Source organism: Streptomyces sp. CA2R106 (assembly GCF_037034245.1).
GTDB lineage: Bacteria > Actinomycetota > Actinomycetes > Streptomycetales > Streptomycetaceae > Actinacidiphila.
This window is the reverse complement of sequence record NZ_JBAGKC010000013.1, coordinates 57554-115224: the sequence shown is the minus strand read 5'-3', so window position 1 is coordinate 115224 and position 57671 is coordinate 57554. Positions and strand designations below refer to the sequence as shown.

General features: G+C 75.7%; 26 protein-coding genes (2 of these 26 running past the window's edge). 10 read left to right on the top strand and 16 right to left on the bottom strand.

Going from position 1 to position 57671, the window contains the following annotated elements; translation table 11 throughout:
* The 5 genes in view from WA788_RS20125 to WA788_RS20105 are tightly spaced (at most 59 nt apart) and all read left to right on the top strand, a layout consistent with a single transcriptional unit that may run on beyond the window.
* Positions 1 to 1174 carry the end of a non-ribosomal peptide synthetase gene (locus WA788_RS20125; RefSeq protein ID WP_335979250.1) on the top strand. It extends 2270 nt beyond the left edge of the window, so 1174 of the gene's 3444 nt are visible here — the last part of the coding sequence; the start codon falls outside the window, past its left edge; its stop codon occupies positions 1172 to 1174.
* Positions 1171 to 4578 carry a non-ribosomal peptide synthetase gene (locus WA788_RS20120; protein WP_335979248.1) on the top strand — a complete coding sequence of 1136 codons (3408 nt, stop codon included), beginning with the start codon at positions 1171 to 1173 and terminating at the stop codon, positions 4576 to 4578. Before WA788_RS20125 ends, WA788_RS20120 begins: the two co-directional genes overlap by 4 nt.
* Positions 4575 to 10673: a condensation domain-containing protein gene (locus tag WA788_RS20115; RefSeq protein WP_335979246.1), complete on the top strand. Its 6099-nt coding sequence runs from the start codon at positions 4575 to 4577 to the stop codon at positions 10671 to 10673. Before WA788_RS20120 ends, WA788_RS20115 begins: the two co-directional genes overlap by 4 nt.
* Before the next feature lie 8 nt (positions 10674 to 10681).
* Positions 10682 to 16312: an SDR family NAD(P)-dependent oxidoreductase gene (locus WA788_RS20110; RefSeq protein ID WP_335979245.1), complete on the top strand. Its 5631-nt coding sequence runs from the start codon at positions 10682 to 10684 to the stop codon at positions 16310 to 16312.
* A gap of 59 nt (positions 16313 to 16371) precedes the next feature.
* A complete protein-coding gene (locus WA788_RS20105; RefSeq protein WP_335979244.1) occupies positions 16372 to 16794 on the top strand; it encodes a hypothetical protein in 423 nt (140 codons plus the stop codon).
* Here WA788_RS20105 and WA788_RS20100 read toward each other — a convergent pair.
* The 7 genes from WA788_RS20100 to WA788_RS20070 form a co-directional block, all read right to left on the bottom strand.
* Complete coding sequence (locus tag WA788_RS20100; protein ID WP_335979242.1) at positions 16791 to 17456, bottom strand: Fic family protein; 666 nt, start codon at positions 17454 to 17456, stop codon at positions 16791 to 16793. The two genes, WA788_RS20105 and WA788_RS20100, sit on opposite strands and share 4 nt — an antisense overlap.
* Positions 17453 to 18124 carry a hypothetical protein gene (locus tag WA788_RS20095; protein ID WP_335979240.1) on the bottom strand — a complete coding sequence of 224 codons (672 nt, stop codon included), beginning with the start codon at positions 18122 to 18124 and terminating at the stop codon, positions 17453 to 17455. Before WA788_RS20095 ends, WA788_RS20100 begins: the two co-directional genes overlap by 4 nt.
* A 106-nt stretch (positions 18125 to 18230) precedes the next feature.
* A complete protein-coding gene (locus WA788_RS20090; protein ID WP_335979238.1) occupies positions 18231 to 18692 on the bottom strand; it encodes a hypothetical protein in 462 nt (153 codons plus the stop codon).
* Between the two features lie 210 nt (positions 18693 to 18902).
* Positions 18903 to 19907, bottom strand: a complete 1005-nt coding sequence (locus WA788_RS20085) for an ABC transporter substrate-binding protein (protein ID WP_335979236.1) — start codon at positions 19905 to 19907, stop codon at positions 18903 to 18905.
* A 17-nt stretch (positions 19908 to 19924) separates the two neighbouring features.
* Positions 19925 to 20773 carry an ABC transporter ATP-binding protein gene (locus WA788_RS20080; RefSeq protein ID WP_335979233.1) on the bottom strand — a complete coding sequence of 283 codons (849 nt, stop codon included), beginning with the start codon at positions 20771 to 20773 and terminating at the stop codon, positions 19925 to 19927.
* On the bottom strand, positions 20770 to 21870 hold the full coding sequence (locus WA788_RS20075; RefSeq protein ID WP_335979230.1) for a FecCD family ABC transporter permease: 1101 nt from the start codon (positions 21868 to 21870) through the stop codon (positions 20770 to 20772). The genes WA788_RS20080 and WA788_RS20075 overlap by 4 nt, the downstream gene beginning before the upstream one ends.
* On the bottom strand, positions 21867 to 22937 hold the full coding sequence (locus WA788_RS20070; protein WP_335979228.1) for a FecCD family ABC transporter permease: 1071 nt from the start codon (positions 22935 to 22937) through the stop codon (positions 21867 to 21869). The genes WA788_RS20075 and WA788_RS20070 overlap by 4 nt, the downstream gene beginning before the upstream one ends.
* A gap of 24 nt (positions 22938 to 22961) precedes the next feature.
* Here WA788_RS20070 and WA788_RS20065 point away from each other — a divergent pair, with 24 nt between their 5' ends.
* The 5 genes from WA788_RS20065 (at position 22962) to WA788_RS20045 (ending at position 33705) form a co-directional block, all read left to right on the top strand.
* Positions 22962 to 23771: a siderophore-interacting protein gene (locus WA788_RS20065; protein ID WP_335979225.1), complete on the top strand. Its 810-nt coding sequence runs from the start codon at positions 22962 to 22964 to the stop codon at positions 23769 to 23771.
* 174 nt (positions 23772 to 23945) lie between these two features.
* Complete coding sequence (proP, locus tag WA788_RS20060) at positions 23946 to 25646, top strand: glycine betaine/L-proline transporter ProP (RefSeq protein ID WP_335979224.1); 1701 nt, start codon at positions 23946 to 23948, stop codon at positions 25644 to 25646.
* Positions 25647 to 25755: 109 nt separating this feature from the next.
* Positions 25756 to 28839 carry a helix-turn-helix transcriptional regulator gene (locus WA788_RS20055; RefSeq protein WP_335979222.1) on the top strand — a complete coding sequence of 1028 codons (3084 nt, stop codon included), beginning with the start codon at positions 25756 to 25758 and terminating at the stop codon, positions 28837 to 28839.
* A 266-nt stretch (positions 28840 to 29105) separates the two neighbouring features.
* The gene (locus WA788_RS20050) at positions 29106 to 33095 is read left to right on the top strand and encodes a Kelch repeat-containing protein (protein WP_335979221.1); all 3990 of its coding nucleotides are present in this window, start codon (positions 29106 to 29108) and stop codon (positions 33093 to 33095) included.
* 157 nt (positions 33096 to 33252) lie between these two features.
* Complete coding sequence (locus WA788_RS20045; protein ID WP_335979219.1) at positions 33253 to 33705, top strand: protein kilB; 453 nt, start codon at positions 33253 to 33255, stop codon at positions 33703 to 33705.
* 99 nt (positions 33706 to 33804) lie between these two features.
* On the opposite strand, the gene WA788_RS20040 is transcribed toward WA788_RS20045, so the two are convergent.
* From WA788_RS20040 to WA788_RS20000, 9 genes are all read right to left on the bottom strand, one after another.
* A complete protein-coding gene (locus WA788_RS20040) occupies positions 33805 to 45405 on the bottom strand; it encodes a WXG100-like domain-containing protein (RefSeq protein WP_335979216.1) in 11601 nt (3866 codons plus the stop codon).
* Positions 45402 to 45791, bottom strand: coding sequence for a WXG100 family type VII secretion target (locus WA788_RS20035; protein WP_335979214.1), 390 nt, complete (start codon positions 45789 to 45791; stop codon positions 45402 to 45404). Before WA788_RS20035 ends, WA788_RS20040 begins: the two co-directional genes overlap by 4 nt.
* Positions 45792 to 45880: 89 nt before the next feature.
* Positions 45881 to 46318, bottom strand: a complete 438-nt coding sequence (locus tag WA788_RS20030; RefSeq protein ID WP_335979212.1) for a YbaB/EbfC family nucleoid-associated protein — start codon at positions 46316 to 46318, stop codon at positions 45881 to 45883.
* A gap of 62 nt (positions 46319 to 46380) precedes the next feature.
* Positions 46381 to 49938 (bottom strand): hypothetical protein, encoded by a 3558-nt coding sequence (locus tag WA788_RS20025; protein ID WP_335979210.1) that lies wholly within the window; start codon positions 49936 to 49938, stop codon positions 46381 to 46383.
* Positions 49939 to 50088: 150 nt separating this feature from the next.
* The gene (locus tag WA788_RS20020; protein WP_335979209.1) at positions 50089 to 50655 is read right to left on the bottom strand and encodes a hypothetical protein; all 567 of its coding nucleotides are present in this window, start codon (positions 50653 to 50655) and stop codon (positions 50089 to 50091) included.
* A gap of 6 nt (positions 50656 to 50661) precedes the next feature.
* Positions 50662 to 50949 carry a WXG100 family type VII secretion target gene (locus WA788_RS20015; RefSeq protein WP_335979207.1) on the bottom strand — a complete coding sequence of 96 codons (288 nt, stop codon included), beginning with the start codon at positions 50947 to 50949 and terminating at the stop codon, positions 50662 to 50664.
* Between the two features lie 72 nt (positions 50950 to 51021).
* Entirely contained in the window at positions 51022 to 51357 is a 336-nt protein-coding gene (locus WA788_RS20010) for a WXG100 family type VII secretion target (protein WP_202238224.1), read from the bottom strand.
* Positions 51358 to 51447: 90 nt separating this feature from the next.
* Entirely contained in the window at positions 51448 to 54744 is a 3297-nt protein-coding gene (locus tag WA788_RS20005) for a right-handed parallel beta-helix repeat-containing protein (protein ID WP_335979205.1), read from the bottom strand.
* Positions 54741 to 57671, bottom strand: the 3' portion of a protein-coding gene (locus tag WA788_RS20000; RefSeq protein ID WP_335979204.1) for a hypothetical protein. The gene runs 558 nt beyond the window's last position; 2931 of the gene's 3489 nt are visible here — the last part of the coding sequence; the start codon falls outside the window, past its right edge; the stop codon is at positions 54741 to 54743. The genes WA788_RS20005 and WA788_RS20000 overlap by 4 nt, the downstream gene beginning before the upstream one ends.

Sequence of the window (57671 nt, the reverse complement as noted above, 5' to 3'; positions counted from 1 at the left end):
GCGTTCGCTGCGGCATCTGTGGTGCGGCGGCGAGGCGTTGACGGCGGATCTGTACGCGCGGTTCCGTGCGGTCTCGCCGGCCCGGATGTACCACGGCTACGGCCCGGCGGAGACGACGATCGGGGTCAGCTGCCGGGTGTTCGAGCCGTCGGAGTCCGCTCGGCGCGTCACCATCGGCCGGCCCAACCCCAACGCCCGGCTGTATGTGCTGGACGCGGCGCTGCGGCCGGTGCCGGTGGGGGTCGGCGGCGAACTGCACGTCGGCGGGCTGCCGTTGGCCCGCGGCTATCTCGGCGACCCGGAGCGGACCGCAGAGTCGTTCATCGCGGACCCGTACGCGGACACGCCCGGTGCCCGGATGTACCGCACCGGGGACCTGGCGAGGTTCACCGCGGACGGCGAGATCGAGTTCCTGGGGCGCGTGGACGACCAGGTGAAGATCCGCGGGTTCCGGGTGGAGCCGGGCGAGGTCGCCGCGGCGCTGGCCCGGCATCCGGCGGTGCGGCAGGCGGCGGTGCTGGCGCGTACGGCGGCGGGCGGCGGGCACGAGCTGGTCGGGTACGCCTCGGTGCGCACCGGTGAGGACGGTGCGCAGGGCGCGCAGGCGCCCGGCGGGGAGGAGTTGCGGGGCTGGCTGGCCGGGCTGCTGCCGACGCACGCGGTGCCGCGCGCGGTCCTGCTGCTGGCCGACCTGCCGCTGACCACCGCGGGCAAGGTCGACCGCAGGGCGCTGGCCGCGCTGCCGCTGCCGGTCTCCGGCACCGAGGGGGGCTGGACCGCGCCGGCGGCCGGCACGCAGGACGAGGTGGCGCGGATCTGGGCCGAGCTGCTGGAGGTGGAGAAGGTCGGCGCGCACGACAACTTCTTCGACCTGGGCGGCCATTCGCTGCTGGTGGTCCGGGCGCAGACGCTCATCGAGCAGCGGATCGGGGTGAAGGTGCCGCTGCTGACGCTCTTCTCGAACGCGACGGTGGCCCGGCTGGCGGCCTTTCTCGACGCGGGCGGCGGGGCGGGGCCGGACGGCGGGTCGGGGCCGGGGGGTGAGGAGGCGCCGGCCGAGGCGGGCGCGCAGGCCCGGGCCCGGGCGTTGCGCGGCCGGGAGGCGCTGTCGGCGCGCCGGTCGCGCCGCCCGCAGGGCCGTCCGCAGGTCCCGGCGGCCGGGGAGGGCGCGTGAGGGCCGCCGGGCAGGGCGCGGGGCAGGGCGCGGGGGCGGAGGGCGCCGGAGCGCGCACCACCGCAACGGGCGGCGCGGCCACGGGCGGCTCGGCCGCGGGCGGCGCGTTCCCGCTGACCGACACCCAGCAGGCGTACCTGGTCGGCCGCGGCGACGCCTACCCGCTGGGCAATGTGAGCACGCACGCCTACCTGGAGCTGGAAGGGCCGCTGGAGGTGGGACGGTTCGTGCGGGCGTGGCGGCTGCTGGTGGACCGGCACGGGATGCTGCGCACCGTGGTGGACCCGACCCGGCAGGAGCAGCGGGAGCTGGCGGAGGTGCCGGACCCGCCGGTCGAGGTGCTGGACCTGCGGGAGCGTACGGAGCAGGAGGTGGCCGCGGCGCTCGCGTCGGTGCGCGAGCGGCTGTCGCACGAGGTGCGCCCGGCCGGGGTGTGGCCGCTGTTCTCCGTCGTGGTGTGCCTGCTGGCGGGCGGCACCTGCCGGGTGCACGTCGGCTTCGACGGGCTGACCGTCGACTGGGCGAGCTGGCACGTGATGTACCGGGACCTGGCCGCCTACTACGACGACCCGGCCGCCGAACTGCCGCCGCTGCCCGTCGACTTCGCGGGCTACCTGCGGCAGCGGGCGGCCCTCGCGGATACGGGGGCGCCGGCGGCGGAGGAGTTCTGGGAGCGGCGGCTGCCGGAGCTGCCCCCGGCGCCCGCGCTGCCGCTGCGGGCCGACCCGGACACCGTGCGCTGCCCGCGCTTCGTGCGCCGTCAGGCCGTGCTCGACCCGGAGACGTGGGCGCGGCTGCGGCGGCGCGGGGCCGCGGCCGGGCTGACCCCGACCGGTGTGGTGCTCGCCGCCTACGCCGAGGTGATCGCCCGCTGGAGCGCCACCGACCGCTTCACGCTCAACGTGCCGAGCATGAACCGCGACCCCTCGGTGCCCGGCGCGGCCGAGCTGGTGGGCGAGTTCGCGTCCTTCACGCTGGTCGAGGCCGACCACGCCGGCGCGGACAGCTTCGCCGTACGCGCCCGGGCACTTCAGCTGCGGCTGCTGGAGGGGCTGGAGCACGGCGCGGCGGGCGGGGTGCGGCTGCTGCGCCGGCTGACACGGCTGCGCCGCGGGGAGCGGGCCCGGATGCCGGTGGTGCTGACCAGCACCCTCGCGCTGGCCGAGCCCGAACCGCACGTCCTGGAGCGGTCGTTGCGGCACGTGTACGGGATCACGCAGACCCCGCAGGTGTATCTGGACGCGCAGGTGGAGGAGCGGCGCGGCAGCCTGGCGTGCAACTGGGACGCGGTGGAGGAGCTGTTCGAACCCGGCGTGCTGGACGCGATGTTCGGGGCGTGGACGTCGCTGCTGCGGCGGCTCGCCGACGACGAGGGGCTGTGGGAGCGGGACGACGTCGGGCTGCTGCCCGCCGGGCAGGCCGCGCGGCGCGAGGCGGCGCAGGGCCCGGTGGTGCCGGTGCCGCGGGAGCTGGTCCAGGACGCGTTCCTGCGGCAGGCCGCGGCCCGCCCGGACGCGCCGGCGGTCGTCAGCGCGTCGGGCACGCTGAGCTACGGCGATCTGCTGGCGCGGGCGGCGCGGCTGGCGCGGCGGCTGCGGGACCTGCCCGGGGTGGCGCCGGGCGCGCTGGTGGCGCTGCTGCTGGAGAAGGGCGAGGAGCAGGTGGTGGCGGCGCTGGGGGTGCTGCTGGCGGGCTGCGCGTATGTGCCGCTGGACCCGGAGTCCCCGCCGGGCCGCCTCGCGCGGCTGCTGGAGGCGGCCGGGGCCGCGGCGGTGGTCACGCACGGGCCGCCGGCCGGTGCGGTGCCCGCCGGGACGCGGCCGGTGCTGCGCACGGACGAACCGGCACGGGCGGACGAGCCGGCGCGGGCGGATACCGGCGCCGGGCTGCCGCCGTCGGACCGTACGCCGGGCGACCTGGCGTACGTGCTGTTCACCTCGGGCACGACCGGGGAGCCCAAGGGGGTGATGATCGAGCACCGGGGGGTCGTCAACTGCCTGCGGGCGACGGCCGAGCGGTTCGCGCTCGGGCCGGACGACCGGTGCCTGGGGCTGACGGCTCTGCACCACGACATGTCGCTGTTCGACGTCTTCGGCGTGCTGGGCGCGGGTGGCACGCTGGTGCTGCCGAGCCCCGAACGGCGCACCGACCCCGCGCACTGGCTGGAGCTGATGGCCCGGCACCGGGTGACGGTGTGGAACTCGGTGCCCGCGATGATGGAGATGCTGCTCGCGCGGCTGGCCGACACCGGCGGGGCCCGCACCGACGACCCGGCGGCGCTGCGGCTGGCCTTCCTCGGCGGGGACTGGGTGCCGCCGGCGGCCGTACGGGAGCTGGGCGAGCGGTTCCCGGCGGCCCGGGCGGTGTCGGTGGGCGGCCCGACCGAGACCACGCTGTGGAACATCTGGTACGACATCGGGCGGCCCGGCCCGCACTGGACCTCCGTGCCGTACGGCACGCCGATCGCCAACACCCGCTACCACGTGCTGGACAGCGCGCTGCGGGACCGCCCGGACGGCGTCACCGGGGAGCTGTACTGCTCGGGTCCCGGTGTGGCGCGCGGCTACCTCGGCGATCCGCCCGCCGACCGCGCGGCCTTCGTCACCCACCCGCGGACCGGGGAGCGCCTGTACCGCAGCGGCGACCTGGGCCGCTACCGGGCGGACGGCGTCATCGAGTTCGCCGGGCGCGCGGACGGCCAGGTGCAGATCGCCGGGCGGCGGGTGGAGCCGGCCGAGGTGGAGGCGGCGCTCGCGGCGCATCCGGAGGTGGCCCGGGCCGCGGTGGTGCCGGTGCGGCGCGAGGCGGCGGCCGGCCACCGGGGGCTGGCCGCGTTCGCGGTGCCGGCCGGCGGGCGGGCGGCGCCCGGCCCGGCGCAGCTGCGGGCCCATCTGGAGGGGCTGCTGCCGGGGTATCTGGTGCCCGGCAGCATCGTGGTCTGCCAGGCGCTGCCGCTGACCGGCAACGGCAAGGTGGACCGGGAGGCGCTGGCGCGTCAGGCGGCGGCCGCTCCCCCGGCCGCCGCACGCGGCGACGACGGCGGCGGCGGCGGGGAGTCCGGCGACCCGCTGGTCGAACTGCTCGCCAGGACCTGGGCCGCAGCGCTCGGGCTGCCCCGCGTCGGGCCGCACGACAACTTCTTCGCGCTCGGCGGGGACTCGCTGGTCGGCGCCCGCATCCTGGCCCGGCTGCGCGACGCCTTCCCCGACGAGCGGCTGTCCCCGCGCGCCCTCATGGCCACCTCGGACGTGGCGGCCATGGCGCGGGTGCTGGCCGAGGAGGAGGCCGAGCCGGGCCGGATGGCGCAGATCGCCGCGGTCCACCTGTATGTGGCCGACCTGTCGCCGGAGGACCTGGACGCGGCGCTGGCGGCCGAGCAGGCGCCGCCGGGGGGTGCGTCGTGACCGGCGCGGCGCCGCCGGACCCGCGCCGGGCCGAGCTGCTGCGCCGTGCCCTGGCCGCCCGCGGCCTTCCCGCCGCGGCGCCGCCGCCCGCCGGTGCCCCGGGCGGGCGGCTGCCGGCGCCGCTGTCCACGGCGCAGCGGCGCATGTGGTTCCTGCACCGGCTGGCACCGGACGACCCGGCCTACCACCTCACGGTCGGGGTGCGGCTGAGCGGCGCGCTGGACGCCGGGCGGCTGCGGGCGGCGTTCGAGGCGGTCACGCACCGGCACGAGGTGCTGCGGACGGTCTACCGGGGCGACGCCGGCCGGGAGCCGGTGCAGATCGCCGCGCCCGAGGGCACCCCGCTCCCGTTCGAGCAGCGTGAACTGCCGCCCGGCCGGCCGCGCCCGGCGGTCGAGGAGGGCGTCCGGGCGTGGGCGGGGCGGCCGTTCGACCTGGGGCGGGACCTGCCGCTGCGGCTGCTGCTCCTGCGCACCGGTGCGCAGAAGCACCTGCTGTTCCTGACGATCCATCACATCGCCTGCGACGACCTGTCCTGGCAGGTGCTGCTCGGCGAGGTGTCGGCCGCCTACCGCGGCGACCCGCAGGACCCGCCCGCATCCCGGCAGTACGCGGACTTCGCCCGCTGGGAGGCCGAGGAGCTGTCCGGACCGGCGTACGAGGCGTCCCGCGCGTACTGGCGGGAGCTGCTGGCCGGCCCGCCCGGGACCGTACGGCTGCCCGCCGACCAGCCGCGCCCGCCGGGCCCGCCGAGCCGGGGCGTCCGGCGGCGGGCGGCGGTCTCCCCCGGCGCGGCCGCGCGGATCAGGGAGCTGGCGCGCCGGGCGCAGGCGTCGCCGTACATGGTGCTGCTGACGGCCGCGGCGCTGCTGCTGCGCCGCTGCGGCTCCACCGGACCGGTGGCGTTCGGCACGCCGGTGGTGCGGCGGCCGCGCCCGGAGTTCGAGCCGCTGGTCGGCAACTTCGGCAACGTGATGGTGCTGCCGGTCGACGTGGGCGGGCCGGGCGGGGAGCCGGAGCCGCGCGCGCTGCTGGAGCAGGTGCGCGAGGTGTGCGCGCAGGCGTACGCGCACCAGCACGTGCCGTTCGAGACGGTGGTCGCCGATGTGCGGCCGGACCGGGGCGGCGGCGTGCCGCGGCTGTTCGACGTGATGTTCTCCTACCGTTCGCACCTGCTCGGCGGGCTGGACCTGCCGGGGGTGGAGTGCGCGGAGTACCCGGTCGACCCGGGCACGTCGCGGTTCGACCTGGTGCTCGACGTGGCGGACACCGGCGGGCGGCATGGCAGCGGCGGCATGTCCGTGACCGTCACCGCCCGCGCCGACATGTTCACCGCCGCCACCACGCAGCGCCTGGCCGACCGGTTCGCCGCCCTCGTCGAGGAGCTGGCCGCAGGCGGCGAGCCGGGCGCGACCCCACCACTGCCGACCGGCGAGGGCGCTGTCGCGCGCCCGCGCCGCGAAGGGACGACACCCGCCATGCCCGACACCTCCGCCGCCGCGGGCGGCCCCGCGTACGCGCCCGGCCCCGGCCCCGGCCCCGGCCCCGACTACGATCCCGACCTCGACATCGCCGTCATCGGCATGGCCGGCCGCTTCCCCGGCGCGGCGAGCCTGGAGGAGTTCTGGGCGGGCCTGGCCGCCGGGCGCGAGGCGGTGTCCTCCTTCACCGCGGAGGAGTTCACCGCCGCCGGCAACGACCCGCGCGAGCTGGACGATCCGGGCCTGGTGCGCAAGGAGGCCGCGGTCGAGGGCATCGAGCTGTTCGACGCGGACTTCTTCGGCTACCGGCCCTCGGAGGCCGAACTCCTCGACCCGCAGCAGCGGTTGTTCCTGGAGGTCGCCTACCACGCGCTCCAGCAGGCCGGCTGCTCCCCGCGCGAGCACCCCGGGCCGATCGGGGTGTACGCGGGCGCGAGCCAGAGCCGCTACTTCCTGGAGCGGGTGCACCCGCACATCGCGGACGCGCCGCGCTCGCTGGCGCTGCTGCCCGCGCAGTCGGCCAACGCGCCGGGCACCTTCGCCACCCGGGTCAGCTACGAACTGGGCCTGACCGGGCCGGGCATCACCGTGGCGACCGCCTGCTCCACCTCGCTGGTCGCGCTGCACCTGGCCTGCCGGGACCTGCTGGACCACGCCTGCGACGTGGCGCTGGCCGGCGGCGCCTGCCTCAACCCCCGCCCGCACACCGGCTACCACCACCTCCCCGACGGCCCGCTGTCGCCGGACGCGCGCTGCCGCGCCTTCGACGCAGGCGCGAACGGCATGTTCCCCGGCGACGGCGTGGGCGTGGTGGTGCTCAAGCGGCTGGCCGACGCCCTCGCCGACGGCGACCCGATCCGAGCGGTCGTCAAGGGCTCGGCGGTCAACAACGACGGCGACCGCAAGGCGGGCTTCTCCGCGCCCAGCGCGGCCGGCCAGCGCGAGGTGATCCTCGCCGCGCACGCCGCCGCGGGCGTCGCGGCGGCCGACATCGGCTACGTGGAGGCCCATGGCACCGGCACCCCGGTCGGCGACCCGATCGAACTGAAGGCGCTGCTGGAGGCGTTCGCGGCCGACCCGGACACCGCGGCGCGGCCCGGCTCCTGCGCGCTGGGCTCGGTGAAGACGAACATCGGGCACCTGGACGCCGCCGCGGGCATCGCCGGGATCATCAAGACCGTCCTCGCGCTGGAGCACGAACTGCTCCCGCCCAGCCTGCACTTCGAGCGGCCCAACCCGCTGATCCCCTTGGAGGGCAGCCCGTTCCGGGTCGTCAGCGAGCCGACCGCATGGCCGCGCACCCCGGGCACACCGCGACTGGCCGGGGTCAGCGCCTTCGGGATCGGCGGCACCAACGCCCATGTCGTCCTCCAGGAGGCGCCGCCGCGGCCCGCCCCGGCCGCCGGCACCCGCCGCCACCACCTGCTGACCGTCTCCGCCAAGTCGCCGCAGGCGCTGGCCGACAGCGCCGCGCAGCTCGCCGACTGGCTGACCGAGCACCCGGACCTGGCACCGGCCGACGTGGCCCAGACGCTGCGGTCGGGCCGCGAGGAGTTCGACCACCGCCTGGCCGTCACCGCCGCCGACCTGCCGGGGGCGGTGCGGGCACTGCGGGAGGGCGCCGGCCGCGCCGACCGGGCGGCCGCGCCCCGCCCGGTGGCGCTGCTCTTCCCGGGCGGGGGCACCCACTTCGCCGGGATGGGCGCCGAACTCGACGGCGTCGAGCCGGTGTTCACCGCGGAACTGGACCGGGCCGCGGCCGTCATGGCCGGCCGCGGCCGCGATCTGCGGGCCGAACTGGCGCAAGGCGGCGCCGGGTTCGTCGGAGTGGTCGCCACCGGCTACGCGATCGCCCGCCAGTTGGAGGCGTACGGCGTCAGGCCGGTGGCGCTGCTCGGGCACAGCCTGGGCGAGTACACCGCGGCCTGCGTGGCCGGGGTGATGTCGCTCCAGGACGCGCTGCCGCTGGTCGCCGCGCGCGAGCGGCTGATGGCCGAGGCGGGCGGCGCCACGCTGAGCGTGCTGCTCGGCGAGGAGCAGGTGCGGGCCCGGCTGACCGGGAGCCTGTCGGTCGCGGCGGTCAACGGGCCGCTGCACTGCTCGGTGTCGGGCCCGGTGGCCGAGGTCGAGGAACTGGAGCGGCGACTGGCCGAGGACGGCGTGGACTGCTCGCGGCTGCGGCTGGCCACCGCCGTGCACTCGGCGCTGCTGGAGCCGGTGCTGCCCCGGTACGCGCAGGCGCTGGCCGCGGTGGCGCTGCACGCGCCGCGCATCCCGATCGTCTCGAACATCAGCGCCGCGCCGCTGACCGACCAGGAGGCGACCGACCCGGCGTACTGGCTGCGCCACACCCGGCACACCGTCCGCTTCGCCGACGGCCTGGCCGCCCTGCACCGCGAACGCGGCGGCCCGGTCCTGGTCGAGGTCGGCCCGGGCCGCGGCCTGACCCGCCTGGCCGCACTCCAGCTCGGCGACGGCGCCACGGCGGTGCCTGCCATGCGCCACCCCCGGGACGGCTACGGCGACGGCGAGGCGCTGACCGCCGCGCTCGGCGCGGTGTGGGCGGCCGGCGGCACCATCGACCGGCACGCCCCCTACGGCGACCGGCCGCCGCGCCGGGTGCCGCTGCCCGGCTACGCCTTCCAGCGGCGCCGCTTCTGGATCGACCCGCCGCCGCGCGACGCGGCGCCGGCCGGCACGTACCTGGTGCCCGACGGGCTGCGCGACCCGGCGTTCGGCCGGGCCCTGGAGCTGGCCGCCGGCGGCAGCCGGCTGCTGGTCGCGGGCGGCGGGCCGGACGAGCCGGCGGCGGCCGTCGCGCACCTCGACCCGGCCGCCGAGTCCGCCGCGCTCGCCGCGGACGACACGCTGCTGCGCAGCCGGATCGCCGTCGCACACCCGCCGGCCGGCCTGACCAGCGTCATGGACGCCCTGTGCGCCCGCCACATCATGCGCTTTCTGCACCGCGCCGGGGTGCGCACCGCGGGCGGGACCGCCACCACCGCCGAGGAGGTCGCCGCGACCGTCCGCGTCACACCCGGCTACCGGCCGTTCCTCGACGCGATGCTCGCGGTGCTGGCCGAGGACGGGTACATCACCCGGGACGGTGAGAGGGTCGTCTTCCGCACCCGGCCCGGGGACGCCGCCGACCTCGGCGCGGAGCCCGGCATCGAGGAGCTGGAGGCCCTGGTCCGCTCCCAGTACCCCGACCGCGCCGACGAGGTGGAGCTGCTGCGGCGCTGCGCCGAGCGCTACCCGGACGTGCTGTCCGGCGCCGTCGAGGGGCACGAGGTGCTGGTGCCCGACGGCGAGGGGGACATCTCGCAGGAGGTGGTGGACCAGCGGATCGGCAGCAGCGACGTCGCCGTCCACACCCGGCTGGTGGCGCAGGCGGTGGCCCGCCTCGCCCGGCAGGCGCGCGGCGGGCGGCTGCGGGTGCTGGAGGTCGGCGCCGGGCGCGGCTACCTGACCTGGGAAGTCGTCGAGGCGCTGAAGGGCGTGCCGGGCGTGGAGTACCACTTCACCGACCTGGGCCGGTCCTTCGTGCTGGCCGGGCAGCGCACGGCGGCCGAACGCGGCGCGGACTTCATGCGGTTCGGGGTGCTGGACGTCTCCCGCGACCCGGCGCCGCAGGGCTTCCCCGCCGGCGGCTTCGACGTGGTGCTCGCCTTCAACGTGCTGCACGCCACGCCCGACCTGCGCGACACGCTCGGCCATGTCCGGTCCCTGCTCGCCGACGGCGGGCGGCTGTTCCTGCTGGAGGCCGCCGGTCAGCGGCGCCCCTCGATGCTGACCGCGGGCCTCTTCGCGGGCTGGTGGTACTTCCGCGACGACCTGCGCGCGCACTCCCCGCTGCTGCCGCCGGAGGGCTGGCGCGACCTGCTCGGCGAGCGCGGCTTCGAGGACGTGCGGATCTTCCCGCACGAGCCGGGCCTGCTGGCGGCCGCCGACCACGCGCTGCTCACCGCGCGCGCCCCGCTGTGCGACGCCGCCGTCGAACGGGCCGCGCGCATACGGCGGTTGGAGGAGGCCGGCGGCAGCGTCGAGGTCATCGCGCCCGAGGCGGCGCGCGGCCTGACAGCGGCGCTCGGCGCGGTGCTGGACACGCCGGAGCCGGTGGTGCTGCGGCTGATGGAGTCCGCGGCCCGCACGCCGGCGGCCGAACGCCCGGGTGAACGCCCGGGTGAACGCCCGGCTTCCGAACACCCGGCTGCCGAAGGTCCGGGCGCCGCGCCGCCCGCGGGCGGCGGGCTGTACGGCGGCGGGACGGCGTTCAACGCCCGCCCGCCGCTGGAGACGCCCTACGTCGAACCGCGTGACGACCTGGAGCGGACGGTCGCCCGCACCTGGGCGGCGGTCCTCGGCGTCGACCGGGTCGGCGTCCACGACGACTTCTTCGACCTGGGCGGCGAGTCCCTGCTCGCCATGCAGCTCGTCACCCGGCTGCGCGAGGAGCTGGACGTGGCGCTGTCCGTACGGTCCTTCTTCGACGCGGGCGAGCCCACCGTCGCGGTGCTGGCCGCGCTGATCGGGCGTTCCCGCGCCGCGGGCCCCGCGCCCGCCGCCATCACCCGGAGCCCGCGCCGGGCCAAGACCCCCACCGCGCAGGAGTGAGAGCCCGTATGTCCACCGAACCCGCACCGTCCGTGCAGGCCGCGCAGCCCGCACACCCCGCGCAGCCCGCGCCCGCCGCGTCCGCCGCCCCGCTGGAGTTCCCCGCCTCCTACGACCAGGAGCGCATGTGGTTCTTCCACCGGCTCGACCCGGGCAACCCCACGTACAACGTGCCGCTGGTGCTGCGGCTGCGCGGCGCCCTCGACGCCGGGCGGCTCGGCCGCGCGCTGCGGCGGGTGGTCGACCGCCACGAGATCCTGCGCACCACCTACGCGGCCGAACCGGACGGCGCCCTGCGCCAGTTCGTGCACGAACGCGTCGAAGTCGCCCTGGAGTCGGTGGCCCTGGACGGCCCCGCGCCCGCCGAGCCGGTGACGGCCGACCCTGCGGTACGGGCGCACCTGCGCGAGACGGTCCGCGCGCCGTTCGACCTCACCGCGCAACCGCCGCTGCGGGCCCGGCTGGTGCGGCTGGCCTGCGACGACCACCTGTTGGTGTGCTGCGTGCACCACATCGCCACCGACGGCTGGTCGCTCGGGCTGCTGGTCACCGAACTCGACGCGTTCTACCGCGCCGACGCGGGCGACGGCTCCGGCTCCGGCTCCGGCTCCGGCGAACTCCCGCCGGGCCTCGCGGAGTTGCCGATCCAGTACGCCGACTACGCCGAGTGGCAGCGCGCGACCCTCACCCCGCAGGCGCTGGCCGACCGCTACGACCACTGGCGCGAGGTCCTCGCGGGCCTGCCGCCGCGGATCGCCCTGCCGACCGACCGGCCGCGCCCCGCGGAGCCGACCTTCCGCGGCGCCCGGGTCGACTTCGACCTGCCCGCCGAGGCTGCGGCCGGCATCCGCGCCCTCGCCCGCCGCCACGGCGCCACGCTGCACATGACGCTGCTCGCGGGCTGGAACGCCCTGCTGCACCGCTACGGCGCCGGTTCGCGGATCGTCGTCGGCACGCTGCTGGCCAACCGGGACAACGCGCAACTCGCGCCGCTCATGGGCCTGTTCGTCAACACCCTCCCGGTGCGGGTGGACGTGGACCCCGCGCAGCCCTTCACCGCGCTGCTGGCGGCCGTACGGGCGGCCGCGCTCGACGTGCAGGCCCACCAGGACACCCCCGTGGACGGGCTGGTGCGCGCGCTCGGCGCCGACCCGGGCGCGGGCGCGGGAGCCGGCGGGAACCCGCTGTTCCAGGTCCTGTTCGCCCTCCAGAACTTCGCCGACCAGCGGCTGCGCCTCGGCGGTCTGGACGTCGAACGCCTCGACGACGAGGAGGAGTCCACCCGGTTCGACCTCGAACTGCACCTGTGGGAGCACCCCGACCGCCTGCACGGCTCCCTCGTCTTCGACACCGACCTGTTCGACCCGGCGACCGCCGAGCGGATCGCCGGCCACTACCGCCACCTGCTGGCCGCCGCCGTCCGCGACCCCGGCACCCCCGTCGGCCGCCTCCCGCTGCGGTCCGCCGCGCGGGAGCGGGAGTTGGCCGGCGCGATGGCGCGCGGCGGGCTCCTGGTGCGCGACCCGGCCGGGCTCCTCCCGCCCGAGGGCGTGCCCGGCGAGGTCCACAACTCCGGCGGCGAGCCCACCGGGCAGCGCGGTGTCCTCGAACCCGGCGGCACCGTACGGCTGTTGGAAGCGGTCGGCTTCGACGGCGTGGTGCCCGCGCGGGTGGACATCGGCGGGCGCCGGGTCGAACCGGCCGCCGTCGAGGAGGAGTTGCTGCGGGCCGCGCCCGCCCTGGCGGACGTGGCGGTCGTGCCGCGGACGAGCGCGGCGGGCCCGCCGGAGCTGCTCGCCTATGTGGTGCCCGCCGGGCCGGTGGACCTCGGCGCGCTGGCCGCGCACCTGCCGGTGCCCGGCTGCGTGCTGCCCGTCGCGCGCCTGCCGCTGACGCCCGACGGCGCCGTGGACGTCCCCGCGCTCCTGCGCCTGCCGGTCGCCGATCCGGCCGAGGCCCACCGCCTCGAAGCCCGCCTCCGCGCCGCCCACCCCGCCGTTCCCCTCGCCGTCCTCCCCACACCCACCGCACCGCCCGCCCTCCCCCGCGTCCCGCGCCCCGAGCCGGTCGCCCCCGTTCCGCAGCCGGCTGCCCCGCCCGCCTCCACTGCCGCGGACGGCTCCCCCGCAGGCCGGCCGCAGGCGCTCGCCGACGGCGGCCCGCCGGTCGCCCCGGTGGACCGTACGCTCGGCGACACGCTGGCGCGGGTGGCCAAAGCGTCGACCGGGGGGATCGTCGTGGTCGGGGAGGACGGGGAGGAGACCGGACTGTCCTACGGCGGCTTGCAAGGGCGGGCGCTGCGGGTGCTGGCCGGGCTGCGGGCGCTCGGGGTGGGCCCGGGCGACCGGGTGCTGCTCCAGTTGGAGGAGCACGCCGCTTTCCTGACGGTGCTGTGGGCGTGCCTGCTGGGCGGCCAGGTGGCGGTGCCGCTGGCGGTGCCCGCCGACTACGCCGCCGGTGACGCGGCGTGCGGGCGGCTCAGGGGCGCGTGGGAGGCGCTGGAGCACCCGTTGGTGGTGGCCGCGGACGCGCGGCTGGCGGAGCTGCGGGCCGCGGGGGCGGACTGGCCGGGGCTGCGGGCCGCGGGGGCGGACGGGCTGTCCGCGCACGAGCCCGCGCGGCCGCGCCCGGCCGACCCGGACGACCCGGTGCTGCTGATGCTGACCTCCGGCAGCACCGGCCGGCCGAAGGCGGTGGTGCTGCGGCACCGCAACGTGCTGGCGCGCAGCGCCGCGACCGCGGCCGCGAACGGGCTCGGCGCGGACGAGGTGTCGGTGAACTGGCTGCCGCTGGACCACGTGGGCGGGGTGGTGATGTTCCACCTGCGGGACACGTATCTCGGTTGCCGCCAGGTGCACGCGCCCGCCCGCTGGGTGCTGCGGGACCCGCTGCGCTGGCTGGAGTTGGCGCACCGGCACCGCGCGAGCGTGACGTGGGCGCCGAACTTCGCGTTCGGGCTGGTCGGCGACCGGGCGGCCGAGCTGCCGGCGCGCGGGGCGGACTGGGACCTGTCGCGGCTGCGGTTCGTGATGAACGCCGGTGAGGCGATCGTGCCGCGGGTGGCGCGGCGCTGGCTGCGGCTGCTCGCGCCGTTCGGGCTGCCGGGCACCGCGATGCGCCCGGCGTGGGGGATGTCCGAGACGTCGTCCGCGGTGGTGTACTCCGACCGGTTCACGCTCGCCGGGACCTCGGACGACGACGCGTTCGCGGAGGTCGGCGCGCCGCTGCCGGGGACCGCGGTGCGGATCGTGGACGGGCCGCAGCAGGCGCCGCGGGTGCTGGCGGAGGGCGCGGTGGGGCGGCTCCAGGTGCGCGGCACCACCGTGACGACCGGTTACCTGGCGGCGCCGGAGCAGAACGCGGCGGCGTTCACCGGTGACGGCTGGTTCGACACCGGGGACCTGGGCCGGATCGTCGGCGGCCGGCTGACGCTGACCGGCCGGGCGAAGGACGTGGTGATCCTCAACGGCGTCAACCACCACAGCCACGAGATCGAGGCGGCGGTGGAGGAACTGGACTGCGTGGAGCCGTCGTTCACCGCGGCGGTGGCGGTGCGGCCGCCCGGGTCCGGCGGTGACGAGCTGGCGGTGTTCTTCCACCCGCGGGGCGCGGCCGGGCCGGAGGAGGTCGCGCGGCGGGTGCGGCACGCGGTGCTGGACCGGATCGGCGTCAATCCGCGCTTCGTGCTGGCGGTCGCGCGTGCGCAGGTGCCGAAGACGGAGATCGGGAAGATCCAGCGGGCGGCGCTGCGGGCCCGTTTCGAGGCGGGCGCGTTCACCGCGGCGCAGCAGGCGGCCACGCTGCCGGACCACTTCCACCGGCCGGTGTGGGTGCCGCGCGCGCTGCCGCCGCGGCCGTCGGCGCCTGCCCTGGACGGCCCCGTCCTGGTGCTGCCGGACTCCGGCGGCGTCGCCGGGCGCCTGGCGGCGCTGCTGAGGGCCGCGGGGCGCGAGGTGGTGATGGCCGAGGGGCCCGGCGGCGACGCCCCCGTAGGCCTGCTGCCGGCGGCCGTGGTGGACCTGCGCTGCTACGGCCGGCCGTCGGGCGCTTCCGCGCGGGGCGAGCTGCACGCGCTGCTGGGGCTGATCCGGCGGTGCGGGCCGGCCGGTGCGGTGTACGCGGTGACCAGCGGTGCGGTCGCGGGGCTGCCGCAGGAGGTGCCGGACGTCGAACGGGCGCCGCTGGCCGGACTGTTGGCGACGCTCGGCCAGGAGCTGCCGGGGGCCCGGGTGGTCCAGCTGGATGTGCTGCCGGGTGACGCGGACGAGGTCGCGGCGCTGCTGGCCGCGGAGGTGGGGCGGCTGCCGCGCGAGCGTGCGGTGGCCTACCGCGGGGGCCGGCGGCTGGCCCGGAGGCTGGAGCCCGCGCGGGCGGGGAGCGGGGCCGGACGTGCGCCGTTCCGCGCGGGCGGGCGCTACCTGCTGACGGGCGGCGCGGGCGGCGTCGGGCGGCTGCTGGCAGCGGAGTTGGCCGCGTCGTACGGTGCGCGGGTGCTGTGCCTGGGGCGCGGGCCCCGGCCGCCGGCGCTCGATCCGGCGGCGGAGTACGTCCGCGCGGATGTCACGGACGCCGGGGCCGTGGGCCGGGTCGTACGGGAGGCGGAGGCGCGGTGGGGGGCGCCGCTGGACGGGGTGCTGCACCTGGCGGGCTCCTACCGGGAGGTGCCGCTCGACGCGTGCGCGCCCGCCGATCTCGACGCGGCGCTGGCCGCGAAGGCCGACGGGGCGCGGGTGCTGGCCGAACTGCTGGGCGGGCGGCAGGGGTTGCTGTTCGTCGCGTTCTCCTCGGTGAACGGCCTGTTCGGTGGCGCGTCGGTGGCGGGCTACTCGGCGGCCTCGGCCTACCTGGACGCGCTCGCAGGCGCGCTGCGGGAGCGCGGCCTTGACGCGTACAGCCTGGGGTGGAGCATGTGGGACGAGACCGGGATGAGCGCGGGCCACCCGATGAAGAGCCTGACGCGGGCACGGGGCTACCGGGTGCTGCCGCCGGACGAGGCGCTGGCCTCGCTCGTGGTGGCGCTCGGCCGCGACGCGCCGCACCAACTGGTGGGGCTGGACCCGGGCCGCCCGTGGGTGGCCTCCCAACTCGTCGGCGGTTCGGCGGTGTTGACGGAGCTGTCGGTGCACGCCGAGGCGGAGCCCGTGCTCGGTGCGGCGGCGCCCGACCGGTTCGGTACGCCGTCCGCGGCGCCGCGGGTCGTGGTAGGTCCGCTGCCGCTGGACCCGGTCACCGGCGAGGTGGACCGGGAGCGGCTGGCGAAGTCCGGTGCCGCGTCGGCCGCGCAGGCGGGCGCGGGGGCAGGTACGGGCACCGGCGCTGCGGACGGCGCTCCGCGCGACGGCCTGGAGTCGGTGATCGCCGCCGTGTGGGCCGAGGTGCTGGGCGTTTCGGGGATCACCCGCGGCGCGAGCTTCTTCGACCTGGGCGGCGGCTCCCTCCAGGCCACCCGCGTCCACGGGCTGCTCCAGGACCGCCTGCACCGCGACATCCCCCTGGTGGAGCTCTTCCGCCGCCCCACCCTCCGCGCCCTCGCCGAAGCCCTCGCCCCCGCTCCCGCCTCCTCCGCTCCCCCGCCCGCCCCCGGCACCCGCGGCCGCTCCCGCGCCGCCCGCCGCCTCCGCGCCACCCCCAAGCCCTGACCCCGAGGGAGGGGCCCGGCCGCCCGGGCCCCTCCCGGTCCTGCGCATAGGGTGGCGTCATGCCTCTGACCCGCATGGTCCTCTCGTCCGGTCGCTCGATCGACCTCACCGAGCTGCGCATGTCCTCGACCTACGCGGGGGTGCTGGAGGGCTACCCGAGCAAACTCTTCAACGACCGCACGGTCAGGCGCCTTCGACGTCGGGCCGAAGCCGCCTTCCCCTCCGCGCCGGTCCACCTCCTGCCGCCCACCCGCAGCTACCCGGACAGTCCCGCCGGCCCCTTCGGCCCGGTCGAGGTCCTGCCCTCCGTCACGTGTATCGGCGTCTTCGACTCGACGGTGGTCTCCCCCATACTCGACCCGGTCCTGCACCGCTCCACCCTCACCGTGGCCTGGTTCCAGCCGACCCCGTCCCCCGAGCACGCCGATCCCGCCCTCCACACCCTTCCCTGGGACACCCTGGCCGGCGACTACGCGCTCTAGCCGCCCGTGTCCGGCGCCCCCTGGGTCCGGTGCCGCTCCGCCGCGGTGGTCAGGATGCCGAGCAGCACCGCGAGGTCGGCCGCTCCCTCGGCGTCGTCGGCCCAGCGCATGACCGCCACCGGACGGGCATCCCGGAGGAAGACGCCTTCCCGTGCCAGGAGGAACGCCAACGCCAGCATGGCGGCACGGGCGTTGCCGTCCTCGAACGGATGGAAGAAGAGGACGTCGAGGTAGGCACGGGCCGCGCGTGCGGGCAGCGGCAGATCCGCTTGCGTGCTCTCGGACAGGCAGCGCTCGAAGCGTGTCCGTGTGTCGGCGGCGAGGCCGTAGCGCTCCTGCCCGCCCTTCGCGAAGGCGGGTGCCGGACGGAACCCGACGCACTGGCGGCCCAGCACGGTCCGCTGCCACCCCGCCAGGAGCGCGAAGCTCAGCGGAACGCCCTGCCGCGCATCGGCGAAGACCACGTCGATGGCGGCCAGGACCCGCGCGGTGCCTTCGCTGTCGCGTCGGCCCCGCGTTGCCGTGAAGAAGTCCCGGAGGCCGTCGCCGCCGGGCGCGCCGGAGCCGGAGCGTGTGCCGCGCCAGGCCGGCCAGGGGATCTCCGGTCGGATGCGCAGCCAGCTGGCGAGGCTGTCCTCGGCCCGGCAGGTTCCAGGGGTCATCGGCTTCCGCCCACGCCTCCGGCGAACCGCGTGCTCACCTCGTCGACCACGGCAGTGTCCGGTGCGATCCAACTGCCGAACCGGCCGCCGACGGCGTTCTCGACGATCTCCCGGGCCCGGTCCTCGTCGATGCCGTGGCAGGCGAGGAACCAGCCGAGGACCTGCGTGCAGTGCCCGTACCAGCCGCTTTCGGCATGGGTACGGTCGGCCACCACGGTGACCAGGCGGGTGCAGGCGCGCTCCCAGTGCCTGCGGTCCACCGCTGCCAGGGTGGTGTCCGGCGGAGCCAGGTCCGTGAACCGTTGCGCAAGGTCCTCGAGCCAGCCGCGCCATTGCCGGAGACCCTCGACAACCAGCGGTGCCGTCTCGTCCGGGGCGGTCATGGAGTCGTGTGCACAGCACCACGCCTCGACGATGCCCCCATCGGTGTCCCCCTCGCCGACCGACCAGTTCCACCCGCAGGCCCACCGGCCGTACCGGCCCACCAGGAACTCGGTGACGGTCGCGAGCCACTCCCAGCGATCCGCCGGGCCGACGTCTGCGCCGGGCAGCAGGGGCTCGACATGGCCGGTCAACTCCCTTGCCGCGTCCGCGTCCATCGCGAAGGGGTGCCGAGCCGGATCGGCTTCGGCCCACGTCAGGGTCCGTGCCCGCAGTTCGCTCACCATCCCACTCTGCCGTGCCGCGCTGCTGTGCCTCCACGCCTTTTACGACGGCCGCCCCGGGGCCGCGCCCGAACGGATGTACGGCAGGCAGGCCCTTGCGCGTGGCGGTCTACCTGGGGACCACTCGCCAGTTGCTTCCCTCGGCCCAGTGGGGCTGGATCATGTCGTCCTGCCGTACCAGGAGTTCACCTGAGTCGATGACGAGTCCCGCGGCCACCAAGGGCCCCTGGGCGCTGACACCGCTTTCGCCGAACCGGTCGCGAAGGGGCAGCAGGCCACGGTCCGTGCGGATCGCCATGGCCTGCCGGACGTAGGCGATCTTCCGGGCGTCGGTGCTGCGGACGGCGATGCAGTACAGGCGCCGCGTCCCGCGGATCGTCGCATCCGTGTCGCCGTCGTGGAACGTGCAGTAGGCTAGTCGGCTCGGCTCCAGGGCCGCGAAGAGGATGCGGTAGGCGGCCTGCCCGTAGAGCCCGCCGCCCAGTTGGTCGATGTCGAACAGGATGCGGACCTCGTGGTCGACGGTCCGGGTGACCGCAGGTCGTGGCGTCTTGCGTCCGAACAGCCCCATTCAGAACCCCCTCGTGACGACGGTCCCGCCGCCGGTCCGCGTTCCGGACGCCCCGTCATGCCGCGCCCGTGTCAGACGGTACCCGAACGCACCCGGCGTCGCGGGGGCCTTGCAAGTCGCGAGAAGGAGCTGGCGGGGAAGAGCGGTTGGGGGCCGTCGCCCGTGGACGTGGCGGCCGTGGGTGCCGACCCGGACCCCCGGGTGGGCCCGTCAGCCGGTGACCGGCTTCGCGGCGTCGATCCACCCGGCGAGCTGGTTCATGTAGCCCGCCTGGGAGACGTAGTCGAGCGTCGCCGACAGCCACGGGTGGACCTGGCCCGCGGCCAGCGCCGGGCTCTGCTTGACGGTCGGCTGCTTGGCCAACTGGGCCCGGTCGTAGCCGTCCTGCTCCAGCAGCCAGAGGTCGCCGCCGACCTGGCCGGCGTTCTCCCAGCTGTAGTCGGCCCAGTAGAAGCCCTCGGGCTCGGGCGCGAAGAACTTCACGCCGAGGTCGGAGTAGAGCCGCAGCGCCGGGTCGTCCTGGTACTTGGCGGCGTTGATGCCGTCGCTGTCGGCGTAGATCGCCGCGACGGTGACCGGGTGCGCCGCGGCGGCCTTCCGCAGCCGGTCCGAGGCGGCGTCATAGGTGGCCTTGGCCTTGGCGACCGTCGCGGCGTCGGCGCCGAGCGCGGTGGCGAGCTTGGTGGTGTGCGCCACGACGTCGGCGCCGTCGCCGCCGATCAGGATGGTGATGACAGGGGCGATCGCCTCGACCTGCTTCTGCTGGGCGAGGTCCTTGAAGCCGTAGTCGGGCTGGGTGGTGTCGATCGTGCCCTTCTCGTCGGTCGGGTATGCCTCGGAGACGATGACGTCAGGGCGGGCCGCCGCGAGCTTCTCGACGTCGATCTCGCCGGCGACCGAGCCGACCTGCTGGACGCCGGAGGTGTCGAGCCCGTCGAAGCGGGCGTCGGCCTTGAACGTGGCGTAGCCCCAGGCGGCGACGGGCTCGATGCCGTAGTGCATGAGGGGGACGATCTCGTCGTTCATGCCCGCCACGCGCTGCGGCGCGTGGTCGAGGGTGACGGTCTTGCCGAGGTCGTCGGTGAAGGTCCAGCGCTGGGAGGATGCCGACGCGGCGCTGTCCGCGCCGGAGTTCGACGAGGAGCAGGCGGCCAGAGCGGCGATCAGAGCCAGGGCGAGGAGCGGGAGCAGGCGGAGGCGTGGAAGGTTCGACATAGTGAGCTTAGGTTAGCCTAACCTTCCTCGTCCTCTTCCGGCAGCACCAGCGGAGTGCCGGTCACCGGGTCGGGCACCACCCGCGCGCGCAGCCCGAACGCCCGCCGCAGCAGCTCCGGTCGCAGCACCTCGGCCGGCTTCCCGTCGGCGAGCACGCCCCCTTCACCGAGGGCCACCAGCCGGTCGGAGTAGCGGGCCGCCAGCCCCAGGTCGTGCAGCACCATCACGACGGTGGTGCCCGACACGCGGTTGGTCCGCCGCACCAGCCGCAGCACCTCCAGCTGGTGCGCGAGGTCGAGGTAGGTCGTCGGCTCGTCCAGCAGCAGGGTCGGCGCCTCCTGCGCGAGCACCAGGGCGATCCAGGCGCGCTGCCGCTGACCGCCCGACAGCTCCGTCACCGCCCGGTCGGCCACCTCGGCGAGCCCGGTGTCGGCCAGCACCCGCGTCACCACCGCGTCGTCCGCGGGCGTCCACGGCCGGGCCCAGCTCTGGTGCGGGTTGCGGCCGCGCATCACCAGGTCCCGTACGCACGTGCCGGCCGGGGCCACCGGGCTCTGCGGCAGGATCGCCAACCGGCGCGCCACCGCGCGCGAGCGGTACGTGCGCAGGGGCTCGCCGTCCAGCAGGATCGTGCCCGCGCGCGGGGCCAGCAGCCGCCCGAACGCCTTGAGCAGGGTGGACTTGCCGCAGCCGTTCGCCCCGACCAGCGTGGTGACGGTGCCGGCCTCGATGTCCAGGTCCACGCCCTGGAGCACGGTGCGCCCGTCGTAGCCCAGGCACACACCGCGGGCCTGGAGCACGGGTACGGCGCCGCCGGCCCCGGATACGGGTACGGACTCGGGTACGGGTGCGGGTGCGGCGGTCATGTCGTCATCTCCTTGCGGTGTCTGACCAGCAGCCAGATCAGGTACGGCGCGCCGACCACGGTCGTGACGATCCCGACCGGCACGTCCCACGGGAAGACCGTGCGCGCGAGCGTGTCGGCCAGCAGCACCAGGCAGGTGCCGGTCAGCCCGGACAGCAGCAGCGGCGGGCGCGCGGTCCCGGCCGCGCGCACCGCGATCTGGGGCGCCACGAACGCGACGAACCCCACCGGGCCGGCCGCCGCGACCGCGGCCGCCGTGAGCAGCACGGTCAGGCCGACCACGAACGCGCGGTGCAGTTGGACCGGCAGTCCGACGCCCCGTGCGATGCCGTCCCCCAGGTGCGAGACGGCCAGCGCGGCCGACCCGGCGAGCGCGAGCGGCACCAGCACGGCCACCGCGGCCAGCAGCGGCCGCACCCCGTCCCACGACGCGCCGGACAGCGAGCCGACCAGCCACTGCGAGGCGGCCGTCGCCTGGGTGACGCGGGCGCGCACCAGCAGGTAGCTGGTGCCGGCGTCGAGCATCGCCGCCACCCCGATGCCCACCAGCACCAGGCGGTAGCCCTCCACACCGCCGCCGCGCCACCCCAGTCCGTACACCACGGCCGCGGCCGCGACCGCGCCCAGCGCCGCGGTGGCCGGCATGCCCGCGCCCAGCAGCGTCCCGCCGACGCTCTCCCCGCCGCCGCCGAGCACCACGGCCGCGACCGCGCCCAGCGACGCCCCCGACGACACCCCGACGACGTCGGGCGTGGCCAGCGGGTTGCGGGTGACCGTCTGCATCAACGCCCCTGCCACGCCCAGCGCCAGGCCCACCAGCGCGCCGGTGAGCACCCGCGGCAGCCGCAGGGTGACCACGATGAGCCGGTCGAAGCTGTCGCCCCGCCCGGCCAGCGTCCGCAGGATGTCGGGCACCGACACCTCCGCCCCGCCGACCGCGATCGCGGTCACCACCAGCGCGAGGGCGAGCAGCGCGGCCGCGGCCGTGGCCGCCAGCACCCGCGGCCGCCACGCGAACCCGAACGGCCCGACCAGTACGCCGTGCCGCCCCGCGGCCCCGGCAACTCCCGCGGGCGCGGCGGGCTGTACGGCGGTCACAGGCTGACCAGCGAGCGGCGGCGGGCGACCACGACGAAGAACGGCCCGCCGACAACCGCGAGCATGATGCCGACCTGGACCTCGGAGGCGCCGCCGATCTCGCGGCCGGCGATGTCCGCGACCAGGACGACCAGACAGCCGACGAGGGCCGCGGCGGGCAGCAGCAGCCGGTGTCCGGCGCCGACCAGCGCGCGGGCCAGGTGCGGAACGACCAGGCCGACGAAGGCGATCGGGCCGGCGGCGGCCGTGGCGGCGGCGGTGAGCAGGGTGATCGCGGCCAGGCCGGTGCCGCGGGCGACGAGCAGGTTCTCGCCGAGGCCGCGCGCGAGGTCCTCCCCCAGGGCGAGGTTGTCCAGGGCACGTGTGTTGAGCGCGGCGAGCAGCAGCCCGGCGGCGGCGAAGGGCAGCGTGGCCCACACGTCGTGGAGTTGGCGGCCGGACAGCGAGCCGACCACCCACAGCTGGTAGGCGCGCAGGCTGTCGCGGTCGGCAAGGGTCAGGAAGGACGTGATCGCGCCGAGCAGCGCGGAGACCGCGGTGCCGGCGATGGCCAGCGGCACCGGGTTCGCGGTGGCGCTGCCGGCGACGGTGATCGCGAAGGCGGCCAGGCTCGCCACGAGGGCGCCGGCCAGCGCCAGGCCCACCGACGCGGCCGGGCCGGACAGGCCCAGCACCACGATGCCGAGGACGACGGCGAGCCCGGCGCCGGCCGAGACGCCGAACAGGCCGGGGTCGGCCAGGGGGTTGCGGGTGTGGCCCTGCATGACGCTGCCCGCCACGCCCAGGCAGACCCCGGCGATCAGGCCGATGACCGTACGCGGCACCCGCGAGCCGTAGACGACGGCGGCGTCGGTGCCGGAGCCGGGGTGGAGCAGTCCGTGCAGCACCGCTGCGGGGGTGAGCGGATTGCTGCCCAGCAGAAGGCTCGCGACGCACACGGCGGCCACGGCCACGGCCAGCGCGCCGAGGGATCTCCCACCGGCGGCACGGAACCGGGACAGGGACGGGGACGGGAACGGCCGGCGGGTCCGCTGCGGCGGCTCGGCCGGCTCCGTAGCTACGATCACGAAAGTTAGCTTAGCCTTACCTTCATGAGCACTCGCGCACGCACCCTCACCCGTGAATCCCAGCTGTTCCGTGCCTCGGTCGTGTCGACCACGCGCCTGACCCCGAACATGCAGCGCGTGACCGTACGCGGCGACGAGCTGCGGGACTTCCCCTGGCGCGGCTACGACCACTGGTTCCGGCTGTTCCTGCGCCACCCGCACCAGGAGCGCTTCCACGTGCCGGAGGCGGGCGGCGAGAAGTGGTGGCAGCCCTACCTCGCCATGCCCGACGAGGTGCGGCCGCACTGCGCCAACTACACGGTCGCCGACTTCCGCGCCGAGGACGGCGAGTTGGACATCGACGTGGTGGTGCACCGCGGCCCGGACGGCGAGTTGGCCGGCACCGTCGCCATCTGGGCCTGCTCGACCGGGCACGGCGAAGAGCTCGCACTGATCGACCAGGGCATCCTGTTCGACCCGCCCGCCGACGCCTCCAGCGTGCTGCTGGTCGCCGACGAGTCCGGCCTGCCCGCGGTCGCCGGCATCCTGCGCTCGCTGGCGCCCGACACCGTCGGCCGGGTCTTCCAGGAGGTGCCCACCGACGGCGACCGCCGCACCCTGGCCGGCCCGCCCGGCGTGCGCGTCGAGTGGATACCGCGCACCGACCCGGGCACCGCGCCCGGCAGCGCCGCGCTGGCCGCCCTGCGCGCCCACCGGGACATCGACCCGGACGGGTACGCCTTCGTCGTCGGCGAGCAGACGCTCGCCACCGAGGGCCGCCGCCACCTGCACCGCGCGGGCATGCCGAAGGACCGCATCACCTTCTCCGGCTTCTGGAAGGCCGAGCAGCACTGACGCCCGCGGGCCCGGCCGCTGACCGTTCGGCCCTCCTCTCCTGGGGTGAACGGCGGTTGCGCCTGAGCCGGTGCCGGCGGCCGGGCCGATAGGAAGGAACAGGGCACGACCTGGCGCGACGGACGCCCGCGCCGGCCCCCGACCCGGGCCGACCGCCCGGAGAAGGGCGACGGTATGGACGCGCGCCGAAGGCGACCGGGCGGACCCGAACGGGCCCGGCGGCAGGAACGCAGGCAGCGGCAGCAGCAGCGCCAGCGCGAGCGGCGCCGCGAGCAGGCCCGCCCGGCAGGCGGCGAACGGGACTTGGAGACCTCCCGCGAGCGCGCCCGGGAGCGGGCGCAGAGCAACCCGGAGAAACGGTCCGCCCAGCGGGTCGACCAGCTCTACCGCACGCTGCTGCGCCGCCGCAAGCACCCGCTGAGCCCGTCGGACGTGGCCGTCGCGGACCTGCCGAAGGTGCGGCTGGCGGTGACCGCGGCCGCGCTCGGCAACACCATGGAGTGGTTCGACTTCGGCGTCTACGCCTACCTCGCCGACACGCTCGGCAAGGTGTTCTTCCCCGCCAGCAGCCCCGGGACGCAGGTGGTGTCCACCTTCGCCACCTTCGCCGCCGCCTTCCTCGTCCGGCCGCTGGGCGGGCTGGTGTTCGGCCCGCTCGGCGACCGGATCGGACGGCAGCGGGTACTGGCGATCACCATGATCATGATGGCCGCGAGCACCTTCGCGGTCGGCGTGCTGCCCAGCTACTCCTCCGCCGGGCTGCTGGCGCCGCTGCTCCTGCTGGTGTGCCGGCTGGTGCAGGGCTTCTCCACCGGCGGCGAGTACGCGGGCGCGACCACGTACATCGCCGAGTACGCGCCCGACAAGCGCCGCGGCTTCCTCGGCAGTTGGCTCGACTTCGGCACCTTCATCGGCTACTCGCTCGGCTCGGGCCTGGTCACCGTGCTGACCCTCACCGCGGGGTCGGACGGCCTGGAGCACTGGGCGTGGCGGATTCCGTTCTGGGTCGCCGGGCCGCTGGGAGTGACCGGCCTGTACATGCGGCTGAAGCTGGAGGACACGCCCGCGTTCAAGGAGGAGGTCGAGCAGGCGGCGCACGCGGCGCCGGGCGAGGACAGCCCGGTGGAGCAGGCGCGGCAGTCCGGCGGCGGCCGGCTGAAGGAGATCTTCACCGACCACTGGCAGGCGGTGCTGATCTGCATGGGGCTGGTGCTGCTGTACAACGTCACCAACTACATGGTCACCTCCTACCTGCCGACGTACATGACCTCCACCCTCGACTTCGGGTCCACCACCGCGCAGTTGATGGTGCTGGCCACGATGCTGCTGGTGGTCCTGACGATCACCGCGGTCGGCCGCGGCTCGGACCGCTGGGGGCGCAGGCCGCTGTTCATGACCGGCAGCATCGCGCTGGTCGCCCTGTCGGCGCCGGCGTTCCTGCTGATCCGCCAGGGCGGGATCGCGCTGCCGGCGGTCGGCTGCGCGGTGCTCGGCCTGCTGCTGGTGACCTTCGCGGGCACCTCCGCGGCCACGCTGCCCGCCCTGTTCCCGACCCGCATGCGCTACGGCGCGCTGTCCATCGCGTTCAACATCTCCGTCTCGCTCTTCGGCGGCACCACCCCGCTGTTCGCCTCCGCGCTGGTCGAGGCGACCGGCGACAACATGATCCCGGCGTACTACCTGATGGTCGCCGGGGTGATCGGCTTCGTCTCCACGCTGTTCCTGCGCGAGACCGCGGGCAAGCCGCTGCCGGGCTCGCGGGCGATGGCCGAGACGCCCGGACAGGCCCGGCGGCTGGTGGCGCGCAGCCGTACGGCCGCGGGGCGGCAGGCGCGGGACATGTGGATCAGGCTCCGCGGCCGCGGCCGCGGCTGAGCGCCGGGCCGGCCCTGCTGGCGCGGGTGCGCGCCGGTGCACGAGAATCGGCCGGTCGGTCGGGGCAGCGGGGAGCGGGGAGCGGCGGGGGGACAGGAGGCGGGTGGGCGTGGGCGTGGGGGCGGACGCGGGCGCAGGCGCGGGGGTGGACGTGGAGACGCCCGGGGAGCCGGCCGTACCCGGGGAGCAGGTCGGGGGCCTGCGGCGGCCCCGGTTCGTCGGGCGCGCGGCCGAACTCGCGCAGCTCACCGAGGCGTTGGCGCACCCGCCCGCGTTCGTCGTGGTCGAGGGCGAGCCGGGCATCGGCAAGAGCCGCCTGGTACGGGAGGCGGTACGGGCGGCCGGTGCCGAGACGGAGTGCGGCCGGGCCCCGATCGGCACGCTGTACGTGCGGTGCCCGCCGTACGCCGGGCATTTCACGCTGGCGCCGGTGGTGGACGCCCTGCGGCAGGCCGCGCCCGGTGTCCGCGGCGCAGGACTGTCCGCGGTGGGGGCGGCGCTGCGGCCGCTGTTCCCGGAGTGGTCGCGTGATCTGCCGCCCGCGCCGCCCGGCCTGGTGGACCCCGGCGCCGCGGCGCACCAGCGGCTGCGGGCGCTCGCGGAGCTGCTGGACCGGCTGGAGGTGCGGACCCTGGTGGTGCAGGACGCGCACCGGGCCGATGCGGGCACGCTGGACTTCCTGGTGCACCTCCTGGCGGCCCGGCCGCGGCGGGTGAGTGTGGTGCTGACCTGGTGCCCGGGCGAAGTGCCCGCGGCTTCGCCGCTGTTGCGGCTGACCGCCCGCCCGCCGGAGGACGGGGGCCGGGCCCGGGTCGTACTCGGCGGCCTGCCGGAGGCGGACGCCGCCGCGCTGGTGTCCTCGATGCTCGGCGGGGAGCGGGTGTCGCCCGGCCTCGCGCGGGCCCTGTACGGCTGGACGGAGGGGGTGCCGCTGGCGCTGGCGGAGTGCGTGCGGCTGCTGCGCGAACGGCGCGACCTGGTGCTGCGCGGCGGGCAGTGGGCGCGCCGCGGCCGCCGCGAGATCGAGGTGCCGGCCGCGATCGGTGACGGGGTGCGCGAGCGCGCCGCCCGGCTGGACGCGGACGCGCGGCGGGTGCTGCTGGCCGCGGCCGTCCTGGGTGAACCGGCCGACGAGCAGGTCCTGGCCGCCGTCAGCGGGCTGCCCGCGGCGAACTGGCCCGCGGCGGTCGGCCGGGCCCTGGCCGCCGGGCTCCTCGACGATGCCTTCCCCGCCGCGGCCGGCCGCGGCGGCGCCGCGCCGCACCAGGCCGGCCCGCCCCTGATCGGCTTCCGGCACGCCCTGGCGGCCCGGACCGTCTACGCGCAAGCGACCGCCCCCGAGCGCGGCGCCGCGCACCGCCGCGCCGCCGAGGCCCTGGCGGCCACCGCGCCGCGCCCGCTGACCGGTATCGCCCGCCACTTCCAGCTGGCCGGGGACGTCGAGCGCTGGGCGGCCTACGCCCGGCAGGCCGCCGACGCCGCGCTGGCCGCGGGCGACCACGCCGCCGCCATCACCCTGCTGCACGCCCTGATCACCCATCCCGCGCTGCCCGTCACCGAACTGGCCGCGCTCACCGCGAAGCTGCCGCTGCAGACCGCGACCGGGACGACCGAGCGCGGCGGGATCGTCCGGACGCTGCGCGCGGCGCTGGCCGCGGGGTCCGGGGGCGGGCAGCTCGTGCCGCGCGAGCGGGCGGCGATCCGCGCGCAGCTCGGCCGGCTGCTGCTGGACGTCGGCGAACACGCCCAGGGCGCCGCCGAGTTCGAGCTCGCCATCCCCGACCTCGCCGAGGGCGGCTACGCGGTGGCGAACGGGATGACGATGCTCGGTATCCCGCTGCACGCGTCGTGGCCGGTCTCCACCCATCTGCGGTGGCTCAGGCGCGCCCAGTCCGTCGCGGCGCTCGGCGCGGTCACGGCGGACCAGCAGCGCGTCCTGCATGTCAACCACGTGACCGCGCTCCTCAACCTCGGCGAGCAGAGCGGCTGGGAGCTCGCGCAGCAGCACGACGGCGACGAGTCGACGCCGCAGGCCGCCCGGCAGCACGCCCGCCTCCATCTCAACGCCGGCAGCCAGGGCCTGTACTGGGGGCTGTACGAGCAGGCCCGGCGGCATCTGGACCTCGCGGTCGACTGCGCCGAGCGGCACGGCTACCAGGGCCTGCACGACATGGCTGCCGCCACCAGGGACCATCTGGACTGGCGCACCGGGGCCTGGGAGGGCCTGGACCGGCGGCTGTCGCAGTGGGCGGCGGTGGGCGAGCCGATGATCCGGATCGACGCGCAGCTGGTCGGCGCGATGCTGCGGGCGGCCCGCTCGGGGCCGGACGCCGAGAGTGTCCGGGCGCTGCGTACGCTGCTGGCGGAGAGCCGGCAGCGCGGCGCGGCCGAGACGGTCGCCGAGGCGGCCGGGGCGCTGGCCCGGCTCACCGCCGAGCCGGCGCAGGTGCTGGCCGTCACCGGTGAGCCGGTGCGGCGGATGACCCGCAAGGGGCTGTGGCTGTGGGCCGCGGACCTGCTCCCGCCGCACCTCGGGGCGCTGCTGGCCACCGGCCGCCGCGCGGAGGCCGAGGCGCTGGCCGAGGCGTTCGCGCAGGGCGCCGCCGGGCGGTCGGTGCCAGTGCTGACCGCGGCGCTGGCCTGCTGCCGGGCGCTGCTCGCCGAGCCGCCCGACCTGTCCGGCGCACCCGAGCGCGCCGCGGGGTCGGCCGCGAGCTGGCGGGCGGCGGCCGAAGCGTGGCAGGCGCTGCCGCGCCCCTATGACGCGGCGCAGGCCCGCGAGCGCGCCGCCCGCTGGCTGCTCGCCGCGGGGCAGCCGGGCGCCGCGGTGCGTGAACTGCACACCGTGGCAGAGGAGTTCGGCGCGCTCGGCGCGCGCCATGACGCGGCGCGGGTGGCGCGCACGCTGGCCGCGTCCGGGGCCGCGTCCGGCGAGCGGAGTGCGAAACGGCGTACCGGGCGCCGCGGTTATGGCGGTCTGCTGTCGCCGCGCGAGCAGGAAGTGGTCCGGCTGGTCGTGCGCGGGCTCACCAACCGGCAGATCGCGCAGGCCCTTTCGCGATCGCCGAAGACGATCGCCGCGCAGGTGAACTCCGCGATGCGCAAGTACGGCGTGACCACGCGCACGGCCCTCGCGGTGCGGTCGACAGGGAAGGCCGCGGCGGCCGGGCCGCCCGGCGCGGACCCCGCCTGATTCGCGCCCCGCCCGCACCCCGGTTCGACAGCGGTCAACGGGCCTGCAGGAGCGTCGCGTTGAGGACGCCACCGGCCCGCCCCGCAGGCGTCACCCGGGCACCACCGTTAGGTCGGATGACCTAAACAACGGCCGCGCCGGGAGCCGGTGCGTTGACAACTTCCGGTGCCTGGGCGGCCAATGGGGTCTCGGTGACCACCCCCGTCGCCGTCGCCCCTGATCCCGCACCTCAGGCGACCTGTGCCCTCATCCACAGGAGTCGAGCTTTGCCCACCGCCACCACGACCGGCGCCACCGTACGGCGAAGAGCAGCCGCCGCCGTCGCCGGGCTCGGAGCCCTCGCGCTCACGCTGCTGGGCCTCCCGGCCCAGGCGCACGCCGCCTCAGCCCCTGCCACTTCCGCCACCTCCACCGCCGCCACCAACGCGACCGCACGGACCGCCGCGGCGGCGACCGGCAGCGACGCGGCCTACCAGCGCAGCTGCGGCGAGGCCGCGAAGGGCCAGTTCGCCTGCTTCGCGCTGCGCCGCACCGACGTCAAGGCCGCCAAGGGCGTGCAGCCGCTCGCCGCCACCCCCTCCGGCTACGGCCCGAGCGACCTGACCAGCGCCTACAACCTGCCCGCCGACGGCGGCGCCGGCCAGACCGTCGCCATCGTCGACGCCTACGACGACCCCAGCGCCGAGGCGGACCTGTCGGTGTACCGGGCGCAGTACGGCCTGCCCGCCTGCACCTCCGCCGACGGCTGCTTCACCAAGGCCGACCAGCGCGGCGGCACCGACTACCCGGCGGCGAACGCCGGTTGGGCCTCGGAGATATCCCTCGACCTCGACATGGTCTCCGCGGTCGCCCCGGCCGCGAAGATCCTGCTGGTGGAGGCGGACAGCGCCGACATCGAGGCGCTGGGCGCGGCGGTGGACACCGCGGTGGCGCTCGGCGCGAAGTACGTCTCCAACTCCTACGGCACCGGCTACGACACCACCGCCGGGAGCGGCGAGTCGGCGACCGAGACGACCGAGGAGGACGCGCACTACGACCACCCGGGCGTGGCCGTCGTCGCCTCCTCGGGCGACTCGAAGTACGGCGTGAGTTACCCCGCGTCCTCGCAGTACGTCACCTCCGTCGGCGGCACCGCGCTGACCCGCGACAGCGGCAGCCCGCGCGGCTGGACCGAGTCGGTGTGGAACAACTCCTACGGCGGCCCCGGCTCCGGCTGCTCGCTCTACGAGCCGAAGCCCTCCTTCCAGTCCGGCACCGGCTGCGACAAGCGCGCCGTCGCGGACGTCTCCGCGGTGGCCGACCCGGTCACGGGCGTGGCGGTCTACCAGACCTACGGCGGCAGCGGCTGGAACGTCTTCGGCGGCACCAGCGCCGCGTCGCCGATCATCGCGGGCGTCTACGCCGACGCCGGCACCCCGGTCGCGGGCAGCTACCCCAACTCCTACCCGTACCTCGCCAGCGGCTCGGGCCTCAACGACGTGACCAGCGGCAGCAACGGCAGTTGCTCCCCGGCAGTGCTGTGCACCGCGGGCGCCGGCTACGACGGCCCGACCGGGCTGGGTACGCCGAACGGCCTGTCGGCCTTCCGCAGCGGCCCGCACGGCGAGGTCGAGGGCACCGTGACCGACGCCGCCACCGGCAAGGCCCTGGCGGGCGCCCGGGTGGCGGTGGACGGGTTCGCCGCGACCACCGGCACCGACGGCAGCTACCAGGTGACCGTGCCCGCCGGCAGCCACGGCATCACCGTCACGGCGTTCGGCTACGCCGCGGGCGGCGACACGGACGTGAGCGTCGACGACAACGCGACCGTCACCCGCGACTTCGCGCTCAAGGCCGTCGGCTCCCACACCGTCTCCGGCAAGGTCACCGACGGCTCCGGGCACGGCTGGCCGCTGTACGCGAAGCTCACCGTGGACGGCACCGCGCTGAGCTCCTTCACCGACCCGGTCACCGGCGCCTACGCGCTGAAGCTGCCCGAGGGCGCCTCCTACACGCTGCACATCACCCCCGAGTACACCGGCTACCAGGCGGTGGCGAAGACCGTCACGGTCGGGAAGTCCGACCAGAAGGCGGACGTGGCCGTCCCCGTCGACCCGAACGCCGGTTCCACCCCGGGCTACCGGATCGAGGACACCGCGCCCGTCGAGGCGTTCGACTCGACCACCGCCGCACCCGACGGTTGGAGCGCCGCGAGCACGTCGCCGTACGCCACCGCCGGCTGGGAGTTCGACGACCCGGCGGGGCGCGGCAACCTCACCGGCGGTGACGGCGCGTTCGCCGTCGCGGACGCCAAGGCGTCGACGTCCCCCGCGTACATCACCGGCACGCTGGACAGCGCCTCCTACGACCTGAGCAGGATGTCCGCGCCCGAGCTGGACTTCGGCACCGCCTTCCAGCAGCAGTCCGGGGCGGTCCCGATCATCTCCGCCTCCACCGACGGCGGCAGCACCTGGAACCTCCTCTGGGTCGGCACGGGCTCACTGGGCGCCGGCTCGACGGTCGACATCCCGCTGACCTCCTACGCCGGCGCGTCCTCGCTCAGGGTCCGGTTCCAGATGACCTACTACGGCAGCGCCGACATGTACTGGGAGCTGGACGACGTCCAGGTCGGCGAGCGCACCCCGCAGGCCGTACCCGGCGGGCTGGTCGTCGGCACCGTCCGGGACGCCAACGACGGCTCCGCGGTGACCGGCGCGGCCCTCGACGTACCCGGCGCCGCCACGAAGGCGGTCTCGGCCGCCACTCCGGACGACCCGGCCGTCGGCGGCGGCCTGTACCACCTGTTCGCGCCGCGCACCGGCACGCACCAGGTCACCGCGGCCAAGGGCGGCTACACCAGCTCCTCCGCCGCGGTCCGGATCGCCGCGGACCGCACGGTCCGGCAGGACTACACGCTCAAGGCCGGCCGGCTCACCGTCACACCCGGCCGCGTCGACGCCGCCACGAAGCTCGGCGGCACCACCACGCAGCGCCTGACGGTCACCAACACCGGCACCGCCCCCGCCACGCTGCGCCTGGCCGAGCAGCCGGGCGACACCGAGGTGACCGGCGCCGGGACCCCTCTGAAGGAGACCAGGACCGACTACACCCCGACCCGCTCCGCGAAGGCCCAGGCGAGCCCCGCGAAGACCGGCACCTCCACCGGCACCGCGGCGGACGCGGGCACCAGCGGGACATGGCAGAGCGGCACCGCCTACCCGACGACCATCATGGACAACGCGGTGGCGGCCGACGGCGGCACGATCTACTCCGCGTTCGGCTACGACGGCCTGTCGGACACTGCCGCCATGTGGTCCATGGACCCGGCCACCGGCACCTGGACGCAGCGCGCGCCGGCCGCCGACACCCGCGAGTCGCCCGCCTACGGCTTCATCGACGGCAAGCTCTACGCCACCGGCGGCTGGGGGTCCGACTACCAGCCCGACGCCAAGCTGGAGATCTACGACCCCGCCACCGACACCTGGTCCACCGGCGCGAGCGTGCCCATCGCGTACGCCAGCAGCGGCAGCGGCGTGCTGGACGGCAAGCTGTACGTGGTCGGCGGCTGCGGCGGCGGCCACTGCGCCGGCACCGAGGTACAGGTCTACGACCCGTCCACCGACTCCTGGTCGGCGGCCGCGGACTACCCCGAGCCGATCGGCGCCGTCTCCTGCGGCGCCCTGTCCGGCACGCTCTACTGCGCCGGCGGCAGCAACGACGACGCCGACGTGCCCCACGCCTACTCCTACGACCCGGCGAAGAACGCCTGGACGGCCATCGCCGACCTGCCCTCCGCGATGTCCGCCACCGCCGGCACCGTCGCGGCCGGGCAGTTCGTCCTGACCACCGGCATCAGCGCCGGCGCCGCCACCAACAAGGGCTACGCCTACGACCCGGCCACGAACCGGTGGAGCAGCCTGCCCAACGCCCCCACCGCGACCTACGGCGCCGGAGCGGCGCCCGGCCTGTACAAGATCGGCGGCTCGACCCAGGCCGCCTCGCCGCTGTCGAACGTCGAGGTGCTGCCGGGCTACGGCCCGACCGGCGCCACGGACGTGCGCTGGCTGCGCGAGAGCCGCCGCACGCTCACGCTCCGCCCGGGGCACCACGCCACCGTGACGGTCACGCTCACCGCCTCGGCGGCCGGCGGGATCACCAAGACCGGTGTGTATGACGCCGAGTTGCCCGCCACCTCGGACACGCCGTACCACGTGCCCGCGGTGCCGGTGACGCTGACGGTCAAGCCGTCGAAGGGCCACGGCGGGGGGAAGGGCTGACCCCTCCCCCGCACACCACGGCGGCGCGCCCCACCCGGGGCGCGCCGTCCGCCGTACCGGACGCGTTCCGCACGCTGCGGACGGGCGCCGCGGGCGGGGACAATCCTCATGTGATCGATCGTCACGTGATCGGCCGTCACAGTGAAGGAGCGTCCCGATGTGGTCCACCGTCATAGCCGTCCTCGGCACCCTGCTCGGCGGGGGGCTCACCGGGCTGCTCCAGAGCCGCGGAGAGCGGCGTTCCCGGCTGGCCGCCCGCACCGACGAGAAGGCGCGGGCACTGCGCACGGCCCTCGGCGAGCTGGTCGCCGCGCTCGGCGACCACCGCCGGGCGATGTGGCACCGCGAAGCACTGCGGCTGGACGGCGCGGCCCAACACACCTACGAGGCCGCCCGGATGGAGTCCCGCTCGACGCGCTCGGCGGTCACCGCGCCGCTGGTGGCGGTCTCCGTCATCGAGCCCGCCCTCGCACAGGTCGCCAAGGAGGCCGCGCAGGCCGCGTTCGACCTACGCGACGCCCCGGACCGCGAGGAGCTGGCCGCGCGCCGCGAACGCGCGATCGCCGCGACCGACGTCCTGGTGGCCGCCGCGGGCCGCGCCATGGCCTGAGGCCCTCTGCCGGGCGCTCAGCGGAAGCGGATGGCCCTGAAAGCGCCGCACGGAACGGCGCCCGCCCGTCCGCCGACAGCGGCGCGGCCCCGCCCCCGGTCAGACGGTCACCACCCCGCGCGGGTCGAAGAGCGTGACGGTCACCGCGCCACCGGGGGCCTCCGCCGTGGTGGCCGGGGGCCACTCCAGGTCGGGGGTGGCGATGATCGCGATGTCCGCGGCGTCCGGCACGGGCTGCCCCGCGGCGCGCAGGGCGTCCAGCGCGCTCCGCAGCTCGGCCTGATAGGCGGCCGCGACCGCCCGTGCCCGGGCCTCGGCGAGCTGCATGGACCGGCCGAAGTGCGGCACGCCGTCGACCGGCACCACGGCCCGGTCCTCGATCCGGATCACCGGCGGCGGCCCGCCCCCGGCCACCGCCGCGGCGATCGCCGCGGCCGCCTCCCCCGCGCTGCCCGCCACCCACGCGCGCTGCTCCCCCGTCAACGGGACGTTCCCATCAACGACGGCGCCCCCGTCGGCCGGTGTGTCCCACACGGACGTCGGCCCCGCCGACACCTGCACCGGCGCGCTGCCGAGTACGTCGGTGGTAGCGGTGATCGTGGCGGGGTGCGCGACCGGAGTGGGGTCCACCGCCTCCGCCGGCGGCGTGCTCGTGGCGGTCGAGGTCGAGGCGGACGTACTCACCGACGCCGGAGCTGCGGTCGAGGTCGAGGTGGACGTACTCGCCGACGTCGGGACCGTGGAGGCGTTCGTAGCCGTGCTCGCTCCCGGCACGGTCGTCGCCTCCGGCGGGGCGACATGCGGCGCGGGCTTCGCCTCGACCGCGGGCGTGGGTGCGGCGGGTGCCTTGACGGTGGGCGCAACCGCCGCAGGCCCGGAAGTGGCCGCATCCGCCGGCCGCATGGTCGAACCGGCCGCGACCGTCGACACCGGAGCGGCGGTCACGTTCGTGGCCGTCACGGTCGTGCTCACCGCCGCCGGCACCGTGGACGCGTCCGTAGCCGTGCTCGTCACCGGGAGGGTCGTCGTGTCCGTCGTGGTGGTCGTCGCCGGTGCCGTCGTGTCCGGGGTCGGGTCGGTGGACCAGTAGTAGGCGTGGTGGTCGGTGCTGGTAGGGGTGCCGTAGGTGCCGTTCTCGTCGTATTTCTGGAGGGTGACGCGGACGGGTTGACGGAAGAGGCGCTGGGTGCCGTCGGTCTTGCCCTGGCCGGGCTTGTCGCCGGTGAGGCCGTGGGGGACGGTGGGCGGGGTGAGTTGGCGGCCGGGGACGCCGGGCGGGCGGGTGACGGGCGTGTCGGCGGTCAGCGCCTGGTCCCGGCTGAACTGGATCGAGTTGAGGCCGGGCAGCGGCACCGTCGCTCCCGGGTTGCGGGTGAGGAAGCTGACGTCGAGGGGGGCGACGCTGTAGGAGGCGCCGCGCCCGGCGCTCGTGGTCAGCTCGTCCTCGGTCGAGACGGTGACCTCGTCCTTGCCGTCCCCGCGGCGCCCGATCTCCTCCGCCTGGCCGGTCGGCTGCATCGTGACCTTCAGTCCGGTGCGGTGGTCCGGGCCGAGCGGTGCCGTACGGTAGCCGGCGGCCGGGTCCTTCAGGTGCGGGAAGACCGTGGACAGCGCCTGGCCGGAGAGCGCCTGGCGGGTTGAGATCTGCTGGGCGACCGGCGTGGTCTGCTCGGTGTGGAGCTGGTGCCCGGGTCCCAGCCGGGGGTCGTGGACGAAGGAGTTGACGACCTGGCGGGCCGCGTCGGGGGCCATGGCCCACGCGGCGTGGCCGAGCGCGCCGGTCGTCGCGTTCCACACCTGGGAGGCGGCCGAGCCGGAACGGCCGAGGACGCCGTCGCCCCACGGGCGGGGCGTGCCCAGCAGGTTGTGCGCGGAGTCCACCAGCCGCTCGGGGTGGTCGATGCCGACCAGGTCGTGGCCGGAGGCGAAGTCCGCCTGCCACTGGGCGCGTTGACCGGGGGTGCCGTTCAGCGGTTGCAGTTCGACGCCGTTGCCCTGGGCGCTGCCGGACGGGTGCGGGGTCGCGGTCGTGGTGCCCGTCGTGCCCGCGGTCGCCGTCGTCGTCCTCGCGGGGGCGGTGCTCGTCATCGACTCGGGCACCCAGGCGGAGGCCCGCCAGTCGGGCCGTACGGGGCGCGGCGCGGGCAGGTTGACGAACCGGCTGGTGGCGTTGCGGCGGGTGACGGTGACGTCGAACCGCATGGGCGTGCTGAACTTGTGCAGGTCCTCCTTGGAGGTCGTCTTGTGCTCGACCTTGGTGGTCTGGCCGGAGGTGTGCGAGGTGTTGCCCTTGGTGTCGGCGCCCGCGGTGCCGGTGTTCGTCACGTTGTTCAGGTGGCTCTCGGCCGTCGGGGCGCGGTAGGAGACCCGTACGTTGCCGTCGCCGCCCGCGGACCAGGTGCGGCCGCTGTCGCCGGTGACGGCCTGGCTGCTGGCCACCTTGCGGGTCCAGCCGCCGTCGGACTGCCGTCCGTCGTGCTGCCAGCCCTCGGGGGTGCCCTTGACCAGCACCTGCGTCACGGTGCGCACGCCGTGGTGGTCGTCGACCCGGTGGACCAGGATGCCGGGTCCGACCAGGTCGTCGTAGTGCGCGCCGAGGTGGTCGGGGGTGATCACGTCCGCGAAGGGCAGCGCCGCCACGGGGACGTCGCCGAGCCCGTCGCCGGCCTCCAGGTCGCCGGGGGGCAGCGAGCCGCCGCGGATCTGGCGGTCGACCTCGCGCAGGATCTCGTCGGTGGAGGGGATCTCGATCCGGCTGCCGCCGCTGACGCCGTTCTCCAACGGGACGGAGCGGCGCGGCGGTTGCTGCGTGGTGCCGGTACCGGTGCCGGTCGGGGTGGTGGTACTGGTCGTGGTGCCGGTGCCGGTGCCGGTCGCGGTGGTGGTCGACGTGCCGGGGTCCGTCGTCGTGGTCGGGCGGACGGGCGGGGTCAGCGCCTTGGCCTCGGCGTCGGAGAGCAGCACCCGCACCGGGTGGTTGTGGGTGACCGGCTCACCGTACGTGACCTCGCCGGTGGAACTGGTCACCTTGCCCTGGAGGATGATCCGCGCGTCGCCCTCGTAGACGTGCCAGGGTCCCTTCTGGGTGGTCTTGTTGCTCGTGCTGAACGTGTGCTTGACCGCGTCCGCGGTGCTGCCGCCGTACGATCCCTTGCCGCGGATGCCGCCGCGCGCCTGGTACGTGGAGGTGTGCGGGTCCTTCGGGGTGGCGGGGAAGCGGCCGAAGTCGCCGCCGACACCGCCCTTTCCGGTCAGCGCGGACTTGTCCTGGACCTTGACCGATGTCTCGGTCTTCGTCTCGACGTCCAGCTTGCCGTCGCCGGAGAGCGTCTCGCGGTAGGTGAGGTTGGTCAGCTGGGTGCGCTGGGAGAGCCCGGCGGTGTCGCGGTTGCGGCCCGAACCCACGTGCTGGTCGGCGGTGTTGGTCCAGCCGCCGTGCGACGCCGAGACGTTCGCGCGCAGTTGGGACTGGGTCGCGAGCGGGTCGACCAGATCGTGCAGGTTCGGGATGCGTAGCGGCAGGACGGAGTTCCTTCGGGCGTGGCGGGTGTTGAAGGCGTTCTCGATCGCCTGGCGGGCGTGGTCGCGGTAGTCGTCGGCGCCGCCCACGTGGTCCACGAGGTGGTGGTCCGGCAGCTGCTGGACGGTCACGTGCGCGGGGGGCGCGTCGGTCGCCGGTGTCTCGGTCCGGCCGATGTCGACCGTGACGTGGCCGCCGCCGGTGTCGACGTGCTGCACCGCCTGGTGGTTGGGCTCGACCGGCAGCGTCGGCACCCGCAGCACCGGGTGGTCCGAGTCCTGACGCACCGTCAGGACGTCGAAGGAGACCGGGTAGGAGTAGCGGTCACGGTCGCCGGAGACCGTCAGGGTGCGCTTGACCTCGGTGCTGTCGCCGACCGTCGTGCCGTGCGTCGGCGCGTACGTGCCGTCCGCGTTGACGTTGAAGAAGCCGCGGTTCAGGTCCATGTGGTCCAGCGAGCTGCGCAGGTTGCCGCTGCCCGCGACCACGTGCGAACTGCCCTGGGTGACCGCGCGTTCGCCGCCCGCGGTCCGGGTGAGCGTGTTCTTCGCGGTCGCGTTCTGCGTGCCCGTGTGGGTGCCGTCGCCGAGGTTGGCCTTCACCAGCACGTCGTACGTCTTCGCGTTCAGCAGCGGCAGGTGCGAGCTGTCCAGGCTGACCCGGAAGGTGCCGTCCACCAACTGGTGGCCACTCGCGCCGAGTTGGGAGGGCGCGATCTGCTGGCGCAGGTCCGCGAGGTTCGTGATCGCCTTGGGCGGGACGCGCACCGGCGGGTGGGCGCCGGAGGCGGTCCCGGCGGGCGGGTGGACGATGTGCGGCGGCGGCAGCACCCCGGGGGCCGTCTGCCACAGCGTCTGCACGATGTGGCGCTCCAACTGGTCGGAGCCGGGGAATTCGGAGAAGGTCGTGCGCTGCACCAGCCCGGGCCCGGCCAACTGCTGCCCGGGCGGCGGCTGCCGGGTGGCTGCGCCCGGGGCCGTGGCGGCGCTGGTCGCATCGGTGGAGGTGGTGGCGGCCGTGGAGGTCGTGGCGGCTGGGGAGGCCGTGGAGGAGGTGGTCGCGGTCTCCTGCGGGTGGGGCAGGACGCGGACGACATCCCCGGTGGGCGCCCGCAGCGGCGGCTCGATCTGGACCACGTGGGCGCCGGGCGGCGGGGCGGCCGGCGTGTGGTCGGTGATCTCCTCGGTCGTGGTGGAGTGCAGGCCGTCGGTGCCCGGGGAGAACTGCTGGCGGATGAGCCAGACCCGGAACCGCGTGGGGGTGTTCACCACGTCGGCCGGGCCCTTCTGCTCGACGCTCACGCCGTCCTCGACCCCGTGCGCCCCCTTCGCACCGTAAGCCGTCGTCTGCCCGTACGTGTACGTGCCCGTGCCGGTCAGCCACTTCGTCTCGCCCGCCGGGGTGCTGTGCCACACCTCGCCCGACGCGCCGCCGCCCGCGCCCAGCGCCCATCCGCTGCTCTGCGAGTGGTTGCGGGCCTGCTCGCCCTTGTTGCTCCACCCGGTGCTGGTGGTGGTGTCGGTGGTGTGCAGCACCGTGGAGGTGTCCGGCTCCGCGGCCAGCCGCAGGAAACCGGTGCCGCCGTCGGACAGCGTCAGCGGCTTGGACAGCAGACCGGGGCCCGAGACCTGCTCGAAGTGCTGGATGACGTGGTCGGTGTCGAGGAAGTCCACGATGTCCTGGTGGGCGGTGCCGCCCGGCTTCGCGTCCTTGGGCAGCGCGTCGAAGACCGCGTCGCGGACGCCGCCCAGACCGGTGATCGTCAGCGGGTGCCCGGCGGCCGGCCCCGGCGCGCCGGTGCGCGGTGGCGCGGTCGCGGTGCCCGCAGCAGTGCCGTCGGCGGCCGTCGTGCCGGTGCCGGACGTGGTGCGCGGGGGCGGGTTCCAGCCGTCCCAGGTGTGCGGACCGGTGGTGCCGCGCGGCGCGGTGCGCGGCACGTCGGCCCGCAACGGGCCGCTGATCGAGGCCGGTTGGGTCGCACCGTCCTGACCGCCGACCGTGAGCGCGTCCCCGTTGTGGTCCACCACCTGGACGTCGAACGTGGCCTGCGAGGTGTAACTGTCGGTCTTCCCGGTCAGTTTGACCTCGCCGGACGTCTTCGCCGACGTGGAGCTGGTCGTCTCGGTGCCGTGGCTGGCGCCGCCGGCCTTCACCGCGCCGTTCACGAGCACGAACAGCTTGGGGTTCACCGGCTGCAGGAAGGCGGGGTTGTAGTCCAGCCCGGCCTGCGAACTCGTCAGCTCCGTCTTCACCTTGGGCGGGGCGTAGTCCGGCTCTGCCTTCACGTCCAGCCCGTCGCCGTCGTTCTCCTTGGCGGCGTCCCGGGTCGGGTCCAGCTGCCAGGGCGTGGTCTGCGCCCCGACCCGCACCTCGTACGGCTTGCCGCCGACGTGGATCGGGAAGTGCCAGCCGCCGTTGACCATCTTCGGGTACTGCTTGCGGAAGTTCGCCGGGTCGAACTGCCCGTTCAGCCGCTGGACCACGAGCGGGTCGTTGCCCCGGTCGCCGAGGAGCGCCTGCACCCGCTGCCGGATCTCGTCCGGCCCGGGCGCCTCCACGATCCGCTTGCCGGCGAACGAGTTGTCCCGCCAGTCCCCGCTCAGCTGCGCGGGCGGCGGGTCCTCCGCGGGCTCCTTCACGGTCTGCGTCCCGGGCGGGGTCTCGTGGTCGGTGACCACGGGCGCGGTGTCGGTGCTGGTCGTCGTGTGGCTGGGGTCGGTCGTGGTGGTCGTGTGGCCGGGTTCGGTGGTCAAGTGGCTGTTGTCGACCGTCGTGGTGGTGTGGCTGTGGTCGGTCGTGGTGGTCGTTTCGACGTGGTCCGTGCCGGTACCCACTCCTGTATCCGTACCCGTCGCCGTGAGCGAGTGGTCCTGGGGCGGGGTGACGGTGATCGTCGGCAGGTGCGGGTCCGGGGTGGTAGTGGTCTCGGCGAAGGGGTCGGTGACCGGGTCCACGTACGCGTGGCTGCGGGTGACCGGCGGCACCTGGGCGCGGGCGGCCTGCCAGGCGGGGTCGTGGTGCGCGCCGGTGTGCGGGCCGGCGCCGGTCGCCGTGCCGGTCCCGGGGTGCGGGACGTCGCCGTGGCCGCCGGTGAGCGCGCCGAGGAGCGAGACGTGGCGGCTGCCCAGGCCGCCCCGCGGCAGGCCGTCGGAGGACGGCACATGGTAGTTGCCCATCAACCCGCCGGTGACGCCGCCGCTTTCGGGTGTGTCCGAGTCCTGGTACTCGTCCCGCAGGCCGAGTTGGTGCCCGATCTCGTGGGCGTACGCGATCGGGGGCGCCCCGGTGGGCCAGGTCGTCTGGTCCATGACCGCGTTGGCGCCGCCGTGCGTCAGGTCGACCGTCAGGTGCGCCGGTTCGCCCGGCGGCACGGGTTCGACCGTGACGTGCAGGAGGTCGCCGTTGGGCATCCGGTAGCCGGGGTCGTTGAAGTACGTCTGGACGCCCTGTTGGACGCGGTTCAGCGTGTCCGCCACGCCGTCCGGGCCCGTCTCGCCCGGGTGGATGGACACCTTCACGGTGAGGTCGGTGTAGGGGGTGCCGCCGGAGGTGAACCGCCGCTGGTCGAAGGAGGAGTGCACCACGAACCGCGGCGCGTGGTTCAGCCGGGCGGGCGGCCGGACCGCGGCCGGGGACGTGGCGGTGGACGCCGTGTGGTCGACGGCCACGGGCGGTTCCACGGTGGACGGTTCCACGGTGGACGGGTGCGCGGTGGACGGCTCGGTCGTCGTCTCGGTGCCGTGGTCAGCGGTGTGGTCGGTGGTCTGCTCGGTGCCGGGGCCGTGCAACAGGTCGTCCAGCCCGGAGGTGCTGGGCACGGGGCTGCGGGCCGGATCGGTCCGGACGTCGGCGCCGTCGCCCGTGCCGGTCGTACCGGACGTCTGCTGCTCCGGCGGCGCCGGGCGCTCCTGGAGCGGGGCCTGCTCCGATCCCGGGTGTGCGGCGGGCTGCGCGGTCGTGGGCCGGTCGTCGCCGCCTGCGGTCTGCTGCCGGACCGGGGTGGCGTGCGAGGTGGTGGCAGTGGTCTGGTCCGAGCCGCTGCCGTGCGAGGTGGTGAGCGGCTCTTCCAGGGCGGGTTGCGGCTGCTGCCGTGCGGGGGTGGACGCGGGCGCGGCCGCGGTGTCGGCGGGCGGGGCCGGCTCGTGGTGGTCGGCGGCCGGCTGCGGGCCTGTGCCGATCCGCCCGAGGTGCCCGGGGGCCTGCTGCCCGCCGATGCCCTGGCCGAGTTCCTGGGTGAGGTCCGAGGCCCGCTGGTCGTACGGCAGCGCGTGGTCGAGCTGGTCGCGCAGGTCGGAGACGTTCTGGCCGGACCGGGCGGCGGCGCCCGCGTTGCCCGACAGCAGGTCGCGGGTGTGCTGCTGCTCGGCGTTGTCGAGGTCCTGGCGGAGCTGGTCGATCCGCTGCTGGCGCTGCTGGTCCAACTGGTCCTGGTGGGCGGCGCGCTGGTCGATCGCGCGTTGCGCGTCCTCAGGGGTGTTCGCGTCGTACACCTGGTTGCGCAGGTCCCGCGTCGTGGGGTCGTCCTCCAAGGCGTCGAGGCGCTGGCGCAGTTCGTCGTCGGAGGGCAGGCCGGCGCGGCCGTCATGACCCGGGCCGTCGGCGGTGTGTCCGGTGCCGGCGGTGGTCGCGGTGCCGGTGGCGGTCCGGGGTGCCGGGGCGGTGTCGCGCAGCTGGTCCAGGCGCTGCTGGAGGTTCTGGATCTGCTGCTGCTCGCGGTGGTCGTGCAGGGCGTCGAGCGCGGCGGCGGCCTCGTCGGGGCCGGCGGCGTGGCTGATCTGCTGGAGCAGCGCCTGCTCGTCGGGGCCGGTGTCGCCGCGCAGCGCGTCGAGGCGCTGGTTCAGGTCCTCGATGCTGTTCCGGCCGCCGCCCGTCTCGGGCACGTGGTCGGAGTTGAGCTGGTCCAGACGCTGCTGGAGGGCCTGGTCGGTGCGGTGGTCCTGGAGTGCGGCGAGGGCGCGGGCCGCGTCGTCGGGGGTGGCGGCCCGGTCGACGGCACGGGTCAGTGCGGCTTCGTGCGGGTCGGGCCCGTTCGGTTGGCCGCCCAACTGGCGGAGCCGGTCCTGGAGGTCCGCGGTCTGCTGGAGGTCGGCGAGCTGGGTGCGCAGCTGGTCCGCGTCGGGCCCGGTGGCGGTGGCGAGTTGCCGCCGTACGTCCTCCACGTCCGGGTGGTAGGGCTGGGGGGCGTCGCGGCCGGTCAGCGCCTCCGCGGGGGCGTGCTGCTCGACGAAGTCGGTGTACTCGCGCAGGTGGCTGTCGAGCAGGGCCGGGTCGCCGCCGCGGTGGGCCTGCTCGACGGAGTTCACCAGGTGGTCCCAGGTGCCGCGGGCGGACTGCGGCGCCCGGGTGTTCTCGAAGCCGCCGGCCGCGTGCTGGCGGAAGTCCTCGTAGCGCTGGTTCAGCGCCGATGTCTCCACGTGGTCCCGGAACGACTGGAGGCCGCGGGTGGCCCCGCTCAGGTTGCCGTCGCGCGCCGCCTGGCTGACGGACTGCCGGTAGTTCTGGCGGTCCGGCGCCGACATGCCCGCGTCCCGCCCGGCGCGGTCCAGCGCGTCCAGCCGCGCGTCGATGTGGGCGGTGGGCGGGACGAGCGGGGTCGTCGGCGCGTCGGGCGCGTCGTGGATCGGGTGCCCCGCGTCGCCGATCGGGTGGGTGGGGACCGTGAGGCCGTCCAGGCCGCCCAGGCCGCGGCCGCCGCCGGAGCCGCCCTCGGCGGGCCCGTCGCCGTGACCGTTCGCGGCGGACGCGGCGGGAGCAGGCGCGGCCGGCGCGGGTGCGGGCGCCGGGGTGCTGCCCGCGGCGTGCGTCGGCACGTCGGGGAAGGTGTGCGGCTGGGCGGTCACCGCGGTGCCTGCCCCGCCCGGCGCCGCCACGGGTTCGACGGGTGCGACGTGCTCGACCGGCGCGGTGGTCGGGGTATGCGTCGGCACGTCGGGGAACGCCGGGCTGCCGCCGCTGCTCTCCCCGGGCCCGCCGGTAGTGAGCGGCGCGTGCGGGGTCTCGGTGGGCGGGTCCGGGAGAGTGAGGTGGGTGCCGCCACCGGACGACTCGGCTGTCGTGGTCGGTGCCGCGTGGGCCGGCGGTGTCTCGCCCCCGCTGGTCGTGACGGTGCTCCCGGTCGCGCCGCTCGCATGCCCGGTGCCGGTGCCGCCGGTGGTGGTGACCGTGGGTGCCCGCGGCGCCCGGGGAGCGACCTCAGACGGCCCGCCACGTGTGGCAGCGCTCTGCCCGGGGTCGGCGGCCCGGGTCGGCGCGGGAGCCCCCGTGCCCTGCCCGGTGCCGGTGCCGGTGCCGGTGGCGTCCGTACGGGCAGGGCCTGTTCCGGTCGGCGTCTGGGCCTGGTCCACGTGCGCGGACGGCGCAGGCCCGCCCGCCGCCACGTGCTCGGTCACCGGCGGCGCCGAAGTGGCCCCGGACTGCGGGGTGTTGCTGCCCGCCGCGCTCGGCGTGCTGCTCGGCGCCGACTCCTGGTGCGGTCCGGTGGGAGCGGACTCCACCGTCACGTGCGTGCTGCCGCTGCCTGTGCCGTGCTGCGTCGGCGTGAAGACGTTCCCGCTGTTCCCGCTCTCGTGCGGCGCGCTCGTCCGGGTCTCGCCCGGCGTCCCGGAACCGGTCGTGCCGGTGGAGCCGGTGGAGCCGCTCGCGGCGGCAGGCGCGTGGTCGGTGCCGGTGGAGCCGGTGGAGCCGGTGGAGCCGGTGGAGCCGGTGGTGGGGAACGCCGTCGTGAAGCCGGGCAGCCCGTCCTGGCTCGTGCCGCCGTGCCCGCCGGACTCGCTGGTGCGCGTGTCGCTCTGCGTGCCGGTGCCGGTCGGGGCGCCCCGCGAAGTGAGGGTGCTGGTCCCGCCGTTGCCCGCGGCGGAGTCGGCGGAGTCGGCGGTGTCCGCGGCCGGGTGCCCGGTGGCGGTGTCCGCGGCCCGGTGCCCGGTGGCGGCGTCGCTACCCGCCCCCGTCGTACGGGTCCCGGTCGGCGGCGCGCTGCCGTGCTCCGTGGCGGGTGCGGTGACCGGTGCGGTGGCGGGTGCGGTCGCAGGCGGCCGTTCGGTGCCTGGTTCGACCGCGGGCGGTGCGTGGCCGCTGCCCGACGTGGCGGGCGGACTGACCTGCGAGGGCGTGTCGGAAGCGTGGCTGTCGCCGCCGGCGGTCCGTACGGTCGTACCGCCCGCACCGCCGAGGTTCGACCCGCCGGTGCCGCCCGTACCCGTACCGCCCGTGCCCGTACCGCCGGAACCGTGGCCGGTGCCGCCGATGTCCCCGCTGTTTCCGAACTCCCCGCCGCCCCCGAAGTCGCCGCCTGTCGACTTGTCGATCCCGTGCGGGTCGGGCAGGTCGATGGTGGTCGGCATGTGGAAGTCGAAGTCGTCGACCTTCGTCTCGTCTCCCCCGCCGCCGCGCCGCTTGCCGCCCCCGGCGATCGCGCCGATCGCGCCGGCCGCACCGCCGAACCCCAGGTCGGAGGGTTCGCCGCTGTGGAAGAGGGAGTTCAGCGCCGCGGTGCTGCCCACGCCGGAGATCCCGCCCAGCAGTCCCCGGCCGATCAGCGACGCGCCGAACTTCGGGAAGAAGGTGTCGCCCAGCCCGAAGGTGAGCCCGCCGATGGCACCGCCGATCGCCCCGCTCTCGATGGCGGAGATCGTGTTCTCCACGCTCCAGGAGGTGCGGTCGCCCTTGAGCATCTGGATGCTCTGGATGACCGCGTCCATCCCGACCATCATGCCGACGCCGGTCGCGATCGACGTCAGCAGGCGGCGCAGCAGCATCCGCACGACGAGCCGTACGGACGTGATCAGCGCGGGGATGACCTCCGGCGCCCAGAACGACATCTGGGCGATCTCGGCGGCCAGCCACACGAGTTGCACCAGGATCATGTACTTCGCGTACTCCAGCTGCACCCCGGTGTTCCGGCCGAGCTTGCCGAGTTGGCCGGACGCCTCGGCCATGTCCGGGACGTTGGACTGGAGTTGCTTGACGAAGGACGCGAACTCGTCCGCGACGGAGCCGCCGATGCTGTGCAGCACGCCCCGGGTGGCGGGGGAGATCTCGCGGCTGATGGCGGCGAGCGCCTGCGCGGCCTCGTCCCAGGCCAGGCCGAGGCTGTGCATCTTGTCCTCGTCGCCCTTGGGCCAGGACTGGCCGACGGCCAGGCGGGCGACCCAGCCGAGTTCCGGGGGCAGGTTGATGCTCACGAGCGGCCTGACCGCTGCCGGCCGCCGCCGTCCCCGCCGCCGTCCGTCGTCTGGACCGGTTCGAGCGAACCGCCGAGCTGCCGCGCGGACTCGGAGTTGTCGGACTCGATGCGCTCGTAGCCGCTCGCCATGGTCTTCAGGCCGTCGCCGGTGCTCCGCAGCACGTCGCCCGCGTCGAGTGTCGCGTCCAGGATCTGCCCCTTGGGCTTGGTGTACTGCCGCAGGAACGCCTCACCGCTCGCGTCCTCGCCCCACGGCTCGCCGAGCGAACCGAGCTTCGACTCCAGGGTGCTGTGCACGTTCAGGAACCGCTGCGCCAGCTCCATCATGTAGGGCATCTGGGCCTGGAGGCCGTCGGTGTCGACCGAGAACGACTCGCCTGACATGGGAACTCCCTCGGGTGGGCGCGGAGATGGTCGCGGTGGTGGTGGTGGGGCGGCGGGGTGGCGGAGCCGGTGCGGGCAGGTGGGCGCGGCTAGGGGCGGCCGGCGGCTCCCTCCGGGCGCCCGTTGTCGATGTAGTCCCGCACCTGGTCCGGCATCGCCGGGTCGTCGGGCAGGATCGCCTTCGGGTCGACCTCGCCGCGCAGCAGGTCGCCCACGGTCACTCCGGGCGGCAGCGCGAGCGAGGTGAGTTCGGCGACCTTCTCCAGCGCGTCGGCGCGGGCCTCGCGGATCGTGGACAGCAGCGCGTCGGCGAGTTCCTTGGGCGCCATCCGGTGGTAGGCGCCGGTCGGGAACTCGATGGCCGTCACATCGCCCTGCGCGCCGACGGTCACCTTCACCGTCTGGCGCGGCGCGGTCGCGGTGCCGGTCACCTCGTTGATCTGCCGCCGGGTCTCGACGGCCTCGTCGCGCTGCTTGCGGTACAGCTCCAGGAGCTCTTCGATCTCCTGGTCGTACGGGGTGCTCATGGCTTCCTCTCCTCGCGTCGCCGCCGTGCCGAGCCGTTCCGGGTCCTTTCCGCGGGGGCCGCTCAGTACACCCCGGGCGGGCCGTCGGCAGTCGGCGGGGCGCCCCAGGTGTCGCCTTCCTGCACCAGCAGGTCGGCGATGCCGCGCGTGGCGGACTCCTCCTCGTCGGGCTCCTCGTGCGACGCCTCGGGCTCCTCCTCGTCCCAGTCGTCGTCCGGGGACGCGGCGGCGCAGGACAGCGGCTGGTCGGCCGGCGGCAGGACGATCGTCTCGCCGCCCGCCGCGGGCCGGTTGGGGCGCCAGGTGGCCAGCGGCTGGTCGTCGCCCTCGGCCGTCTCGGGCCGCTCTGCCGTCTGTTGGGCACCCGCCGGGCCCATGCCCCAGGTGCCCTCGTCGGCGGTGGCGTACCCGGGCGCGCTGATCTCGGGCTCCTCCTCCGGGCGGCCCGCCCACAGCAGGGGTGCGAACGCCGCGCCCGCGACGCCCCAGGCGGCGGTGTCCTCCTCCGCCAGGTCGTCGTCGGAGGGGCGGAGTACGACCAGCGGGTCGCCGAGGTCGTCGGCGCCCGCCGTGTCGTAAGGGGACGGGGCGGTGGCGTACTGCGCGTCGCCGTCGTGCTCCGGGGTCCCCGGCACAGCCGGGGCGGTCATCCCCGACGCGAGCGCGTCGGCGGCCAGCGCCTCGGGGGCCGCGGGTTCGGCGAACGCCTCGCCGGTCGGCTCCACGAGCGTGCCGTGCTCCTCGTCGTCCCCGCGGCCGGTCCCGCCGGGCGCCGCGAGCCCGCCCATCGGCAGGAACGGGGTGGCGGCTGCCGCGGCGGCGGGTACGGCGAGCCCTTCGGCCGTCGTCCCGCCCGTCTCCGCGGCCGCGGGCAGCCCGGACAGCGTGCCCGGTGCGGCCGGCACCTGGCCCGCCGTTTCGGCGTCCGGCGTGCCCGCGCCCGTCCACGGGTCCGCGCTCGGCGCCAGCAGTCCGGACGCGTCGGAGGACACGCCTTCCTCCCGGCCCGCGCCGCTGCCCGGCACACCGCCCGTTCCCGGCATCATCATGCCGGGCTCCCCGTTCGGGGCGGCTGCCGCCTGCTCCTCCTCCGCCACGTCCCCGGGCAGGTCGAGTGCGCCCTGCCCGCCGGGTACGGTCCCGGCCGCCGCGACCTCGCCGGACGCGGGGTCGTACGCGCCCGTCCACGGCTCGGCGGTCGGGTCGAGCAGCCCGGACGCGTCACTACGGTCCTGGCCACCCTGCTGCCCGGACTGGGAGGCGCCACCCATCCCCGGCATGAACGGCATCCCACTCCCGGACGCCCCAACACCCCCCACATCACCGGCCACTTCGGACGACCCCGGGAACTCCGACGGCTCATAACCCGCCAGATCCAACCCGTCATCCGCACCCACCGGCACTCCACCCGACGGCAACAACCCCTCCCCCGCCGTATCCCCATCCCCCGACCACGGCTCCGCCGTCGGATCAAGCAACCCAGAAGCGTCACTGCGCTCCAAACCACCCTGCTGCCCCGCCTGCGAAGCCCCACCCATCCCCGGCATGAACGGCATCCCACTCCCGGACGCCCCAACACCCCCCACATCACCGGCCACTTCGGACGACCCCGGGAACTCCGACGGCTCGAACCCCGCCAGATCCAACCCCCCATCCGCACCCACCGGCACCCCACCCGACGGCAACAACCCCTCCCCCGCCGTATTCGCATCCCCCGACCACGGCTCCGCCGTCGGATCAAGCAGACCGGACGCGTCGCTGCGCTCCAGACCACCCTGCTGAGCCGCCTGCGAAGCCCCACCCATCCCCGGCATGAACGGCATCCCACTCCCGCTACTGCCAACTCCCGCAGCATCACCACCCAACTCCGACGACCCCGGGAACTCCGACGGCTCATAACCCGCCAGATCCAACCCCCCATCCGCACCCACCGGCACCCCACCCGACGGCAACAACCCCTCCCCCGCCGTGCTCGCATCCCCCGACCACGGCTCGGCCGTCGGATCAAGCAGACCGGACGCGTCGCTGCGCTCCAGACCACCCTGCTGAGCCGCCTGCGAAGCCCCACCCATCCCCGGCATGAACGGCATCCCGCTGCCGCTGCCGCTGGTGAGGCCGGAGCCGCTGGACAGGCCGGTGGAGCCGGGGAACGCGGAGGGGCTGTAGCCGGGCGTGTCGGACTCCAGGCCGAGGTCGCCCGCGGTGGGCACGCTGCCGGCGGTGGAGGTGCTGCCGGGGAACGCGGACGGCGAGACGCTCTTGACGTCGCCGAGGCCGCCCAGGCCCGCCTCGTCGCCGAGCCCGCTGTCGTCGCCCAGGGCCGCGTCGCCGCCGATGCCGGTGTCGCCGGGGTAGTCGGCGGCGGTCGTGCCGTCGTCCCAGGTGCTGGGGTCCTCGGCGAGGTCGGAGCCGGGCAGGTCGCCGGTGCCGTCGACGCCGGTGCCGCCGGCGAAGCGCGAGGGCAGGGTGGTGATGGGGGTCAGCCCGCCGAGTCCGGTGCCGTCGCCGACCCCGTCGGTGCCGCCGAGGCCGGAGCCGTCGCCCAGTCCGGAGCCGTCGCCGAGTCCGCCGGTGCCGTCGACACCGGTGCCGCCGTCGTACGCCGCCGGGTTGAGCGCGCTGTCCAGCGCGTTCGGGTCCATGGTGCTGTTGTCGCCGCCGAGCCCGCCGAGCCCGGAGTCGTCACCGAGCCCGCTGCCGTCGCTCAGGCCCGAGCCGGGCCCGTTGGTGTCGAGGCTGCCGGAGTACGGAGAGGGCGCCAGCGCGTTCTCGGCGGCGGTGTAGCCGTCGGGGTCGGTCAGTGCCTCCGGCCCCTGCGCGTCGATCCCGGGTGTGTCGGTGTTGGCGAGCGGGCCGATCTCGGCGGGGGTGATGTCGCCGACCTGGTCGCCGGGGTCGGTGATGTCGTCCGGCGGGGTGTCGACCGGGGGCGTGTCGCCGGCGCCGGGGCCGGTGATGGTGCCGGGCGGGCGCACCGAGTCGATGGTCACCTGGTAGTCGGCCGCCAGGCTCTTCAGCACCTGGCGCATGTCGTGGTTGAGCATCTTGACCAGCTCGGGCTTCTTGCTGACCGGGATCAGGCCGTTGCTCATCGGCGTGACGCCCATCAAGGTCGCCTGGTGGGCGTACCAGACGTCGATCTCGTGGATCTTGTTCTGCGCGTTGGTGAGGTTGACGGCGTTGTCCGCCAGCTGCTGCGGCACGGAGTTGCCCGAGCCGCTGGTACCGCCGGAGAGCACGTCGGCGGTCGCGGCGACCTGTTTGGAGAACGTGCTCATCATGTCGTAGAAGGCGTCGGCGGCGTCGCCCTTCCACGGCCCGTCGTCCCCGGCGAGGGCTTTCGCCTGGTCCTGGAGGGCCTTGGCGACACCCGACAGCACCATCTGCACGTGGTAGAAGACGTTCGCCGCGTCCTGGAGGCTCTGCGGCGAGGCGACCGAAGCGGCGCGGTCGAGGTTGTCGGAGTCGTCCACACCCGCCGACATGCCGCGGATCGCGGCCTCGATCTGCTTCCAGTCCCAGCTGTCGTAGTCGGAGATCGAGCCGGTCGCCGTCGGGTCGCCGTAGATCGACCCGTCGTCGCCCTGCGAGAACCCGTTGCTGTCGTAGTCGGTGCCCATGTGCGCAAGTCCTCCGTCAATACGCCGTCGCTGTGCGCCGGTCCCGCCCGGCGGGGCGTCCGGTGGCCCGGGCCGCCCCGCCGGACGGGACACGTGCGCACGGCCTGCCGTCTCCGGCCCGCCGTGTCGCCCGCCGGCCGGTGCGGCCGCCTACGCGCCGGTCCCGCCGGTCCCGCCGCTCGATCCGCCCGCGTCGGTCAACAACACGGTGAAGTCCCCGCTCGTCGACTGCATGGCCTTGTCCAGGTCCGTGGACGTCATCTTGTTGGCGTCCTCCAACGTCGCGTAGTTCGACGCCAGTTGGCGGACTCCGTCGCGCAGGTCGCCCAGGCCCTGCACCAGGTCGGCCAGCACCTTGCCGTACTGGGCCTTGAGCCCGTCGTCGGCGTTGAGGCCGTTGACCTTCGTGCGGATCTGGTCGGCGTGGTAGAAGGCGCCCGGCGCGACGTTGATCGGGTCGAGCTTCTTCGCCGCTTCCTGCGTGGGCGTGATGAGCTTGTCGATGTTGTCCGCGAAGAGCTTCATCGACGGGGTGTCCACGCTCGTCCCCGAGCCGCTGCCGGAGCCGCCGGGTACCGTCGGCGCCGAGAACGGCGTGTCGTCGGAGTACGTGCCCTGCCCGTTCGGCAGCGTCGTGCCGCCGTCGTACTGCTCCGGCTTGTGCGCCGGCGGCGACGGGGTCGGGGGCAGGGTGCCGTCGAGGGTTCCGTAGGTCATGGCAGGTCAGCCCCAGAGCTGGACGCCCGCGCGCTCGCCCTGGGAGTAGTACTCGTTGATGTTGCCGAGCTGCTGGGTGGCCAGGGCCGCCTTCTGCGTCATGTCCGCGGCGGCGGCGTCCCACTGCGCCTTGACCTGGGCGTAGGTGGCCTGCGCGTCACTGGTCCACTCGGCGAGGTTGATCTTGGCCTGGTTGTCCAGGTCCTGGAGGGCCTGGTTGATGCGCTGCGTGATGGCGTTCATCTCGCCGACGATGACGTCGACCTGCTCCATCTGCACGGTGTACGTCGCCACGGGGGCTCCTTGGAGGAAAGAGGGTGGAACGGGCGTGGTGCGGTGATGCGGGGGTGCTGCGGTGCGGGCGGCTCAGAAGCCGGGCAGGCTGGTGACGCCGGACGCGATGTTCTGCGCGACCTGGTTGGCGGTCTGCTGGGTCTCCTCGTGGGTGTTCGCGTAGACGTTGGTGTTCTGCTGGAGCTTCTCCAGCATCGTCCGCAGCGCCTGGTTCACCTTGTTGAAGTCGTCCAGCCACGCCTGCATGGCGTTGCCGTAGATGGTGGAGGCGTCACCGGTCCAGCTGCCGCGCAGGCCGTCGATCTGGCCGGCCATCTGGGCGTAGGAGGTGGCGCCGTCGTCCAGGGCGGTCTGGAAGGTGCCCTGGGCGGCGGTCATTCCCTGGAGTTCGACTGATGTCAGTGCCATGGTCGGGCGGTCCTCTCGTCGGTGTCGGTGTGGTGCTTCGGTGTCCCGGCCTGCCGCGGGTGGCGCTGGGTCGCGGCGGGCCGGAAGTCCTTACAGCCGGGCCAGCGGCTCGGGCCGCTGGTGCGGGGGTTCGGGCGGCGCGGCCGGGGGCGGCGCGCTCTCGTCGGGGGCGAGCACCGCGGCCTGCTCGGCTTCCGGCCGGGGCAGGTCGGCGGTGGTCACGGTGCGGGCCCGGGCGCCGGCGGCCAGGTGCTCGGCGAGGCGGTGCGCGCGGTGGGCGCCGACCGGCTCGGGCGAGCGGCCGAAGGTCTCGGCGAGCGCCTGGGCGGCGTCCTCGTCCAGCTGGAAGCCGTAGCCGCGCAGCCGGCGCCGCACCAGTTCCACGGACTGCTCGGGCGTGTAGGGCGCCAGCCGGACGTACTCGGCGAACCCCTGGGCGATGTCGGTGCGTTCGCGCATCAGGCCCATCAGGTGCTCGGGGGTGCCGATCAGCGCCAGTACGGTGTCGCCGGGCACGGCGACGATCCGGGCGAGCGCGCCGAGCACGGCCTCGCGGGACTGCGGGCTGCGCTGCTCGAACGCCTCGGTCCACTCCAGTACGAGCAGGCCGCCGCTGTTCTCCTCCAGCGCGGACGCCAGCCGCAGCAGCGGCTGTTCGGCCCAGCGGGCGGGCAGCGAGGACAGCCGCACCTGCCGGGTGGCGCCGGTGGGCAGCAGCCCCAGTTCGGCCAGGCAGCGCCCGTAGAGCGCGGCCAGCGCGCGGCGGCCGCTGCCGGGCGGGCCTTCGAGCACCACGTTGGCGCGGACCGACAGCGGCTCCGGGCCGGCGCCGGGGCGCTGCTGGGCGGCGGCCAGCGCGCGCAGCCGGGTGCGCAGGGCCGCCCGGGCGGTGTCCAGGCCGGTGACGGCGGCCAGCCGCCGCAGGCCGGGCAGTTCGGGCAGTTCGGGTTCGGCCGCGCCGTCGGCGCCGCCGGGGGCGCTGGGCGCCTCGGTGACGTCCTCGCCGGTCAGGACGCTCAACGCGCTGTCGTCCTGGTGGGGTTGGGCGGACAGCCGGGTGGCCTGGCGGCCGATCATCTCCTCGAAGATCTTCCGGGCCACGCGGCCGTTGCCGAAGGTGTCGCCCTTGGGGACCTCCACGAAGTAGCGGTCGAGGGCCTCAAGGGCGCTGTCGTCCAGTTCGTAGTAGTGCTTGGCGCACAGGCCGCGCACGATGGTGACGAGTTCGTCCGGTGCGTAGTTGGGGAACTCGATGGTGCGCGCGAAGCGGGAGGCCATGCCGGGGTTGGAGGCGAGGAACTGGTCCATCTGCGCGGAGTAGCCGGCGACGATGACCACGATCTCGTCGCGGTGGTCCTCCATCAGCTTCATCAGCGTCTCGACGGCTTCCTGGCCGAAGTCGGGGCCGGAGCCGCGGGACTGGTTGGTCAGGGTGTACGCCTCGTCGATGAACAGGACGCCGCCGAGGGCCTTGGTGAAGACCTCGGTGGTCTTGATGGCGGTGCCGCCGATGATCTGCGCGACCAGGTCGGCCCGGGCGACCTCCACGATGTGGCCCTGGCGCAGGATGCCGAGTTCGGCCAGGACCGCGCCGTACAGGCGGGCGACGGTGGTCTTGCCGGTGCCGGGCGGGCCGGCGAAGACCAGGTGGCGGCTCATCGGCGGCATGGGCAGGCCCATCTCCATCCGCCGCTTGGTCATCTTGTTGAGGTCGATCAGGCCGGTGACCTCGCGTTTGACGCTCTCCAGGCCGACCAGCGACTGGAGTTCGGCGAGCGGTCCGGCGCCGGTGGCGCTCTGCACGACCGAGGCGGCACCGGGCCCGCCGAAGCCCCCGGAGCCGCCGTCCGCGGCGGTGGCGGTCAGCTCCTTGCCGCCGCCCGAACGCCCGCCGTGCGGCCCGGAGTCGTCGCGCAGGTCGCAGTCGTGGATACCGACCGGCTCGGCGGTCTGCGAGCGGACGGCCTCGCCGGCGTTGTCGAAGACGGTGCAGTTGCTCAGCTCGGCGCGTGAACCGGCCGCGAGGTGCACGCCGTTGGCGCCGGCGCCGTGCACCCGGCAGCCGACGGCGGTCAGGGTGCCGCCGGCCACCCGCAGGCCGTCGCCGTCGGAGCCGCGGAACTCGCTGTCACGGGCAGTCAGTTGGCTGTCGGTGCCGACGACGACGGTGCCGCCCTCGATGGTCGCGGACTCCATCTCGGCCTGCGCGGAGTCCGCGAGCGCCAGCGCGGTGCCGCCCCCGACCCGCAGCCGCAGCTCCGACAGCCGGGCCGTGACCCGCTCCCCCAGCTCCATGCCGGCGGCGCCGGTGACCGCGACCTCGCCCTCGTCGAGGTCCAGCCGCGCGCCGCCCAGCGCCTGGACGGCGGGGCCGCCGTCGGCGACCGCGAGCCGGGTCAGCCGGATGGCGCCGCCGCCCAGCCGCAGCGCCGCGGTGGACGCGCCGCGCACGTCCAACTCGCCGGCGGAGACCTCGGCGCCGTCCTCGGTGAGGACACCCACCGGGGTGCCCTCGATCCGGCAGCGCTCCAGCACCGGCCGGCCGCCCGCCGCGGCGTGCAGCCCGACCTGCGCGGCCCCGCTGACCACGCAGTCGCGCAGCACCGGCGCGCTGTCCTTGACGTACACCGACTCGCCGCGCGAGCCGCTGAAGGTGCACTCGGTCAGGGTCGCGCCCGCGGTACTGGCCAGATACGCGTCCAGCCCGGCACTGCCCGACACCTCGACGCGGGTCAACTCCGCCCGCCCGTCCTGCTCGACGGCCAGCGCGGGCTTGCCGCTGCCGGTGATCCGGGTGGACTCCACCACGACCGCGCCGCGGCCGTTGACGCACAGGCCGTTGCCCGCCGCGCGGTCCAGGGTCGACGAGCGCAGCGTCAACCGGCCCTGCTCGGCGACCACCACCGCGGAGGAGCCCGCCTCGGCGACGGTGGTGCGCTCCACCACGTTGCCGCCGCCGGAAGTCAGCACCACGCCGGCGCCCCGCGGGTTGGAGACCTGGCAGTCCCGCAGCGCCACCGTCCCGGTGTCCCACGCCAGCACCGCCGTCCACGCCTCGCCCGCCACCCGGCAGCCGTCCAGCGCGGCCTGCCCGCGGCGCACGTCGAGCACCGGCGCCTCCGGGTCGGCGCCGCTGAGCAGCAGCCCGGACATCTGCACGGCCTCGGCGTCCACCACCACGGTGCTGCCCGCGGGGGCGTGCACATGGGCGGTGCCCCCGGCGCCGTCGGCGGCCAGCGTGACGGTCCGCACCAGGTGCAGCGCCTCGTCGTAGCGGCCCGCTCCCACCGTGATCAGCGCGCCCTCGGCGGCGTCCGCGAGCGCCTCGGTCAGCGTCCGGTACGCGCCGGGCCGGTCCGGGGAGACCACAAGCACTTGCCGGTTCACTGCGTCGCTCCCTTGTCGTGCGCGCCCGCTGCGGGTGCGTCGGTACGGGCCCGGGCGCCCGGCCGGGGTGCCTCGGGCATCAGGCCGGGCGGGCTGTGCGGTGTACGCGGCCGGTCGGCGTCCGCGGCGACCGGCGTCCTCGGCAGGGCGGCCGCGGCCCGCTCCAGGCTCTCCAGGGCCCGTTCGTCCAGCGCCGTCCGCCCGGGGGCGACCCGGCCGTCCGCGCCGATCTCGGTCGCCGCCATCTCGCGGATCAGCACCAGGTCGCCCGCAGCGGCGGCCGGACGCAGCACCTTGAACGTGGTGCCCGGCAGGAACACCACCCGGTCCGGCGCGGAGCCGTCCAGCAGGCTGGTGCGCCGCGCGGTCATCGACCACACCACGAACCGCGGGCGTTCGGCGACCTCCTGGATCGGCTGCGCGGAGGCGGCGCAGAACGACCACTCCGTCACCAGCCGCCCGTCGCGGTACCAGGCCCGCTCGGCGTCCGTCAGCTCCGCGCCCAGCACGGCGATGCCCCGGTACGACGGCAGCCGGCGCAGGCCCGACGCCACGCAGCGCGCCAGCGGCACGTGCGGCCCGACCCGCGCGGAGCGTACCGACGCGTCCACGCCCGCGCTGTTGCCCGTCAGGTACAGCCGCACCGCCACCAGGTCGATCAGCGCGTCCGTCGCCTTCTCGCGGCTGCCGCCCCGTAGCCCCGGCACCTCGGACATCACCCGCGACACGGTGCCCGCGGCCACGTCGTACTGGGCGCGGAACGTCTTGCGTACCCAGTCCCGCTCCCGTTCGATACCCCGCTCCGGCGGCACCGCGCACGCGGCTCCCTTCGGCACGGGCTGCACCCGCACCCCGGAAGGAGCCGCGGGGGCGGGCGGGGCTCCGGCGGGGGCCGCGGGCGCGGGGGCCTTCTCGGCGGGGGCGCTGTCCGCGGCCGGCGGCATCGGCTTGACTGGCGGTTCCACGGTCACCGGCGCCGCGGGGAACGCGCCCGCGGACTCCAACCGCAGCCCCGCGGGCCGCGCGGCCGGGGCGGGCGGGGCCGCCGCCGGGGTCACCGCCGGTGCGGCCGGGGCGGGCGGGGCCGCGGGCTCGGCCGCCACCGTCGGCGGGGCGAGCGGCATCGGGGGCGGTGCGACAGGCGGCGCGACGGGCGGCGTGCTCGGGGGCACCGGGAGGCCGCCCAGGAGGGGAAGCGTCCCCGGGGGCGGGGCGGCGGGACGTGGGGCCTCGGCGCCGTTCGACGGCAACGCGTCCGGCTCTGCCGGCAGTTCGGGGGCAGCCGTCGGCGCGGTGTCCGCGGGCACGGCATCCGGGGACGGGGAGTCCGGGGACGGCGGGAAGATCGTGGCCGGGTGGGCCAGCGGCAGCGGGAGCCGCCGGATGGACGGCTGGTCCGCCTCCGGCATGGGCCGCATGGGTACGAGGACGGCGGGCGCCGCGGGCCCGGCGTTCACCGCCTCGGGCGGCGCCGGCGCGTTCTCCTCCGCAACGACCGTGTCCACCGCGCCCGTTGCTTCCGCCGGCTCCACCGGCTCCACCACCGCGGGCAACTCCACCGGCACCGGCGGCGCCAGCGCGCCCTCCTCCGCAATGACCGTGTCCGCCACGCCCGTTGCCACCACCGGCTCCACCGGCTCCACCGCCTCGGGCGGCTCCGGCACACCCTCCCCCGCAACACCCGCGCCCGCCACGGCCGTTGCCCCCACCGTCTCCGCCACCACCGCCTCGACCGCGAACGGCTCGGCCACCGCCGGCTCGGCCGGCACCGACTCGGTCGCCGTCGAGGTGACCCACCCCGTGGGAAGGCCCAGCCCCGCGGTGAGTTCGGGCAGCGGCCGGGGTCCGGCCGGCTCCGGTGCGGCGGCGGCACGTGCCGCCGGTGCGGGAGCGGACAGGTCCTCGGCGGCGGTGGCCCACACCTCCGCCTGGAACGGGCTCGTCACGGCGGCGGAGGCGGCGGCCTGAGTCGGGGCCGGGGCCGGGGCTGGGGCCGGAGACCCGAGGGTCACCTCGGCCTCGACCGCCTCTGCCGTCACGACATCGTTATCGGCAACGGCGTCCCGAGCAGAGCCCTCGACCGTGACCGGGGTCCAGGGCGCGGTGCCCGCGGGCCGGGTGGCCGGGGGGATCGCCGCGGTCACCGCTTCGTAGGGGTCGGGGACGGCGATCGGCTCGGCGTACCAGGCGCCGGTGTCGACGGCGGGGTCGTCGGCGGGCCGCAGGACGAAGTCGCCGCGGGCGTCGGCGCCAAGACGCCAGAGCGCGTCCTCGGCCAACGCCCGCATGCGGGCGGCGAGTTCCGGGGAGCCGCGGTGGTAGAGGAAGAGCCGGTCGCCGGGGACGGGGGCGATCCGGCGGACGTCGTCGCCGTCGGCGGGCTCCTCCGGCGGGCGCATCCACAGCCCGCTCTGCACCACTTCGAGGACCGCGTCGAAGGCGTACTCGTAGACGCCCGGGGCGACCGGGTGGAAGCCGGGCAGCGGGGCGCGCACCCCGGCCAGCGCGGGCGGCGGCGCGCCCTCGGTGCCGCGCGGGCTGTAGAGGACCTCGCGGACGAACGTGGCGCCGCTGCCCGTACCCCCGCCCGCCGGGCTACTCGTCCGACCCCCGCCCGCCGCACCGGCGTCGGCCGCGTCCGCGTCGCCGGGCGCGGCGGGGTCGTCCTCGGCCGCTCCCGTGTACAGCACGACCTGGTGTTCCAGCGCGTCGGCGAGTTGCTGGCCGAGTGCCTCGCCCTCCTGCGGCAGCGCGACCGGGCCGTAGTGCACGAAGCGCACCCGGGAGCGGGTCGAGGGCAGCACGGTCTCCCAGAACCGCAGCACGTCCGCGAGGGGGACGGCCGGGCCGCCGGGGCAGCCGAGGACCACGGTCATCACGTCGGGGTCGACGGCGATGAGGCCGAAGAGCCGGCGGCGGTGGTCGTC

Excerpts from the sequence above, each read along its gene's own strand:
- WA788_RS20105 (WP_335979244.1), top strand. The coding sequence starts at position 16,372 with ATGCCTCTGACCCGCATGGTCCTCTCGTCCGGTCGCTCGATCGACCTC.
- proP (WP_335979224.1), top strand. The coding sequence starts at position 23,946 with ATGGACGCGCGCCGAAGGCGACCGGGCGGACCCGAACGGGCCCGGCGG.
- WA788_RS20085 (WP_335979236.1), bottom strand. The coding sequence starts at position 19,907 with ATGTCGAACCTTCCACGCCTCCGCCTGCTCCCGCTCCTCGCCCTGGCT.
- WA788_RS20065 (WP_335979225.1), top strand. The coding sequence starts at position 22,962 with ATGAGCACTCGCGCACGCACCCTCACCCGTGAATCCCAGCTGTTCCGT.
- WA788_RS20045 (WP_335979219.1), top strand. The coding sequence starts at position 33,253 with ATGTGGTCCACCGTCATAGCCGTCCTCGGCACCCTGCTCGGCGGGGGG.
- WA788_RS20090 (WP_335979238.1), bottom strand. The coding sequence starts at position 18,692 with ATGGGGCTGTTCGGACGCAAGACGCCACGACCTGCGGTCACCCGGACC.
- WA788_RS20100 (WP_335979242.1), bottom strand. The coding sequence starts at position 17,456 with ATGACCCCTGGAACCTGCCGGGCCGAGGACAGCCTCGCCAGCTGGCTG.
- WA788_RS20110 (WP_335979245.1), top strand. The coding sequence starts at position 10,682 with ATGTCCACCGAACCCGCACCGTCCGTGCAGGCCGCGCAGCCCGCACAC.
- WA788_RS20010 (WP_202238224.1), bottom strand. The coding sequence starts at position 51,357 with ATGGCACTGACATCAGTCGAACTCCAGGGAATGACCGCCGCCCAGGGC.
- WA788_RS20025 (WP_335979210.1), bottom strand. The coding sequence starts at position 49,938 with ATGGGCACCGACTACGACAGCAACGGGTTCTCGCAGGGCGACGACGGG.
- WA788_RS20030 (WP_335979212.1), bottom strand. The coding sequence starts at position 46,318 with ATGAGCACCCCGTACGACCAGGAGATCGAAGAGCTCCTGGAGCTGTAC.
- WA788_RS20035 (WP_335979214.1), bottom strand. The coding sequence starts at position 45,791 with ATGTCAGGCGAGTCGTTCTCGGTCGACACCGACGGCCTCCAGGCCCAG.
- WA788_RS20020 (WP_335979209.1), bottom strand. The coding sequence starts at position 50,655 with ATGACCTACGGAACCCTCGACGGCACCCTGCCCCCGACCCCGTCGCCG.
- WA788_RS20095 (WP_335979240.1), bottom strand. The coding sequence starts at position 18,124 with ATGGTGAGCGAACTGCGGGCACGGACCCTGACGTGGGCCGAAGCCGAT.
- WA788_RS20080 (WP_335979233.1), bottom strand. The coding sequence starts at position 20,773 with ATGACCGCCGCACCCGCACCCGTACCCGAGTCCGTACCCGTATCCGGG.